The sequence below is a fragment of the Pseudomonas sp. YQ_5 genome (assembly GCF_043103305.1).
In the GTDB taxonomy this organism is placed as follows: domain Bacteria; phylum Pseudomonadota; class Gammaproteobacteria; order Pseudomonadales; family Pseudomonadaceae; genus Aquipseudomonas; species Aquipseudomonas putida_Y.
This window is the reverse complement of sequence record NZ_JBICJS010000044.1, coordinates 445722-497765: the sequence shown is the minus strand read 5'-3', so window position 1 is coordinate 497765 and position 52044 is coordinate 445722. Positions and strand designations below refer to the sequence as shown.

Sequence of the window (52044 nt, the reverse complement as noted above, 5' to 3'; positions counted from 1 at the left end):
ATCCTAGGACGGCGGGTGGCCAAACAGGCTGAAATCAAGGGCGAGGTCGAGCAGAAGCGCTTCCTGTGGCAAGGGCTGAGAATGCTGCGCGAGGAGACGCCTACGCAGAGCATCTTGTACTTGTACGAGCCGGGTCGCTATGCGCCGTTGGCGCGGGTTGATCAGGTTGAAGGGGAAGGGGAAGGGCAGAAGGTCTATTACTTCCATACTGACCAGATTGGTACACCGTTGGAGTTGACGGACAGCGACGGCAAGATCGTTTGGCAGGCGACCTATCGCTCTTGGGGGGCGATAGAGCATCTACCTGTTAGTAAGGTTGAGCAGAACCTACGCTTCCAAGGCCAGTTCTTTGATTATGAATCAGGCCTGCACTACAATACCTTTAGATATTATGATCCGGAAGCTGGGAGCTTTGCTACTCAAGACCCGATTGGATTAGCGGGTGGGCTAAGTTTATATTTTTATACGCTCAATCCTATCAATTGGATTGATCCGTGGGGGTGGTCTGGTGTAGACGGTAGCGGCCGTCCGCTATCTAGTTCACAATATAGCGTATGGACCAGTGTAGAGATGCTGCAAGAAATTCATAGTTTGAACAGGGGGCGCATTTCAAATATGCTAATGAAGAGCTATACAATCGTACGCTACAATACCCTGAGCTTAAGGCTGCTTTACCCGCTGAAGTAGTGGAGCATATTCAATCCGGACCCAGAGGAGGCTTCAGTGACAGAAGCCCACCAAACCACTCTTGGCACCATAATGCTCAGTCTCCTAAAGATATAGAGCTTATTCCGAGAGCGCAACACCAAGCGAAGGGACCGGTGCAAGCCAGTTTACACCCTAATCAAAAGGGTGGATTTAAGGCATTACAAAACACATCGTGCTGAGGTGGCTATGAGAGTTTATAGCATACGGGAAGTTCTAGAAAATCTGGATAAAATGCCGGACTCTTGGTTCTATTTACCAAATAGCAATTGGACCCTGGATACAAAGGGTGCGTTCTCATTAGATAGTCGAGACTTTCCTCCTGATTCGACTGATTACCTCCCGCCGCAGGTGGCTAATGAAGGATGGATCGAAACACTAGATACTCCAATGATACAGGATGTAATTAGTAATACGGACCAGCAGCTTCCCTCGGCCACTGTTGAGGATTACTTTGAGGCTTTTAAATACTATTTTGAAAATGACGCTTTTTTAGAATTCTAGATTGCAAGGTTTACTAAGGATTGTTTCTAGGGCAAGAAGTGGCAAAGAGCTTATGTTGAGCGCAAGCCCGACGGCGAAGTGCTGCGCATCAGCCACCCGGACGGCACCACGGAAATCTTCACCTATAACGTCTACGGTCAGGTGCTCAGCCACACCGACGGCAAGGGCCAGACCACCCGCCTGATGCGCACGGCCCGCGGCCTGCCGAGCAGCCGCCAGGATGCCAAGGCCTACGGGTTCTGTACGAGTACGACAAGGCCATTCTCTTTACAGGTATGCTTCAAATTCACTTGGCTGGATTGATCCCCTCGGATTGAGCCCTTGTGGTATTAAGTATGGTGAGCTGGATAGCTTGGGTCGCCCAACAGGGGTTCAGGCACGATTAAATTCTAGTCATATTAATAGTGGTACCCATGCTAATCCTAACATTCAACCCCCAGGGTTCATTACCGGGGCGGGCTCTAATAGGGCAAGAGGTCACTTGCTAGGAAGGCAATTGGGTGGGGCCGGTGATGACGCGCGAAACCTCATCACAATTCAACAGCGCCCGGCTAACACGCCTGTGATGAGTGCTGTGGAGGGCCGGATAAGAAAAGCTCTAGAGCAAGGTCAAGTCGTTGACGTAAATATTGTGCCAATTTACCATGGGCCTTGCAGGATTCCAGCTGGCATTACAATTAAGGCAGAAGGCTCGGGCGGATTATTTGAAAACCTCACTGTGCTAAGCCCCCCCAGGAATGTAGATATGGCTATTAATAATTTGACTGCACTAATGCCTTCCCCACAAAGCCCTGTAGACTCGGGAATGGGAAGAAAATGGCCTGAAATAGAGCAGGGTCTACCATTTCCATCCGATTATATTGATTTTATCAATTTTTATGGGGCAGGGCGAGTAGCGGATTTTATACTTATTTTCAATCCATTCAGCAATAACGAAAATATAAATTTTTTCGATCAGTTTAAGTTTGTGTTGGGTGATTTGAAGGAGCTAATAGAGTCCGATCCTGATTATTATAATTATTTAATTTACCCGGCTTCGGGTGGTTTGATTCCTGTGGGCGTGACTGATAATGGTGACTACATATTTTGGACGGTTGATTCTATAGAGGATAGTGACTCTTGGGGAACTGCCATCATTGCGTCTCGGTCTCCTGATGTTGAGTATTTTCAGTCAGACTTGACTACAACTTTGGCGGGCATTCTTTCTGGGGGTGTAAAACCAAATTTTTTCCCTGACTCATTCCCGCCTGGAATGGTTAAGTTTGATGTGTTTTAGTGGATTCAAGAATTATGGCTCTATAAGTTTAGCTGGATCTAAAATTGATTGGATAGCTTTTGTATTTCAAAGTTTCGTCAAGAAGCTACAGCAATATCTGGCTTGGTCAAAGTGGTAGTGTTTGCAGGCTTGTTCTTTAATATTTGATGCCTGAGGCGACTGCCAACATTGTCTCAGTCGTTTCAGTATGCTAACCCTAGGCCCAGGTCGAGCGTTATCAGGACTGCTCGGGCAAGAGCACGTACTACCGCTACGACGAGCGTCAGCACCTGGTGGCGGTGACCGATGCGCTGAACCAGACTACCAGCCTGGAGCGCAAGCCGGAAGGCGAAGTGCTGCGCATCAGCCACCCGGACAGCACCACGGAAACCTTTACCTACAACGTCTACGGTCAGGTGCTCAGCCACACCGACGGCAAGGGCCAGACCACTCGCCTAATGCGCACGGCCCGCGGCCTGCCGAGCAGCCGCCAGGACGCCAAGGGCCAACGGGTTCGCTACGAGTACGACAAGGCCATTCGCCTGACCGCGCTGGTCAACGAAAACAACGCCACGTACAGCTTTGCCTACGACGCTTCGGACCGGCTGAGCGAAGAGGTGCGGGTGGATAACCTGACCCGGCGTTTCAGCTACAACGTCGGTGGCCATCTCACACGACTGGATGAGATTGCTATGGCGAAAATGCCGAGCGGCCCGAGCGCCATACGCTGTTCGAGCGTAATGCCATCGGGCGTTTGGTTGCCAAGATCAACCGTGATGCGAGCCAGACATTCGCATACGACGACGGTGACCGGTTGCTGAGCATCGAGCGGCAACCGACCGGGATCGGCAAAAGCAGCTAAGATGAACGTGGTCCGATGGCTGAGGTTCTAAGCAGTTTCCATTCTAAGCATGAAAGGGTGGTGCACATATATTCTAACCAGTGGGAGAAAAGTTGGGTGGGAAGTGATGGATTAAGACGTCTTTTTAACAGCGCGCCGCCAAGCATGAATCGCGGTCCATTCAATACTTGGAAGAAATCTTATTGGAAAGCCAGAGCCTTGGATTTTTGAGGATATAAAATGAGCTATATAGATATTATAGAATCTGAAATCAACGCCAGCGGGGAAGAGCCCGCATGCGCAGGGGGAGCATCGGATGAAGCGATAGCAGACTTTGAGAAAGCTCTTGGTGTTAATTTCCCATTATCATATAAATTGTTTTTGAAGAAATATGGTGCGCTGTCGTTTGCGGGTGATACTTACTATGGTATAACCAAGAGCGGTATTGGTGCAACGTCTGTTCCTAACGTGGTTTTTGCCACAAAAAGTGCTAGAGCTGATGGCGATGCAAATGAGTCGATGATTGTAGTGAAAGCTTCTGGTTATGGTCCGATTTATTCCATAGATGTCTCGACTCTCGGAGGTGCTGGAGAGCCGGTAATAGTTGAAACTCAGCTTTCGTTCAAGCGAACCAAGGAAAAAAATGTAATTTATCAAAGTTTTGAGGAGTTTTTTATTGGCTCGATAAGGCAAGCGATTAGGGAGCTTTGAGTTGTAGTGAATTCATTGTGGCTTTTTGTTGGTGTATGTTGGTTGAAAGTTGTTGAATAAGTGGTATGTAGTTGTGTCGTTGTGCAATTTTTATGAGTTGGGGCAAGGTTTGCTATCTTAGGGCTTAGGGAAACTCCGAACAAGTTGCTCATCAGTCGAAAATGGGCGGCTTAGGGATGCCGAAAAGCCCGATTTTCAGTCGCTGATTATTGGATAACCAAGGCAAAGCCTTGGTTATCTGGACTCACGGCCGCACCTCTCCCGCAACAGGCAATAATTGCCGGCGCACCATCCACAGACTCGACAGGGCAAACAGCGTGGTCAGTTGCGCCGTGTTCTTGGCCAAGCCGCGAAAACGAGTCTTTACATAGCCGAACTGGCGTTTGATCACCCGGAACGGGTGCTCCACCTTCGCACGCACTTGCGCCTTGGCCTTTTCGATCTTTCGTTCGTTGCTGGCCGTTCACCAGCTGAACCGGACGCAGATTTGGCGGCCGGGTACAGCAGCCGTGGCGTAGTTAAAGTACTGACGGGGGCCGGCGGCGCATTGGCGTCCGGCCCCCAGGCTTACCTAGGTGCGACGGAGGCAAAAAGCATCTCGGAGTTCTTCCAGAAGTCAGCTTACACCCAGCCGACCAATGCATTGGCCTTTGGTGTCGGTGTATTGGTCGGCGGGCTGACAGGGCCGGCTATAGTTGTGATTGCCTTGTCTTTGGGTGCGGGTTTGGCAGTTCAGTTTGTCATGAGTGACGATTTTTCGGGGATGGGCACTACCCTGGGTAATTTCTTGAAGGGGAAGGATTAAATGTTTAACACAGAACGTTTTTTTAAAAAAATCTGGTCGGTGTGGCTGCTGGTCGTGATATTGGCCCTGATGATGACCGGAGTGGCGCCGCCATTCATGGCGGTGCCGGCGATCCTGATCATTATCGTTATGACGCTGTGGTGCATCAATTGTGCTTACCGCAGTGAGCACTTTCTAAGTTTCGCGAATTTGCGCATGTTCTTCAATATGTCAGTTGCACCAATGTTCGCATCGCTGCTGACACTGGGTGTTACCTACAAAAAAATGAAGTTGGGAGCGGCAACTTCTTTGATGTTAGGGCTCGCGCCCGTCGTGCTGGTGTTGTTGACCTATGCAATGGCTTATTACTGGCGCAGTAAAAGTGATATTCTCCATTTTAAAGGGCAGCGCGTGGAATCCATCGAGCCGCCCCGGAAAGTTCAGTGGTGGCAGGCGGGTTTGGCGGCGGGCTTGAGCAGCGTGATCTATCCGCTGATGAAAAGCCATGACGTGCCGGCCACCGGGTTGATCTACTTCTTTGCGCTAATGTCCGTGTTCATGGTGTTTTACAATCGTGACAAGATCAGTGCACTCAGAGATCTGAAAGTGCGCGAAGCGAAGGAAAACCGTCAATACACGTTCATGGATATTGAAACTATTCAGAGCATGCGTGCTGCCTCGTGGTTGGGCAGGCTTTTCGCCGTACGGGCGCGCTGATGTTCACCGTTACAGGGAGTAAATTATGCTAACTGACGTTCTTTCCATGCTCGCGCCGCAAAACAGGCGATTGTTCAAGCTGAATATCCTGACACAAACAGCCAACGATGAGTTTTTGCTTGAGCACTTTTCCGGCACTGAAGAGCTTTCCAAGCTCTATGAATTCGATCTGGCCTTGCTCAGCCAACAGAGCGATGTAAAGCTCAAGTCACTGATTGGCAGCCAGGCCACGGTAGAAATCGAGTTATCCAACGGCTCTTTCCGCCACATTAACGGTTATGTTCAGCGGTTTAGGGAAACTCCGAACAAGTTGCTCATCAGTCGAAAATGGGCGGCTTAGGGATGCCGAAAAGCCCGATTTTCAGTCGCTGATTATTGGATAACCAAGGCAAAGCCTTGGTTATCTGGACTCACGGGCGCACCTCTCCCGCAGCAGGCAATAATTGCCGGCGCACCATCCACAGACTCGACAGGGCAAACAGCGTGGTCAGTTGCGCCGTGTTCTTGGCCAAGCCGCGAAAACGAGTCTTTACATAGCCGAACTGGCGTTTGATCACCCGGAACGGGTGCTCCACCTTCGCACGCACTTGCGCCTTGGCCTTTTCGATCTCGCGCTTGGCTTGGTAGAGCACGCTGCGTTTGCTCAACTGCTTGTAGGTGCTGCGGCGGGCAGCGACCTGCCATATCACCTGCCGTCCCTCGTGTTCTGGCCGCTTTTCCACGCCTGTGTAACCCGCATCGTAAGCGCTCCATGAGCCCCACATTCAAAGCGCTTACCTGATACCCGATGCTGTGCTCCCGATTTCTTTCTGGAGCTCGCCGACCATGATGCGACCCGACGCCAAAGTCGAAAAAGTGTACCTCTACCCCAAGCCTGTCGACTTTCGAAAATCCATCGATGGCCTGGCCGCGCTGGTCGAACTCGATATCAAGGTGGCGGTGTTCGACCCAGTGCTTTTCGTCTTCCTCAACAAGCCGCGCAACCGCGTTAAGATCCTGTATTGGGAACGCAACGGCTTCTGCCTCTGGCTCAAACGCCTGGAGTCCGAACGTTTCAAACTTCACCCGATCCGACTGACGTCGCCATTGTCCTGACCGTTCAGGAACTGAACTGGCTGCTCGATGGCTTCGACCTCTGGCGCAACCGTCCGCATCAGGTTTTGACGCCTCGATACGTCGCCTGATTCGGTATAATCCGCGGCATGATTTCCATGCCCGAAAACCTCCCTGACGATCCTGTTCTGCTCAAGCAACTGCTTGAGCAGATGATCAACGAGCGCGCGTCCGACAAGGGCAAGATCGTTCATCTCGAAGAGGAAGTTGCGCTGTTGCGCCAGCGCTTGTTCGGGCGCAAGACCGAGCAGACTGGCGATGCGGCGACACCACAGTTGCCACTCTTCGACGAAGCGGAAAGCCTGGCCGAGCCCTTGGGTGAGGCTGACGACGAAGAAGTCGTTGCGCCAACCAAACGCCGTGGCAAGCGCAAGCCGCTGCCAGCTGATTTGCCGCGTATCGAAGTTGTCCACGAACTGCCGGAGCATGAACTGACCTGCGCTTGTGGCTGCCGTAAACATGCCATCGGTGAAGAAGTCAGCGAACAGCTCGAAATCGTCCCGATGCAGATTCGCGTCATCAAACATGTTCGCAAGGTGTACGGCTGCCGGGACTGCGAGTCAGCGCCCGTAACGGCGGACAAGCCCGCCCAGATGATCGAGAAAAGCATGGCCAGCCCGAGTGTGCTGGCCATGCTGCTGACCACCAAATACGTAGACGGCTTGCCGCTTCACCGCTTCGAAAAAGTGCTGGGGCGTCACGGTATCGATATTCCGCGCCAAACCCTGGCACGCTGGGTGATTCAATGCAGCGAGCACTTTCAGCCGCTGCTGAATCTGATGCGCGAAAGCCTGTTGAACAGTCGGATCATCCACTGTGATGAAACACGTGTGCAGGTGTTGAAAGAGCCGGGGCGTGAGCCCAGCAGCCAATCCTGGATGTGGGTACAAACCGGCGGCCCACCTGATCGGCCAGTGATCCTTTTCGACTACGCCACCAGCCGAGCGCAGGAGGTGCCGGTGCGCCTGCTGGACGGCTATCGCGGCTATGTCATGACCGACGACTACGCCGGTTACAACGCGCTGGCTGCACAGGACGGACTGGAGCGATTGGGCTGCTGGGCGCACGCGCGCCGCAAGTTCGTCGAAGCGCAGAAAGTACAGCCCAAGGGCAAAACAGGACGCGCTGACATAGCATTGAATCTGATCAATAAGCTCTATGGCGTCGAGCGCGACTTGAAGGACAGTGACGACGAAGATCGTAAGGTTGCCCGCATGGAGCGCAGCCTGCCATTGCTGACTCAGCTGAAAAACTGGATAGAGAAAACGCAACCTCAGGTCACGACGCAGAATTCCTTGGGCAAGGCCATCGGTTACTTGGCCAGCAACTGGAGCAAATTGGAACGCTACGTCGAGCACGGCTACTTGCCGATGGACAACAACGCGGCTGAGCGTGCGATCCGCCCGTTTGTCATCGGGAGAAAGAACTGGTTGTTCAGTGACACGCCCAAAGGTGCTACTGCCAGCGCACAACTTTACAGCTTGGTAGAAACGGCCAAAGCCAACGGCCAAGAACCCTATGCGTGGCTGCGCCACGCACTGGAACGCCTGCCGCTCGCGTCGTCAGTGGAAGACTACGAAGCGCTGCTGCCGTGGAATTGCACGCCTAAAATACATAGCTAGGTGCTTTACCCATCGAGGGTCAGGTGGGGCCTACGAAGCGTTTGAAGAACAAGAGCGGAGTAACCATGGACTACGACGATAGATTGATTGAAGACGCAGTGCTTGCCCTGTTGGCAGCCTATAGCTCCGACAAAGGTAACGCGTGGAAAGGATTCGACTTCGAGATCATGAATCGACTGCATGAACAGGGTTTCATCAGTGATCCAGTTAACAGAAACAAATCCATCTGGTTGACGACTGAGGGAATGGAGCGAGGCCGGCAGCTAGCAGACCAATTGTTCGGGTTAAGGACTAAAGCGGGGCAGATGCCCGACTCGAATACCTGACTTCCCCCCCATGTCACGGGACAGGCCCAGGGTTTATGGATCGCTTACGATTATGAAGCGCTGTTGCCGTGGAACTGTTCACCGGAAATGCCACGGTAAACGATGGCCTCACCTTGCGGTAGGTGGGGTTCATGGATCGCTTACATTCCATCGGGGTGCGGATCCGCTGCTGCTTTGCCGCGTTCAACAAGAGCGTCAGTTCTACACTCAACTTGATTGCGGCCGGGTCGTGTGACTTCAGCCGGTCAATGATGACACGCAGCGCTATCGATTTTTGCCGGAGTGCGTAAATGTCCATCGTGGCTCAGCCTGCTGGGTGTAGGGTTTACAGCTTTCGTCAGTGACTGCGCTCGATGTTCAGTGGCGGGCCTGATCGAACGTCGGCAATCAATCGGGCAGTTGAATTTTGAGGCCACGAGCCGACTGGATGGCTACGTAATAGGCGTCTTTCAGTGCTCTGGCCAACTCGGGGTCATTTTCTTCGAATTCTTTCGAGGCAATGGCACCGATACTGAGTTGGTGGAGTTTCGATTTATCTTGCTCACGCCCTTCGAACACGGCTTTCACATAGTCAAGTTGGTTTAGTAGCATCCCATAAATGGGGTAAGCGGGACAGGCCTTGTTCCGCTGCGCGGTCATGTCGATAGCCTTCTGTACATAGCCGAGGGGGGTTGTGGGTTTCATAATGCACCTGGTGTTATCAGTTTGAAGAGCTCGCGTTGGCCAGAGGTGATCTGCCGAGCACCGCCAATGGCGTTATAGGGTGGGGAAGGAACGGACCAGGTATCCAGCACCGGTGCCGAGGTGCTCCTCAGCAGCGTGACCTTCTCAGTGCTCTGGTATACGTTCCCGATCTTGAGCACGATGTTTTCCGTTTTGTAGATCTAGCCAAGCGGGTTGATCCCCAGTTGCCCTGGCACCACGTCAGGGGTAGGAGAGTACCACATGCCTTGCCGGCCGCCGGGCACCTGGAATTGCCAAAGTGTCTTGCTCCGGTTGATTGTTTCCGTGAAGACTGGTTGAGTGAAGTCCAAGCCGTTCATGTAGCCTTCGTAGTCGGCAGGCTTAGAGCCCTGTGACTTGAAGAAGTTTACAGCAGTTTCCTGGTTGCCTCGTATGTTGATGTCCTGTGCCAAGTTGCCCGTTCGAGCGAACTTCTTGTTCAGGTACTCCCTACGGGAAACTTCCATTAAGCCTGGCTTATCCGGTGCCTGAGCAATGGGTGGTCGATCGGGTAGTGGTCGCAATGGCTCCGGTTGCGCTTTTGCACGAGAGATCGGTGTGGCCTCTTTGGGCTGCAACTCCGGCTGCGCCAACAGCTTCTGCTCATTCTTCGCCAACCAGGCCGCCAGCTGCTTGTTGGAGATCTCGGCCTGCAGCCGAGCGCTCCGGGCGGCAACGCTTTCCATGCTGCTCATGACGCCGCCTTCAGCTGCCCCCGAGTAAGGTAGGTGACGATGGCTGTCAGTAGCAGCAGCACCAACTGCTCCTACCCGCGAGCAAGCCGGCGTACAGCACGCTCGACACGCTCCTGGGCCTGCGCCGCGGAACCGCCGCTCGGGTCCAGGCCAGCGGGCTTGAGGCCATCCTCGGCGAACCAGGCCTTGCTGAAGGGTCGACAGGCCGGCAGGACCTGATAAAAATACTCGGCGATCGCGGACAGCCCCAGGCCCATGAGGATCAGGTTGCCGACCTGCAGGCCAATGCCGGCGCCGGCCACCGCGCCCGGCGCCGCGCCGACGCCAAAGGCGAACGCCCCGGCCACAGTCCCAAAGGCATGACGGCGGAGGAGCGTAGTGCTTTCGATACGTTGGTTGAAAGTCTTCAACTGCGCTATCTGCCCGCGAACGAGGGGATGCTGAACAGGCCGAATCAGCATGACTGCGGCTGCTGCGAGATTAGATGATCCAATCGAGCACTCCAGCGCTTTAGGTAGATTGCTTGCTGGCTTAGCAATTGGTGCAGGCGCGGCACTCATAGGTATTGCCGTTATCGCGACCGGCGGGCTTGCGGCTGTAGCGCTAGCCGCGATGGTTGGCGCGGGAGCAGCTACCGGCGCTGGAATCGGTCAACTGATTGGTAGCCTATCTTTCGCTTGTAGTGAAACAGGGTAAATACGATCAGGCTCAAGTAACGTTTATATAAATGGAAGCCTGCTGCGAGGGCTCATCTGGATAATGCCGAGTGTTCGGATCATCCAGGGGGGCTAAGATATTGGCCCAGGGTAGTGACTCGGTTTATATCAATGGTCAGCCTGCGGATCGAGTCGGTGACCGGACAGTTTGTGATGCAAAAATAAGTACTGGCTCCCCCAATGTGTGTATAGAAGGGGGAACAGCGACGACTGATGCAATTGCCCCGGAAGTTCCTGTTTGGCTTGAGCGTTCGGTGATGGCGTTGGGGCTGGCTAGCGCTTTTGCACTGGCAAGTCCAGTGTTGGTGATGGCGGGGTTGGCAGGTGGTATTGCGGGGCATTGGGCTGGCGGTGAGCTATTTGGTGAAGGCTCTGATGGCCAGAAACTGATGGCATTTGGTGGTGCTCTACTTGGGGGCGGTATTGGGGCCAAAGGTGGGAAAGCTTTCGATGCGCGATATGAGTTTAAGTCTCAGGGATTTGGCTCTAACCTTGGTAACGTCAAGCTTGTAAAAAAACGGTTCTCCTTGTTCCCATGAAAAAATTACAGAAATGGAGGTCTTTTCCCGGTTGACTTTCGAGGGTCAAGTAAAGGTGCTAAAGTACGAGCCGAACCTCCAAGGGTTGAGTGAAGTGGCAAATACTTCAAAAGGAGCAAAGTCTTTCACTGAGTGGGAGCTGTACAAGAAGGGGGGTATTTCTGTTGGTCCGGCGTTTCGTTCTGCCGTGATAGATAAGGCCGCTAAATTGGAGCCGGAATTACAGCAGTATATCAATGGTTTGCTTTTGGGGTATTGAGGTGATATGAAGATGAATTGGTCTGATTCTTTAAGGCTGCGTATTACAGGCGAGCTAAAGGGTTATGATGTGTATTTTTCAGCTGACGATGTTCCTCTTGAAGTAGACTTTCCCAAGCAGTGGCTTGGGTTTGGTTTTCTAGATAGTGAAAAAAAACATATTCCTGTGGAGTGGGCTGATTTTTCTGAGTTTTTGCCTTGGGTAAGCGCGTGGCTCGACAAATGTGTGTTCGGAACTGTTTTGGCAGTGAGTGATAGGCCGTATCTCATGTATGTATATGGCGACGGTGGTGATTTGTATTTCTATATGGGGGGGGCTCCGCTAGGCGTTGAAGGGTCAGATCTCGATAGTTATCCCTGCCTTCCTGCGAGCTTCAGGCAGTTCTATTCAAGATTGCATAATGGCTTTGGGTTTTATATTGGTTGTACTATGGGGCCATCAAGGTTGGAAGATTTTGTTCCAATCAAGGATTTGTGCGATGAAGATTATCCGACGCTTCCTGATATGCTAGGAGTTTTTTCTAGCGGCGCTGGTGATTATTTGGCTTTAGGTGATGACCCATTCAAAGGCGAGGCTTTTATCTGGTGGCATGAAAAGCCAGAAAGTCCCACAGAAGGAATCGATTTATGGAATGTGATGGACTCATGGATGTCAATTTTTTTGGAGAACTCTGACTCTAACGAGTATTGTTAGGTATGAATGTTTGCGATAAGATTGAATATAGGCAGTGCATGCCGTAAGCCAGCGAGCCCAGGGGAAGTGGCTTTGCGCGAAACTTTCAGGCTAGGTGATGATTCGAAGACTATTTCTCGGCTAGCAGTTTTCAGTCGATTTCGTTTTTGCGACCTGATCGCCATAGGGCATGAGGGCGAGACGATGAGTGAGGTTGGTATGTTCTCTAAAGGTGACTTATTGCAGTCCTTTGCTTGCGTGGATTAATACGCCGGTTGCTATTTTTTTCAGCACAAGCTTCCCAAAGTAGTTTATGAATATTGTTTGAAAAGTGCAGATAGGAGAGACCTGCTGGTTATATCTGAGGGCGTAAGTGACAGAGAGTTTTCTTTGGAGGTTGTTGAGCAGGCGCCTGACTCCTTGAGCCAGGATAAGACTATAATATTTGATATTGCTCCGAATAAGTATGAGTTTACTCATGTGTTGGTTGTGCCCAATACTTATCACGGCAGCTTGAAAGGACGGCTGGAGGCTAAACGAGAGAACTTGCATCTTTGTATTCCTATACATCGGTGTGAGTTTTCGGGAGGCGAATCTGAGGGTGAATTTAAAGAAATGATTCAGCGTATGATTCCTGTCTTTCGTTGGAGTAGGAAGGTTTGTCCTAAAATTAAAGTGTATTTTGATAATCCAGGGACTGAAACCGGCACCGATGAGGCTGGCGTGTTGATGAAGTACCCTACACTATTATCGGAGATAGAGAATCTCGGTGGTGTGATTAATGGATTTATTGAGATTACAAACTATAAGGGCGAAGTGGTGGAAGTCCTGTCTCCAAAAAAAGAGGTGTTTGCTCTAGTTCGTAACCGGAAAGATGAAGAAGTACTCACGTATTCTCAATTGGTCGAGGCTTTGAACGGTTTTGTTTTTGCTGGATGATGGGGTTTACTAGGCAGAAGTTACTGGGATTGGCGGTCTTTAAAATGCAAGTTTTAGGTGACGACCGCTGGCTTTGAGGCGGTCGGATGTTTTACTTTCTATTTTAACACTGGCCCTGGCGAGATTGCCGAAGACTCCGGCGTACCGCTGAAGTCGATGCCGGGCAAGCACGTCAGTATCCGAATCGAGCTGGCCGAAGGTGGCGCTCAGTACATAACCGGCTACCTCACACGCTTTGCCAGCATCGGCAGCGACGGCGGCATGGCACGCTATTCCGCTAACCTCAACCCGTGGTTCTCGATGCTGAAGAACCGCGTCGACACGCGGATCTTCTAGGGCAACACGGTCGAGGAAGTGGTTACCGAGGTGTTCGCCCTGTGCCCGGCGTTCTCTCGTCACGAGTTCCGCCTGACCCGCCCTCAGAAGCGCTACACCTACGTCACCCCAGTACCGTGAAACCGACTTCAACTTCGTCCAGCGCCAGCTGGAGGAGCTTGCGAAGTTCGGCCTGCTGATCGTCGTCTTGCTGACGCTGCTCTTGGGGCTTGCTGTAGACCTTGATCCAGGCGTAGAGGCTGTGCACGGACATGCCCAAGCGCTGGGCGACATCGGCGACAGGTTTACCTTTCTCGGTCACTTGCTTGACCGCTTCGATCTTTAATTCTTCGGGGTAACGCTGACGACTCATGGCACCTCCTATTTGGGCCTCATTATGAGGCGTGGAAGTGTCTATGAAACCAGGGGCGATTCAGGTTGATCCCCAGCAGCGTGTTGACAGGGTAGTTTTTGCCGGTGTTTCCTTTGGGCAGTTCTGCCTGCCCGGCATTCGGGAATGTGAACCAGGTCGCATCAAGTTCGATGCATGGTGGCACTTTTCCTGGAGCAGGCAGTCGCATGATCCAGTACAGCTTGCGCGACACGCGCGTCTGCAGGATACGCCCGCACCATCAGAGTTGTAGCTGAGCACCGCGTTAGCGTGCTGGCCGTGTTTTCAAGGAGATTCGCATGATCATGGACCTCGCCTCCGCGCTGCTGTCGCCGCAGAACCGCCGCCTGTTCAAGGTCCACAACCTGGCCAATCCCGAGCGGCAACTGCTGCTAGAAACCTTCAAGGGCGTCGAGGGCCTGTCGCGGGCGTTCAACTACGAACTGGTGCTGGTCTGCGAAGACTCCGGCGTACCACTCAAATCCATGATGGGGCTGCACGTCAGCATCGAAATCGAGTTGTCCGAAGGCGACCCGCGCTACATCACCGGTTACCTCACACGCATCGCCAGCGACGGCGGCATGGCGCGCTACACCGCTACCCTCGACCCGTGGTTCTCGATGCTCAAGAACCGCTTCGACACGCGGATCTTCCAGGGCAACACGGTCGCGGAGGTGGTAACCGAAGTATTCGCCCTGTGCCCGGCGTTCGTCCGTCATGAGTTCCGCCTGACCCGCCCGCAGAAGCGCTATACCTACATTACCCAGTACCGCGAGACCGACTTCAACTTCGTCCAGCGCCTGCTGAAGGAAGAGGGGATGTTCTACTACTTCGAGCACACCGCCGAAGGCCACACCATGATCATCTGCGATGACTCCAGCACGCTGGTGGACATCCCCGAGCAGCCGCACCTTCGATTACCGCCAGCCCAGCATGGGAACATGAGGCTGTCGACCAGTTTAGGCATGTAGGGTCTGACTTGATTAGAGTAATTAAAGGAGTTGATTATGGTAATCAATAGCGGTTCATTGGCGGCGAATCTGGTTGGGTCGTCTGCTTATAGGGAGTTACTTGCGGAGCTAGTCGACGCTACAGGTATTGAGGTTGAGCCGGAATATGAAGAAGTATTCGCTCGTCTCGACTCTGCTAAGATTGTCAAGGCAAAGGTTGATATTGATGACTTGATGTCTATCTTGACAAATAAAATGGATCTTATAAAGCAGTATTCTCTTTCTAAGTTTCAAGCACTTTCAGATGAAGAGGATGAGGATGAGGAAGGGTATCCCGTTGGCGCAGAACCTTCTGGCGACGAAAGAAGTAAAACTCTTTCGCTTGGGAAATATTCACAAGGTTTTTTGTTGACCAATCTTATTGAGTTTGCATTGGCGATGTCTGGTCGTGAATGCCTGCTGGTATATATTAAGTTGTGTAGAATCCCACATGCCAAAAAATATACTGATCAAATAATCAAGTTGACAGGTCTTGGGTGGCGCTGACTGTCGCTATGGTTGGTTTTGTTTGAATTCGCTAATATTGTATTTTTGCGGGCGTCCGTAGCTCTTTAATAACATGTTAGGTAATATTCGGGGCGAAAGCCCCGATGTCTCTATAAATCCTTAATTCAGAAATTGCGTCTTTCATAGGAAGGGCGCCACCTCTTTGGCAGCACTGCTACAGGTCTGCACCGAAGGTGGCCACTACCGCTGGGAAACCCTCAGCGGCACACGGTGTTCGAGCGCGATACCATTGGCCGTTTGGTCGCCAAGATCAACAGCAATGCAACGCAGACATTTGCTTATGACGATGGCGACCGGTTGTTGAGTATCGAGCGGCAAACAACCGGGACTGGCAAGCAGCTCGGGATCATGGAAGAAAAGCTCGAGTACACTAATGAATAAAAGCGAACCTTGGGATATGGGCCATGAGCCAGGTTACGCGCATTAAAACATGTTAGAAGTACCGAAGAACGAGGCCTTCCCAGGAAAGAGTTTCTTGACGAATTCAATCAAGGCAGTCACTATGGGCAAGAGTTCCCCTTTTTTGGGGGGATTAAATCTGAACTCTATTTTGGTCCATACATGACTATTCCGAGCGAGCAGTGTAAGGCAGTAGCTAGGCACGCCCTGAAAATTTTTGGGGGCGAACTTAAGGTTCAAGCTTACTATGATGATTCTAAAAGTATTTCGGTAGATTTGCTTACTACGCTTGACTCTTTGCATGCGGGTGTTAAGTCTATAGGTACGATAGGGCTGTCAGAAGTTTCACTATTTAGTAGCAGTGGCGAGGAATTTCCTACTCGTATAGAGCTCTGTGCCGGGGCGTTGACTGAAGAGGCTTTCTGGGAAAATGCTTTGGCTTCTGCTGCTTTTTCCATTATAAAACTTCAAAGCTCGGTAATGCCAGGGGATGTGATCGTTGATGTTTTCAAGGATTATATTAAGTCGCCAAAAATGCCTCATGTTTATTTGACGGTCCCTTTTATGTGGAACGATGCTTACTTTCCGCAGCTTGAATTTGCTTCGCTTAAAGTGAATTGGTTGCAGTGTGTCGCCATTTATGAAGAAGAGCGTGCCTTCGTCGAAAAGTTCGGCGGAGATGCATTCGATGATTTATTGTCGGAGCAAGAAATAAATACGCTTGATTATGATCGGTTGCCTGTTAATTTGACCCGGGTTAAATGATTTTAAGCAGCGTAAGACTAGTAAGCTTGCTATGCGGGATATTGGCTTCGACGCCTGGCATCAGCCGGGAAATCGGCATGCTTGGCCGCGCGCTTTACGAGTAGGGCAACATTGTTGGCTTGGATTTGGGCTCGCCTGGCAGTAAACGACTCAACGGCTAAGCTGGCCTGCGGGTCACCATTATCGACGCGACCTACAAGTCCAAGTACCTGTGGTGGAACGCCCTGGGCCAGGTGGAGCGATACCGGACTGCTCGGGCAAGAGCACGTATTAGCGCTATGACGAGCGCCAGCACCTGGTCGCGGTGACGGACGCGCTGAACCAGACCGCCACGCTGGAGCGCAAGCCCGACGGCGAGGTGCAGCGCATTAGTCACCCGGACGGTATCCCGGAAACATTCACCTACAACGTCTACGGTCGGGTACTCAGCCACACCGACGGCGTATCGCTACGATCCTTGGGGCAACCTGATCGAGCCGCCACTGGCGCAGGTCGATCAGGCTGAAGGGCAGGAGCAAAAGTTTTATTACTTCCATACCGATCAGATCGGTACGCCGCTCGAGCTGACCAATAGCGAGGGCGAGATCGTTTGGCAGGCGACTTATCAGTCTTGGGGAACGATTGAGCAGCTGGCGGTCAATGAAGTCGAGCAGAATCTGAGGTTTTAGTGGCAATACTTTGACGACGAGACCGGGCTGCACTACAACACGGTTCGGTAATACGATCCTGAGGTGGGGCGGTTTTATCACAGGACCCGATTAGATTATTTGGAGGAAATAATCTTTACCAGTACGCGCCTAATATCTCTTAATAAATCCATGTGCCCAGAAGTGCGCTGATAAGGAGTAAGGTATGACGCCGGATAAAAAATTTGTGTTTGCTGTGTTTGATGAGTTGTTTGGGAGTAACTTCGAGAGGTATAAGACGTCTCTAAGTAAACCAGTAAATGATGATGTGGACCCTTATGCGAGGGCGAGAAATTCTTTGGCTGTTTTGAGTGATGCTCAGAGGGCCGATGTGTTTGATTTTTTTAAAATTATTATCACAGATAGTGCTTCGGTGGTGTTGGGTGCTCTCGACGGGGTGCACTTTCCAAATGATTTAGAGGGGGAGTTTGTTGTTACCTGTGATGGGGAGGAGATCCAAGGTGATTTTATGGATATTTTTATTGAGAAGGCTCAAGAAGAAAATATTTACGGCTAAATTTTTGAGCGATTTCCTCTTTTTCTAGCCTGTGTGAGCACTTTGCGGTACGTCTTTGCTTAGGTCGAGCTTTCCGCGACTGTTCGGGTAAATCACGGTCTAACACAACTAGCGTCAGCATCTGGTGGCGGGACCGATGGGGGGATAACCTGCCCCGGCGTTTCAGCTACAACGAGGGCAGGCATCTGACCTGCGTTGATGAAATCGGTTATGGCGCAAATGGCGAGCAGCCGCTACGCGAGACGCTGTTCGAGCGCGATGCGGTTGGTCGACTGATTGCCGAGCTCAACCGCGGTTTGTTTAGAGATTTTGAAAAACAAATTGCAAAAGATGTGTTGGAAACTGGGCCGGCGGGACAAGGCCAACTAAGGCTCTCTATAATGTTTTTAAAAACGGTGATCTAGTTGATGGAGAAATATTTAGCAACTAACTTGCGTGGTGACTTTCGAGATGCGTTGTTAGGTTTTATGGCCGCCATGTGCGAGTGGGAGACGTTGGGCTACAAAAAAAGTTTGGAAGCTTTTTCGGACGATTCATTAGGAGAAGCCCTTGATCGAAGCGTGAAAAGTGATCTTTTGAAAATTTTTAAAAAATATGTCGTAGACGAAGGTCGCAACTATGATCGCGTGGAAAATATAGTATGTGGCAGATATCCTGAATATGATTTAGTTAATGATGAGGTTGAGGTGTGTGAGAGCAATGGAAGTACAGTGTCTGTTATTATCAGGAAGAAAACAGGGCTGTGTGCTTCCTTTAGGTTAACTTTTATCATGGACGGTGAGACATGCAAGGTCAGCAGGCGAGATCTGCAAAATGGGGAGAAGTGGCAGAGAACTTATGTTTAGTGGGGTGCGATAGAGTATCTGACTGTCGGCGAGGTGGAACAGAACCTTCGATTCCAGGGCCAGTACTTGGATAGCGAAACGGAACTGCGCTATAACAAGTTTGGCTACTACGATCCGAAAGTCGGTAGATACATAAGTTGTCCAATCATGCAGCAATGCGGGCAGGGGAAGTGAATATTCATACACGAATACGGCAAAAAACGACTGGTCCAAAGCGGATTACCAAAAGGCTATCCACGGAGTCATGGTTGATGAGAGAAAGGGTCTGTGCGCAGGTTAAACGATGCTGAATAAAGGTTCTGTTAGAGGGTCAGATTGTGGCTAAAAACTTTATACTTTCCATTTCAGATGATTATCCTGAGAGTTATTGGCTGAAGATAAAGATGTTGTCAGGTGAAGAATCTGGGGTTTTTAAAGATGGCGTGGCTGTTAGCAAGGATATAAAAGTCTGCTTCGAGGGATCAAAAAGGGTCAGTGTCTCCAAACTACTGAGCTATGATTTTTTTTACAGTGATGGGCCCAATTTGATTTCGCCGCGGCTCTACGAATTAATGAAGGCAGAAAATATTTCTGGTGTTCAGTTTGTGGATGCGAATCTACTGATAGGTGAGGTTTCCTATGCTGGTTACAAAGTGTTAAATGTGACTGATAAGTCTCCAGTTTTTAACTTGAAATAGTCCGTTAGCGAACCCTTGCTTAGCTATCTTCCAGATGGTCCTAGATGGTTCAGCAAGATAGTTTTGGATGATGAGACAATACTTTCTAGTGATGTCGTTAGGGCTGAAGAGGAAAGCCCCGTAATTGTGGTGACTGCTCGCGTCAAGTCTATTTTTGAAAATGCCTCGGTTCGCGGAGTGCAGTTTAAGGATTAGATATCTTGTCTTCGAGTTTTTCGAGAATTACTTTCTGCACAAATTTTGTTGTAAGCGTTTGGTGGCATAATCTTTAACGGTGAAGGATGGTTTTGATAGCGGGGTTTAATAGCGCCTCGGTTCAAGATATTGTTAATAATAAAAGCTGTAGAAATTGCCCTTCGGAACCAGGAGGTAAACATGGAACGTTTCCTGTCTCTATAGCGTCGAAGGCAAAAGAATTTGGTTTTACCGATAAAGAAATTAAGGGGGCGACGGTGCCGACTAGATATGTTACTTTTGTTGGTGTGACAGACAAACATGGTAGTCCTGTACCGGACGACCTGCACCATGATAGTAGAGCGGGAAGGCTGCTCCATAATAATTTAATTAAAGAATTGAATGGCGCGCAAAGCAAGGCCCAAGCGCTTAGCGTAATCGATCCAGATCACAGCAAGTCCATGAAGCCAGGAGCATGCTAAATGAATTCTTATGATATTGAGCGGTATGAAAAAATTCATGTTTGGGTAGGTGTAAATTTCTCTTCGGAGGATGACTACCTAAAGTATTTCGAGTTGGACTATTCTGTGGATTTGGATGATCCGGCATACAAGGTTTGTGGGTTTTGCAGAGATATTGGTGTGAGATGGTATGACGAGGATTTCATCGGGATCATCCCAAGGAAAGCGGAGGAGGTGAGTTTAGATGAAATCTTGATTGAATCTGCGGTTGACTCCAGTTGTATTGAGGATTTAAAGGCAGAGTGCTTGAGGCTTGGTGTTGCTAAGGCTAATGCAATTTTTTGGTACTCCGATGGCGGTACGAATATTTCCAAGCCCCTAAAGTCGAATTATAATGGCTTGAAGTATGCGGGATTATATGAAGGTGAATGATAAGCTCGACATAGGTGCCGAGGTGCCTGGGGTTGGCGTTCTGTGTCAGTATTTTTAGTGTTCGGATCTGATTTTGGATGTGCAGGTATGTGTTATTGATTTAAAACCTCTGTTGCAGATATTAAGATGCTAAAGATGTAATCTTTAATAACTAATGGGTTAGTTGACTCTGCCGCGGTATAGGTAGAGGCAATGTTTTTCTTCTACTGCATATGACCGTGAGAATCGGCTGGTTAAAGCTGAAATGTATGTCAGTGGCAGACTGGAGGGGCACCGGGCAGTACCGGTATGACAGCCTGGGACGGCGGGTGGCCAAGCGGGCTGAAATCAATGGTGAGGTTTAGCAGAAGCGCTTTCTCTGGCAAGGCATTGCGAATGCTGCACGCAGAGACGCCTGGGCAGAACACCTGTACCTGTACGAGCCGGGTAGCTATGGCCGTTGGCGCGGGTTGATCAGGCTGAAGGGAAAGAACAGAAGGTCTATTACTTCCATACGGATCAGATTGGTACGCCGTTGGAGTTGACGGACAGCAACGGCAAGATCGTTTGGCAGGCAACGTATCGGTCTTGGGGCGCGATAGAAACTTTGTCGATCAAACAGGTCAGACCAGAATCTGAGTTATCCAAGGCAGTACAATGAGGATGAATCCTGGCTACATTATAATACCTTTCGGGACTATGACCCTGATGTGGCACTATTCATTACGCAAGATCCAATAGGCTTACTAGGTAGTTCAAACCTTTACAATAATGCGCCCAGTTCCTCGGGCTGGCTTAACCCATTAGGTTCGTGTGTGAGGACTAATGGTGTGACAGGGCCGGCAGGTCAACGCCTAAAAGCAACCGCAATCATCACTTTAAACGATGTGAATCAAGGTGGTGGAGCAACTAACGCCACGTCCAGAGCGTGGGCTCGAATGATGTGGAACTCTGATGATGATACAGTGCATTTAATTGGCAGGCTTTTAGATTGGGGAGTGGTAATGACGGCGTGCACCCTCTGTTAAAGGGGGCTAATCGTAGCCAATCTAAAGTATTTGAAGCGCAAATTGCTAATGTCATTAAGAAAAAATGGCGTTGTGGATGTAGAGCTAAACTTCGTGTATGGTAATGGTGGCAAGCGATCGACTTTCATAACCTATGACGCACATCGTCAAGGTGAGAATATCCTTGAAGGTGTTTTAGGGAATTAACATGACCAAGGAAAATGTAGTGATGACCCCTCCTGGTGAACTGATAGCTTTCATGAGGGAAATGAACTGCTGGGAGATTGAGTTTTTTGATCAGCGTAAAAAAAATCTGGTTCAGGGAGTAGAAGATCTTGAGCTAAAAGATAAATACGCAAGAAAGCTTGAAGAAATACTTGATAGATATTCAGTCAAGGATAAATTTAACTACGGGCGCCTCATGGATCTTGGGTGCACTAAGCCTGCCACTTATGATCCTGCGACTGATGAGTTAGAGCTTCTGGGTGGTGATGAAAAAATGCTGACAGTTCGAGTGCAGCAAACTAAAGGTGCTGAAACGTGCTCCAAGATGTATTTAGTGTCTAAAGGTGGCTACTGGAAAATAAAGAAAAAAGAAGTTTTAAGCTTTGATGATAGATGGCGTCGTTCTCCGCTGTAAGGATTCGTGCTTTTGGTTTGAAAGAAGTTTTAATTGGTTTGTTTGTTATGTGGTTTCGTTTATGTAATCGCCTGGGGAGAACTATCATCTTCTTGCAAATTCTTATTTTGTATGTGATCTGACTAGCGTAACTAATGCGCGTAATCAGACCACCCACGCTGGAGCGCAAGCCCGACGGCGAAGTGCAGCGCATCAGCCACCCGGACGACACCACGGAAACCTTTACCTGCAGCGTCTACAGAGTCGCTACGAGTACGACAGGGCCATTCGCCTGACCGCGTTGGTCAACGAGAACAATTGGTTGTCGATGATGTCGAACTGAACAGGAGAGTGCAATGAATTGGCAGGCATTAGAGAGCACGGCTTTAACCTTGGTGACAAAAGCTCTGCAAGATTTGAGTGTGGAACATCCGGATGAGCAGTTCTACGCTTGCGCGCTTTATACGGATAGTAGCGCTATGACCATGGCGGTTGCGGTTAATTCCGTTGAGGCACTTGAGGAGAAACTTAAGGGGGAAGGTGAAGAAGAGCGTGAAGAGTTGATGCCCTACTATAAGTGGGCTTCTTCAGAATGGAAATACGAGGGGTGGAAGGGGGAGTATTTCAAAGATATTTGTAAGGACCTGAGAGAGGCAAGTGACCGAAGCGATATCTTACGTTTTAAAGAAAGGCTGCTCTCGCTCATGGTTAATGTTTTAAGCTCTCTGCGTAGGGAAGGTTTCTTTTCATGCTTTAAGATTCAGGAGCCGATGCTATTTGTCACTGTTACGGATGATGATGGTGCAGAAGAGCTTGAAAATAAAACAGCTGAACTGCTCAACTCTTCGGAAGAATATAACTATTTTATCAGAAGATTTGATGGGTGAGCGCTGTTGCTGGGGCGCTTAATGGCGGGCGGGCTACACAAAATCGCGAGCATAGTATCGGGCATCAACATTCGGCTTTGTATTTGGTGAGAGCGCTCACGGCCGGCTGAGCGCGGTGATCAACCGCAACGGCGACCCCGTGCGCAGCTTCAGCAACGCCGAGGGCCTGATGGCGACCCACAACGCCCTGGACCTGGGCTGGCATTATCGCTGGGAAACCCAAGGCGGAAATGCCGAGCGGCCGGAGCTCCACACGCTGTGCGAGCGTGGAACCTGCCGGATGGGCGCAAGGTCAATCAGCCGTACTATGGCAGCGGTCACTTGCACCAGCTGAACCTGGATGGGCAGGTGACCAGTGACATGGAGCGCGACGTCCTGCACCGGGAGGTGTACCTGTCCGAGCCGGGTAGCTATGCGCCGTTGGCGCGGGTTGATCAGGTTGAAGGGGGAAGGGCAGAAGGTCTATTACTTCCATACGGACCAGGTTGGTACGCCGCTGGAACTGACGGACAGAGACGGCACAATCGTTAAGGGCAGTATTTTGATAGTGAAATCAATCTTAACTATAATACTCTTCTTTATTATGGTCCTGAAACTGAGATGTTCATTACTTAGGAACCAATTGGGCTTGAAGGCGGTAGTAATTTTTATAAATATGGGCCGGAACCCACTGGGTGTGTTGATCCGCTAGGGCTGGTAAGCTGCAGGAAAGCCTTGCTGCCGCGCGCCATGACAGATTTGAGGGTTTAAAATGCTGGATTTTCAAAACCTGATTGATGAAATTGGGCGTGCGAACTTTTTTTCTAAGATGGGGGAGGTGGCTGATAAATTTGAAAATGTTATATATATAGAGAGCGTGTTTAAGGTCTTTGTTGAACCGGTAGAGGCTGAATTTCTTGGTGCTTATGAAGACCTTGAGTGGTTACCGACCACTCCCACTCAAGATGATCCGTTCAAGTTTTTTCCGAAGCCGCCTAAGGATTTGCTTGATCTTAGGCTTGGAGTAAGTAAAGCTGTACTGAAGTCGGTAAGGAATGTCCCCAAAGATAAGTTCTTGTCGGGTGCGCATGACTTTAGTGTGGCTGCTAGAAACGCGGCTTGTTTTGCGTTTCGCCAGTATGTCTCTGAGTGCTACTATGGGGAAGACAGTGTCTGGTTGAGGGTGGTTGAGTTATATTGTTCTGGCAGATGGCCCGTTGGATATTCAAAGGATAAATTGATTGTTATCTAGATTGGTTTTTGGAGCGGGCGTTTGTAATGGGGGCTTTAGGTTGCTGGTGTTGGGGTGGGGAACGTTTTCAATAGATACATCCAAGTGTCTATGTTGACCCGCTGGGCTTTCATTTGGATCCGGCAAGGGAACACATAATGCGATTGCAACTTTGTACGACAGCAGCGGCAATGTGAAAGGCGACTGGTGTTTGGCAACGTGGAAATATGACGCCAGATGAGGCAGCAGTAGGGGTTTCAAAGAACACCCTCGCTACTCATGCAGTATCTGGTTCTGGGGCGGTTAGGGATGTAGGGTTCTATGAATAATTTCGTCGCGTCAAGCATCGAGTGCTATGAAGAAAACGATGTTTTAGTGGTTGCCATTGGTGAGGGCGGTGTTGATCCTGTAAATTATCTGATAATGACTCGCTTAGATGATGAAGATAATTTGAGTGTTGATGATGGTATTGGGTTGCAAGTTTCGGGCGCAACCTATGAAATGGCGGGCGCTATAAAAAAATTAGTCTTGGAGGAAAGTGGTCTTAGGGTTGAGGTCAAGCCGCCGTTCATTGATAGCTTGGGTGGTTCAAGCATCCTTGTGAAATTTGATGAAGGAGTTTTAGAGCTGGCAGGGCGGATTTCTTCCTTGCGAGAAGCGTTGCAGGAACTTTTTAATGGTAGCGCAGTTGAGTTGGTTGTTTAGAATGGTTTGTCTTATGTGTTGAACAACTAAATAGCGGTAAAATTTTGCTGTTAGGAGGTGGTCGTGATTCCTGATAAATTTAAGGATTTGCTTGGGATTTTAAAATCTAAGCTTGATATGGGGCTTTCTGAAAGTACAGGCATGCAGCGCATAACAAGCGAAGAAGTAAAATGGTCTAGGGGGCCAAGCCTTTCTATATTGCCTTATGGGTTGGAACTGGCTGGGGTGACTCCGTCTCCCATGCTAAGCGCTGAGCCAAAGAATAAAAAAAATTGCTTTAAGTTCTATTATTCTGAGCAGCATGGCCTTTATAAGTCTGATATATATGGTGTGAACTCTACAGTAATAGAGGCTGAGATATATCAGGTGGAGGGGCAGTCGACCTATTCAGTCCGCTTTGACGATGAAGGAAAGGCTATTAGGGCGTCTGGGGTCATATTTGAGAATCGAGTCCCAGATATATCATGCCGCCTGGAGGACGATGGTGAATATTGGTGCTATGAATATAGGTGTGAAGCAGCACGGATAGTATCAATGCTTGCTTATGCAAGCAATAGTGCTCCTGGTACAGAAATATTCATTGAGCGAGATGGCGAAAGCGTGGTTGGCTTGTATTTTTACGACAAAAATTCAAAAGTGCACCTTTACAAAGTCTAGCTGTCGAATTTATGCGTGATTGTTTGTTGTGTCTCAGGTGTAGAAGTGCCATGAAGAGGTTGCGGATGACGTCGCTTAAGGTTTATGAGTGGGAAGAAAGAATAAAAACAAGTTATAAAAAAATAAAAAGCGGGGATATATTTTGCTTCGCATTAGGCTCCAAAAAATATGGGGTTGGTCGCATTATGACCCCAAATAGCCTTGGCCATGTAGTGGAGATTTTTGACAAGGTTCTTACTGTTCCTGTGGTTGATTCAGTTTCTTTCGAGCGCTTGGGTGACCCTGTCATATTAGATTCTTATTCGCTTTTTGATCGTAAGGCTGAGGGTGACTGGAGAATTGTTGCTTACGAATCGGATTATAGGCCGTCAAATCAAGAGTCGGTGAGGTATGTGTACGGCGTGGCTGATAATGTGAGGCTTGTTGATATTTTTGATAATGAGACCTCTTTGACGGGAAGTAAGCGTGACTACCCGTCCTATTCCCCGATGGGCGACAAAGACGTGAAAGAAATGTTTCGGTATTTTGGCTGAAGATTTAAGTTGATCTTTAATGGTGTGTGTTCTTCTGGCTCTGCTGCCTTTAAGTGGGTCCAGCAAAAGCGTTTAATTAAGTCTGTTGAGGGCGCCGTTGTAGGCTTTGTACGAAAAGAGATTCTCCAGAATTTCCCTAATGGTATTTTCGAATGAATAATACTAAGCAACAAGTATCATCCCGGTTGTTCGCTTGAATTAAACAGCGGTAAACTCTCCAACTGCCTCGGCGTTAACGTCGCTGCTGGTAGTCTATGCTTACGATTCGATCCATCGTCGTCACCAGTACGACCCGACGGATAATCGCAGCCTCAACTACTTGTAATATGGCTGCGGGCATCTGCACCAGTTGAACCTGGGTGAACATCGTCCTACCCAATCATGCAAGCATTCACACCAATGCTTATAAGTAGATCGTCTGGACGATATAGATAAGAGTGGTGACTTCTTGAGCGTGTTGGATATGATCGATTCTGAAATTGCCCATGGAATATATTCTGGATTGGACAAAGCATGAATAACTTGAAAGATCTTGAAGGAAGATATTTAAAGATTGAATCTCGAGCAGAGGAGGTCCTGTCTTCTTGTTTGTCTGAGGCTTTATCCAGAGCGAGAAAAATAGTAATAAGCAAGGGGACGTTATATAACGTCATCCCATATGAGATCGAGCGGGCCGGCTTTAAGAAAGGGAAAGTTTTAAAGAAAATTCCAGTTCATATTAAAAATACTCATCTGTATCATTTGGATGAGTATGACAAGGTGATCTTTGTTGAGATTTATGGGTAGTCTGAAAATATCATCAATAAGGAGTTCTATCGCTATAGTGGCGGATGTATTGAGCGGATCTGTTTTGCCAGTAGCGGAAAGCTCAGGAATGTTTCGACTTCATTGCTTGAAGAGGGCGCGGTGGTGAAAAGCATGAATTGGGGCCAGTACGGATGTAGTGAGTCAAATTATGTCTACGTTGATTCTCGCCTAGAAAAAATACATGTTCGGCAAAAAGAGCATGTTGAATCTGTATTTAGTGACTTCGACGTGAATTTCAAATATGAGTCCGGCGAGTTGGTGAGTATAATAAATGTCTTTCCTAATGGTTATGAAGAACAGCGATTTCCTTGATATAAATGCAAGGCCCAGACCTCACAGTTGCAGTGTACTTCGCGTGAGCAGCCGCCAGAACGCCAAGGGCCAGCGGCTTCGCTACGAGTACGACAAGGCCTTGCGCCTGGCCGCACTGGTCAACGAGAACAACGGCACGTACAGCCTTGCCTACGACGCTTCGACCAGCTCAGCGAAGAAGTGCCGGTGGATAACCTGACCCGGCGTTTCAGTTTCAACGTCGGTGGACATCTCGCGCGGCTGTGTGCGCGACGCCTATTCGGTGACCGCCAGTTGCGTTTCAAGCGACGCCTGGTGGAAAGCGCAGCGCCTTGCAACGGCCGCTGGATCAGGCGCCGGTGGAGCGGGTGTCGAGCTTGCACCTGAGCAGCTTGGCGACCACTGTGAGTGAAGTGCAGCGGGCCTTGGCACCATGAGTGCTTCTGCACGGGCCTTTTAACAGCACGAGGCTGCTCCAGACATGGCCACTCTTGGCGCTCGGCAGGGGGGCGAGAGGTACGACCTGGAGTTCGTGTTTGTGCCGAGACCGGGCGCCGCCCCTGCGGCACTCAGTCTCAAACACATCCCACATCTCAAGCCATACGCTCGATCAGCGCCCACAACGCCGCATCATTGAAATCATCGACAACCAGCCTGGCTCCCGCTGCCAGCAACCGCTCCGGCGTCTGCGTCGTGGCCACGCCCACGGTAAAGATCCCCGCGCTACTGGCCGCGGCCGTCCCCGGCAATGAGTCCTCGAAGGCCAGCGCTTGCCCGGCCTCGGCACCCAGCCGCTGCAGGCCGGTGAGGTAGGGCAGCGGGTCAGGTTTGGGCCGTGCCAGCTCTTCGGCCACCAGCACATGTTCAAAGTGCTGGCCAAGGCCCATGGCGTTCAGCATGTGCTCGGCGTTCAGCCGCGGTGCGTTGGTCACCACACACATGCCGATGTCATGGGCCTGGGCATGCTCCAGCAGGCGCAACAGGCCCGGCATCGGTTCAAGCGACGGCGACATTGCGCGGAACAGCGCTTCCTTGCGGTCGGCCAACGCCTGGCACTGTTCGACACTGGCGCCGCTGAACAGCTCGGCGAACAGCTCGCCGTTGGCGCGGCCGCTGACCTGGGCATCGAACTGCGCCTGGCTCAGCTCGCGGCCATCGTGTTCACGCAGCAGTTGGCGAAAGGCCTGCAGGTGCAGGGTGTCAGTGTCGGTGAGGGTACCGTCAAGGTCGAACAGCAGGGCGGTCAGCATGGGATATCCAGATGAAAAAACACAAGCCAAGGGATCATAACCAAAGCTGACGACGAAGGGGGCTGTTCAGCGTGCTCCGAAAAGAGTACAAATGTGCTCCATGGACACTCTTACCCCCAAACGCCGCGCCATTTTCGAATTCATCCGTGAGCGCATTGCCGAGCATGGTCAGCCGCCGAGCCTGGCGGATATCGCCACGCGCTTCGGTTTTGCCTCGCGCAGCGTTGCACGCAAGCACATCACCGCCCTGTGCCAGGCCGGTTACATCGATGTCACGCCAAACCAGGCCCGGGGCATACGCCTGGCCGAACCACTGCGTCGACCAGAAATCCTCGAAGTACCCGTGCTGGGCCAGGTGGCGGCAGGTGCCCCCATCGGCCCGGACCTGGACATCCACGAGCAGTTGCTGCTCGACCCCAGCCTGTTCCGCCGTACCCCCGACTACCTGCTGAAGGTGCGGGGCGACTCGATGATCGGCGACGGCATCTTTGACGGTGACCTGGTCGGCATCCTGCAACAGGCCGACGCCCGCGACGGGCAAATCGTGGTTGCGCGCCTGGACGGCGAAGTGACCATCAAGCGCCTGCAACGCCAAGGCGGCACTTACCGGCTGTTGCCACGCAACCCAGCCTATGCGCCGATCGATGTGCAGCCCGAACAGGACTTTTTCATCGAAGGCGTGTTTTGCGGCTTGCTGAGGCGTGACTGATGGGCGCCGTGGTCGACCTCGACAGGCTGCTGGAACAGCGCCGGGTATGGCGCGGCCGGCAGGCCCAGGCGCGACCGCTCGGGCTGCAGCCCACCGGCCATGCGGCACTCGACGAACGTTTGCCGGAAGGTGGCTGGCCAGCGGCAGCACTGAGCGAGCTGTTGCTGGCCAACCCCGGCTGTGGCGAATTGCAGTTGCTGTGGCCAACCCTCGCCCGGCTGAGCGCAGAAGCCAGCAGAGTGGTGCTGGTGGCTCCACCTTTCATCCCCTATGCACCGGCCTGGCAGGCAGCGGGGGTGGACCTGCGCTGGCTGGTACAGGTGGATGCCGAGCCTGCCGATGCCCTGTGGGCTGCAGAGCAGTGCCTGCGCTCGGGCAGTTGCGCGGCGGTGCTGTGCTGGCCGGAGCGTGCCGATGACCGCGCCCTGCGGCGCTTGCAGGTAGCGGCCGAAACCGGGCAGGCACTGGCGTTCGCCTGCAGGCCGCAGCAGGCGTCGCACAACCCTTCACCCGCAGCGCTGCGCATTGCAGTCGACACACGCCCGGCGCAATGGCGCGTGCTGAAAAGCCGGGGTGGCATGCCTCCAGCGCTGCCTATTCCCTGCCCGGGGCGGGGCTGATGCACCATGCTCTGGGCCTGCATCCTGCTCCCGCAGCTTGCGCTGGACACCGTCCTGCGTGAGCGTGACGACCCTGACACGCCTTTGGTGCTGATTGGCGGGCCGACCCAGCGTCGCCTGTTGCAGGCAGTCAATCCGGCGGCCGCTGCACTGGGCCTGCGGGCCGGGCAAACCCTGACCGCAGCGCGTGCCTTGGCTGATGGCTTCACCTGTGTCGAAGCCGACCCCAAACGCATCGATCAGGTGCAGCAGCTGTTGGCGGCCTGGGCCTACCGCTTCAGCGCCCAGGTCAGCCTGCATTACCCACGGGCGCTGCTGCTGGAAGTGGGTTCCAGCCTGCAACTATTCGGGCCCTGGCCCTTGTTCGAGGCGCGTCTGCGTCAGGAGCTGGCAGAACTGGGCCTGCGTCAACGCATTGTCCTGGCCAGCAACCCGGTGGCTGCTCGCATGCTCGCCAATGGCCACGATGGCCTGGCCGTGGGCGATGTCGACGCCACCCGAGCGGCGCTGCTTGGCATGCCCATCACGCGCGTCGGCCTGCCGGCAGAGGCGGCCGAAGCGTTTGCCCGCATGGGCTTGCACCAGCTGGGCCAGGTTTTGGCCTTGCCGCGCGATACCTTGGCCAGGCGCTTTGCGGCCCAGGTGCAGCTGCACCTCGATCAGTTGCTCGGCCTGCGCAACCTGGGGCTGGATTTCTACCAGCCACCGGACCGTTTCGAAACCCGGCTGGAACTCAACTTCGACGTCGAGTCGCACCAGGCGCTGTTGTTCCCGCTGCGGCGCATGCTCAACGACCTTGCTGCCTTTCTGGCCGGGCGAGACTGTGGCGTGCAGCGCTTCTGCCTGCATCTGGAGCACGCCGAGGGGCCGGATACCCTGCTCAAGGTGGGCCTGCTGGCGGCGGAACGCGATGCTGCGATGCTGTTCGAGCTGGCCCGCGCGCGCCTTGAGCCGCTGCGCATACCCGCACCGGTGCGCAACCTGCGGCTGGTTGCCGAAGACTTGCCACCCTTCGTGCCACAGCATCAGGCGTTGTTCGACCCGCGGGCGCAACAGGCGCAACCCTGGGCGCAGTTGCGTGAGCGGCTGCGCGCCCGCCTGGGGGATGAGGCCGTCAAGGGGCTTGGCGCAGCAGCCGATCACCGCCCCGAATGCGCCTGGCACTTGGTAGAGCAGGGTGCCCAAGGCAACATGCCGGTTGCACCGGGCAGCCGCCCGGGCTGGCTGTTGTCGGCACCGATCGCGCTGGATGACGCCGCCTACCAGGTGCAGGGCTACGCCGAACGTATCGAATCAGGTTGGTGGGATGGCGGCGATGTGCGGCGCGACTACTACCGCATCGAAACCCGTGACGGCTTGCGCGGCTGGGCCTACCGCGACCTGAGCCAGGCCGGCCCGCTTTGGCTGCAGGGTTGGTTCGCATGAACACCCCGGGTTATGCCGAGCTGCATTGCCTTTCCAACTTCAGCTTCCAGCGCGGTGCATCGAGCGCCGACGAGCTGTTCCGGCGTGCGCGCGAGCAGGGCTACCAGGCGTTGGCGATCACTGACGAATGCACGCTGGCCGGTATCGTGCGCGCCTGGCAGGCAGCCAAGGTGCACCAGTTGCGGCTGATCGTTGGCAGCGAGGTGCAACTGTGCGACGGGCCCAAGCTGGTGCTGCTGGTCGAGAACCTGACCGGCTACCAGAACCTGTGCGCCCTGATCACCCGTGCCCGCCGGCGGGCAGAGAAGGGTGCGTACCAGCTGTTTCGTGATGACCTGTTGCTGCACCACCAAGGCCTGCTGGCCCTGTGGGTGGCCGCTGACAGTGGCGATACCGCTACCGGCGCGTGGCTGCGCAGTGTGTTCGCTGAGCGCCTGTGGCTGGCCGTGCATCTGCACCGGGGCAGTGACGATGCCATGCGCCTGCAACGGTTGCAGGCGCTGGCGGCTGATGTAGGCATTCGCACCGTGGCCTGTGGCGACGTGCACATGCACGTGCGTGGCCGCCGTGCCTTGCAGGACTGCATGACCGCCATCCGCCAGCATTGCCAGGTGAGCGAGGCCGGGCGCTTTCTGTTTGCCAATGGTGAACGGCACCTGCGCAGCCAGGCGCAACTGGCCGAGCTGTATCCGCTCGACCTGCTGGCCGAGACCCTGGTCATTGCCCGGCGCTGCCAGTTTGACCTGAGCGAACTGAGCTACCAGTACCCACGCGAACTGGTGCCCGAGGGGCATACCCCGGCAAGCTGGCTGCGCGAATTGTGCGAGCAAGGCATGCCGCTGCGCTGGCCAGGCGGGCCAAGTGGCAAAGTGCGGGATGTGCTTGCCAAGGAACTGGGGCTGATCGAAGAGCTGGGCTACGAAAGTTACTTCCTGACAGTGCACGACATTGTCGCCTTCGCCCGCAGCCAGCGCATCCTATGCCAGGGCCGGGGGTCGGCAGCCAACTCGGTGGTATGCTTCGTGCTGGGCATCACCGAGCTTGACCCCATGAAACACCACCTGCTGTTCGAGCGCTTCCTGTCGCGCGAGCGCAACGAGCCGCCGGACATCGACGTGGACTTCGAGCACGACCGGCGCGAGGAGGTGATCCAGTATGTGTTCCGTCGCTATGGCCGACACCGGGCGGCGCTCACTGCGGTAGTCAACACCTACCATGCCGCCGGTGCGGTGCGGGATGTGGCGCGGGTGCTGGGGCTACCCGCCGACCAGGTGGATGCCCTGGCCAAATGTTGTGGCCGCTGGAGCGATCGCATACCCGATGACCAGCGCCTGGCAGAAGCCGGTTTCGAAGCGGGCAGCCCTTCGTTGCGGCGGGTGCTGGTGCTGGCCGGCGAACTGATCGGCTTCCCTCGGCACCTGTCACAGCACCCGGGCGGTTTTGTCATCTCCCAGCAACCGCTCGACCAGCTGGTGCCGGTGGAGAATGCCGCGATGCCGGAGCGCACGGTGATCCAGTGGGACAAGGATGACCTGGACATGGTCGGCCTGCTCAAGGTCGACGTACTGGCGTTGGGCATGCTCAGCGCCTTGCGCCGCTGCTTCGACCTGCTGCAACACCACCGTGGCCGGCACCTGACCCTGGCGACCATCCCCAGCGAAGACCCGGCCACCTACGCCATGATCAGCCGTGCCGAGACCATGGGCGTGTTCCAGATCGAGTCACGCGCGCAAATGGCCATGTTGCCGCGGCTGCAGCCCCAAAAGTTCTACGACCTGGTCATCGAGGTCGCCATCGTCCGCCCCGGGCCGATTCAGGGTGACATGGTGCACCCGTACCTGCGCCGGCGCTTGAAGCAGGAGCCGGTGACGTATCCGTCGCCGCAACTGAAGGAAGTGTTCGAACGTACCTTGGGCGTGCCGCTGTTCCAGGAGCAGGTGATGGAACTGGCGATGGTCGCGGCCGACTATACCCCGGGCGAGGCTGACCAGTTGCGCCGCAGCATGGCAGCCTGGAAGCGCCACGGCGGGCTGGAACCGCACCGCGAACGGCTGGTGCAGGGCATGTTGCGCAATGGTTACACGCTGGCGTTTGCCGAGCGCATCTTTGAGCAGATCAAGGGGTTTGGCAGCTATGGCTTCCCTGAGTCGCATGCGGCCAGCTTTGCCTTGCTGTGCTATGCCAGCAGTTGGCTGAAGTGCCATGAGCCGGCGATTTTCACCTGTGCGTTGGTCAACAGTTGGCCGATGGGCTTCTACAGCCCTGATCAGCTGCTGCAAGAGGCTCGCCGCCAAGGTATCGAGGTTCGGCCGGTTGATGTCTGCCACAGCGACTGGGACTGCACCCTGGAGCCTGATGCTGAAGGCACCCTGGCCATTCGCATGGGGCTGCGGCTGGTGCGTGGCCTGGCCGAAGCCGATGCCAGGCGCGTGCAGCAGGCGAGGGCGCAGCGGCCGTGGCGCAACGTCGAAGACCTATGCCTGCGCGCCGGCCTGGACGCTCGGGCCCGTGCCCGCCTGGCTGATGGCGGGGCGCTGCGCGCCTTGGCCAGCGATCGGCATCAGGCGCGCTGGCAGGTGGCGGCGGTGCAGCCGCAGCTGCCGTTGTTCGCCGATGTGCAGGCCTTGCCTGAAGAACCGGTGCAATTGCCCGTGCCAACCGTGGGCGAGGACCTGATGGCCGATTATCAAACCCTCGGCACTACGCTTGGCCCACATCCACTGGCCCTGTTGCGCGCTCGTCTGAGGGCACTGGGGTGTCGCAGCTCCAGTGAATTACAGGGTGTGGAGCATGGCGACAACATTGCTGTGGCCGGGCTGGTGGTGGGCCGGCAACGGCCTCAAACCGCCAGCGGTGTGACCTTCGTTACCCTGGAGGACGAACATGGCATGGTCAACGTGGTGGTGTGGCGTGCGCTGGCCGAACGGCAGCGGCGGGCGCTGGTGGGTTCGCAGTTGCTCAAGGTCAGTGGGCGGCTGGAGCAGGAGAATGGGGTGCGGCACCTGATTGCTCGGCGGTTGGAGGATGTGAGTCCGCTGCTGCAAGGGCTGGATGTACGCAGCCGGGATTTCCACTGAAACCCCAACGCTCTGTACTTGCGCGGTCCCTGTGGGAGCGGGCGAGCCCGCGAAGCAGCCACCGCGTTGCAGGGCACCGGCCTTGCCGGTGTTCGCGGGCATGCCCGCGCCCACAGAGGCCATCTACTGGTCCAGCTTGTGCTCGCCGGTTACACCATCGCCAACCGTTGCTTGTGCGTCGGTGCAGGGAACGCCTTATCGATCGCCCGCAGGTCTTCGCTGGTCAAGGTCAGCGCTCCCGCTGCTGCATTGAGCCGCACGTGCTCGGGCGCCACCGCCTTGGGGATGGCGATCACGCCGTCATCGCGGGTCACCCAGGCCAGGCTGACCTGGGCCGGTGTGGCGCCATGACGCTCTGCGATTTCCGCCAGTACCGGGTGCTGCAACAAGCGCCCGGCCTGAGCCAGCGGGCAGTAGGCCATGGTTGGCAAGCCACGTTTTTCGCACCACGGTAGCAAGTCGAATTCGATGCCACGCTGGGCCGGGTTGTACAACACCTGGTTGGTTGCACAATCAGGGTTGTGCAGTTCGCGCAAGTCGTCGACGTCGAAGTTGGACACGCCCCAACGCTTGATCTTGCCTTGCTCGCGCAAGCGCTCGAAGCCTTCGACGGTTTCCTCCAGCGGGTGCTGACCACGCCAGTGCAGCAGGTACAGGTCGATGCAGTCGGTGCCCAGCCGGGTGAGGCTGCGTTCGCAGGCAGCCGCCATGCCGCGCAGGCTGGCATTGTGCGGGTAGACCTTGCTGACCAGAAATACCTGGTCGCGGCGCCCGGCAATGGCTTGACCTACGACCTCTTCTGCCCCCCCTTCGGCATACATCTCGGCGGTGTCGATCAGGTTCAGGCCCAGCTCGATGCCCTGTTGCAGCGCCGCGACTTCGGCAGCCTTGCGACCTGGGTCTTCGCCCATGTACCAAGTGCCTTGGCCGATGGCTGGAACACTCGTGCCTGCCAGATTTACGTATCGCATGTCACCTCCGGGATCCGGGTATTGGAAAGAAGCACCTCAAGCAGTGCTTGCGCTGCAGTGGAAAGCTTGTGCTCGCTGAGGGCAATCACGCCGATGCGCCGCTCGACAGTGGGCTCGACCAAGGTGACGCAGCGGGCACCCAGTTCCTGCATCTGGTTGATGCACAGCGCCGGCACGGCACTGACCCCCAGGCCGCTGGCAACCATGCGGCCGATGGTCGTCAGCTGGTGGCTTTCGAACGCGACTGCCAGCTTGCCGTGGCGGGCCGCCACATTCTGCTCCATCAGCAGGCGCACTGCCGAAGGGCGCTGCAGGGCCACGAAATCTTCGGCCATCAGCTGTGCCCAGCTGACCTGGGGCAGCAGTGCCAAGGGTGAGTCGGCGGCCACTACCGCAACGAAGCGGTCCATGTACAACGGATGGAAGTCCAGCCCATCGATGTTATCCGGCTCGAAGCCGATGCCCAGTTCGACGCGACGATGGCGTACCAGTTCCTGTACCTGTTCGTTGATCACGTCGTGCACCGTGACGTTGACCTTGGGGTAGCGCTGGCGAAACACCTTGAGCGAGTGGGGCAACAGGTTGCCGGCAAAAGCCGGCATGGCCGCCACCGACACACGGCCCAATTGCAGGGTGAAGCGCTGGCGCAGCATCTCTTCGGTGTCGTCCCAGTCGGCCAGCAGGCGGCGTGCCAGTGGCAACAGCACTTCGCCTTCGGCAGTCAGGCTGACGCTGCGCGTGGTGCGGCTGAGCAGGGCGCCGCCGAGGTTTTCTTCCAGCGCCTTGATGGTCAGGCTCAGTGCCGGCTGCGAAACGTGCAGGTGTTCACCGGCCTGGGCGAAGCTCTGGTACTTGGCCACGGCGACAAAGGCGCGCAATTGTTTGACGTTCATGTCGGGCCTATCGTTTGTTTTGTAAAAATTATCAATCGATGACGAAAACAAAATTAACAAATCAGTCGCTTGCGGTGAAGATGTCTGCACACGCTCACCGACAGCCTCGTCGGTTAAACAACTACAAAAGGCGGATCAGCATGGCCGGACTGGACAAGCGCGTTGCAACCTATGAACAGGCCCTCGAAGGCCTGAGCGACAACATGACGGTACTGGCCGGTGGTTTCGGCCTGTGCGGCATCCCGGAAAACCTTATCAGCGAAATCAAGCGGCGTGGCGTCAAGGGCCTGACCGTGGTCTCCAACAACTGCGGTGTGGACGGTTTTGGTCTGGGCGTGCTGCTGGAAGACCGGCAAATTCGCAAGATGATCGCCTCCTACGTGGGCGAAAACGCCGAGTTCGAACGCCAGTTGCTCAGTGGCGAGCTGGAAGTGGAACTGACCCCACAGGGCACCCTCGCCGAGAAAATGCGCGCAGGTGGTGCCGGCATCCCGGCGTTCTACACCGCCACTGGCTATGGCACCCCGGTTGCCGACGGCAAGGAAGTCCGCGAGTTCAAGGGCCGCAAGTACATCCTGGAAGAATCCATCACCGGTGACTTCGCCATCGTCAAGGGCTGGAAGGCCGACCACTACGGCAACGTGGTTTACCGCAACACTGCGCAAAACTTCAACCCGCTGGCGGCCACCGCCGGCAAGATCACCGTGGTCGAAGTGGAAGAAATCGTCGAGCCCGGCGTGCTGCTGCCAAGCGAAATCCACACCCCGGGCATCTACGTGGACCGTGTCATCGTCGGCACCTTCGAAAAGCGTATCGAAAAGCGCACCGTCAAGGCCTGAGCGCCATCCACCCGAACAATAAAGAGATCCTGACCATGGCACTGACCCGCGAACAGATGGCGCAACGCGTTGCCCGTGAACTGAAGGACGGTTACTACGTCAATCTGGGCATCGGCATCCCCACTTTGGTGGCCAACTATGTACCCGCCGACATGGATGTGATGCTGCAATCGGAAAACGGCTTGCTCGGCATGGGCGAATTCCCGACCGAAAGCACCCTCGATGCCGACATGATCAACGCCGGCAAGCAAACTGTCACCGCCCGCCGCGGCGCCTCGATCTTCGATTCGGCACAATCGTTCGCCATGATCCGTGGCGGCCACGTCGACCTGACTGTACTGGGCGCTTTCGAGGTGGACGTGCAGGGCAACATCGCCTCGTGGATGATTCCGGGCAAGCTGGTCAAGGGCATGGGTGGGGCCATGGACCTGGTGGCCGGCGCCGAGAACATCATCGTCACCATGACCCACGCCTCCAAGGACGGCGAGTCCAAGTTGCTGCCGCAGTGCAGCCTGCCGCTGACCGGTGCTGGCTGCATCCGCAAGGTGTTGACCGACCTGGCCTACCTGGAAATCGAAGACGGCGCCTTCATCCTGCGCGAGACCGCACCTGGGGTCAGCGTTGAGGAAATTATCGAGAAAACCGCCGGCAAGCTGATCGTGCCGGATGATGTGAAGGAAATGACCTTCTAAGGCATGACGTGATCTCACCCTGTGGGAACGGGCTTACCCGCGAATGCGGCGGTCTATGTACCGAGGCATTCGCGGGTAAGCCCGTTCCCACAGGTTTTTTGCGTTGCCTGGCAATACCGCTTCATCTCATAAAACCAATAAAAGGAATTCACCGTGGCCGCTGAAATTCAAGACAGCCGCTCCGCGCGCTTTGCCTTGCGCTGCTCCAACTGGGCTGAACGCTGGTTCCCCGACTCCTGGGTGTTCGCCGCGTTGGCGGTACTGCTGGTGTGTATTGGCGCACTGGCCATGGGCGCCAAACCGACCGACACCGCCAAGGCTTTTGGCGACGGTTTCTGGAGCCTGATACCGTTCACCATGCAGATGGCCTTCGTGGTCATCGGCGGTTATGTGGTGGCCAGCTCGCCGCCCGCCGCGAGGCTGATCGATCGCCTGGCGCGCATCCCCGGCAATGGGCGCTCGGCAGTGTGCTGGGTAGCACTGATCTCGATGCTGGCCTCCTTGCTCAACTGGGGGCTGTCGCTGGTGTTTGGAGGCTTGTTGGTACGCGCCCTGGCGAGGCGTACCGACCTGAAGATGGATTACCGCGCAGCGGGTGCGGCGGCTTATCTGGGCCTGGGTGCGGTGTGGGCGCTGGGCCTGTCATCCTCGGCGGCGCAGTTGCAGGCCAACCCGGCCAGCCTGCCACCTTCAATCCTGTCGATAACCGGGGTGATTCCGTTTACCGAAACCATCTTTCTCTGGCAGTCCGGCGTGATGCTGGCGGCGCTGGTGGTGGTCTCGCTGGTGATCGCCTACGCCACCGCGCCGGGCCCGAACAGCGCACGTAGCGCCGAAGACTGCGGTGTCGACCCCAGCTTCACAGCGCCACCCGCCACGCAACGCACGCGCCCGGGGGAGTGGCTGGAACACAGCCCGATCCTGATCCTGCTGTTGGTGGCCTTGGCTGCTGGCTGGCTCTATCAGGAGTTTGCGACAAAACCCGCGATTACCGCCATCTCGGGGCTCAACACCTACAACCTGTTGTTCATCATGCTCGGTGCTTTGCTGCACTGGCGCCCACGCAGCTTCCTTGACGCGGTGGCGCGTGCGGTACCGACCACCACCGGTGTGCTGATCCAGTTCCCGCTGTATGGTTCGATCGCCGCCATCCTCACCCAGGTGAAGGGAGTCGATGAACAGACGCTGGCCCACCATATTTCACTGTTCTTCACCCAGATTGCCACCCACGACACGTATGCCGTGCTGATGGGCGTGTATTCCGCGGTGCTGGGCTTCTTCATCCCTTCAGGCGGTGGCAAGTGGATCATCGAAGCCCCTTACGTGATGCTGGTGGCCAACGACCTGCAGTACCACCTGGGGTGGGCGGTGCAGATCTACAACGCGGCCGAAGCCTTGCCGAACCTGATCAACCCGTTCTACATGCTACCGCTGCTGGGCGTGCTGGGGCTCAAGGCGCGCGACCTGATCGGGTTCTCGTTCGTGCAATTGCTGGTGCATGTGCCGTTGGTGCTGGTGTTGCTGTGGGCGTTGGGTACAACGCTGCAGTACGTACCGCCAGTGATGCCTTGATTCAAGGCCTCTGCAGGCTTGGCGTCAGCTATTAGACGCGTATCATGGCTGCCTCAGCCTGGGAAACCCGCGTCACATGTCTATCCGATTGAAACTGCTGCGTAAGAAACTGGGGATGACCCTGGAAATGCTGGCCGAAAAGACTGGCATGACCAAAAGCTACCTGTCCAAGGTCGAGCGGGGCCTCAACACGCCCTCGATCGCTGCGGCGCTGAAACTGGCGAGGGCGCTGAACGTCAATGTCGAAGAGCTGTTCGCCGAAGAACAGGCCGGGCAGAGCCGCTACAGCCTGGTGCGCCATACCGAGCGCCAGGCCTTGGTTGGCGATGGACAAGGGCCGGGGTACGCGGCCCTCACCAGTCAGGTTGGCCAGCGCAGCCTGCTGCCGTTTCTGATCCAGCCGCCGTCCGAGTTCAGCGACCCCACGTTCAAGGAACACCAGGGCGAAGAGTTCCTGTTTGTTCACGCAGGCCAGGTGGAAGTGGATTTCATGAGCGAGCGGGTAATGCTGGAGCAGGGCGACGCCCTGCATTTCAATGCCCAGACGCCGCACCGGCTGCGCTCGGTAGGTGTTACTCCAGCGCAATTACTGGTCGTGGTTCACCACGCGGACGAATGAATACGTGGGGGGGGCAGGTATGCCCCCGCGTATTCTCAGCTGTGAAACGCCAGATTCATCGCAGCAGCCCTCCCTTGCATAATCTGCATGTCGTTTTTTTGACGAAAGCACCTATCGCCCATTGAATTTTATTATGGTGTCGGATCATTGACGTAGTGTCATTGTGCCCATAAGCTCAAATCAACAACGAAACAACCCCGCAACACCGCGCCAATAACTAATTGATTTTCCTGTTTTTAGGAGGGGAGTATGCGCTCGACTCTGATAATCAAATCGATGTTCTTGCTGGTGATGCTAAGTGGTGCTGCCCGTGCGGCAGATTCGTATATCAATCAGAACAGTATCATTCCTGTTTCAACTGCAGGCTGGTTCTTTGCCTTTGCTGTCGTCGGTTTTGTTGCTGTTGCCAACCGCAGAAAGATCTGAACCGGACACCTTGTACCCGAAGAGACTGCCCATTGCCGAGAGGCCACAGGCATGGCTTGTGAATTCTCCAACCGTTGCTATATTCCCAGTAGCCCGTAAGGGCCAACGTTTACAGAACGTTGCAGTCCACGTCTACAGCGTCAAGGTAAGGGCCTCCAGGAAGGTCGAGGCCATCGCGGCAGCTGTGCGCCGTGAAGCGGAGCGAGAGTTGGTGTGTTGTTCTCATTCAGTGCTCTTTGTCGGGCCATTTGGCCGGAGGGACCCTCATGGTGCGTTCAATATTTGCCGCTTTGTGCATGCTGACGGTGTGGTCCGGCGCCGCTAACGCCGACCAGAGCGGTGCTCCCTACCTGCTTAGCCCCGGCGATGTGGTGATGGTTTCGGTGTGGCAGGAAGACAGCCTGCGTCAAGAAGCCACCGTACTGCCCGATGGCAGTATTACCTTCCCCCTGGCCGGGCGCATCAATGTTGCCGGGCTGGACGTGACGGCAGTCGAAAAGCAGGTCGCTGCCAAACTCGAAAAATTCCTCCCCGACCCTAACGTCAGCGTTGTCGTCAAAAGCATTGCCGGCAATATGGTCTATGTCCAAGGCAAAGTGATCAAGCCCGGGCCTGTGCAAATGGCAGGCCCCACTGCGGTATTGCAGGCGCTGAGCATGTCAGGTGGCCTGGACAAGTTTGCTGACGAAAGCGAAATCAAGGTGGTCCGCGGCACGGGTGCTTCCCAAAAGATCCTGCCCGTGCGATATAAGGACCTGGTGTCTGGCCGGGACATGTCCACCAACATCCAACTCCAGGCTGGCGATACGCTGGTCGTTCCTTGATCTTGCCTTTTAATAAGAACATTTAATGCCTCTTCTTAGAACAACTCGCATTGCAACGGCAATCTTGGTCTTGCCGTTTACGGACGCGGTACTGGCGGCAAATTGGCAGTCTACGGTGGTGGTACCGACATCCGTCGAATACGACAGCAACCCATTGCTGCTGACCTCGGGGGAAAAGGGCATAACGCGCACGATCATCGCGCCGGATTACACCCTGATCGGCACTTTTGACCGTGACGAATTGAGGTTGGGGCTTGGCATGCATGTGCTGCGCTCGTCCGATACGGATATCGTCGATGACCGTGAAGATCCTGATATCAGCCTGGGCTGGCAGCGCACCACCGAGCGGGGGCGTTTCGGCCTGGTGGCGCGCTACAACGAGAGCTCGACGTTGTCGGGGACAGTACTGGATACCGGGGTGATTACCACCGACGGTACGCAGAAGCTTTACACCTTGACTGGCAACTGGAGCCAGGCGGTGACCGAGCGCAGTACCTTGAGCAACGAAACCACCTACAACCGTGCCCGTTACGACATCAGCACGCTGACGGGCTACGACGAACTGGCGAACGTCTTTACCTGGACTTACGCCTGGAACGAACGGGCTGATCTGTATACCCGTTTTGGTGCCCGGCGCTATGAGCCCGAACAGGACCTTACCGCGACCGCTTCCAACAGCTACACCCCGGCAGTCGGCGTCAAATACCAGCTTGCCGAAGGCTTTAGCGCCGATGCCCATATTGGCGTCAACCAAGTGTCAGGTGACGGCGGCGGCCGACGCGGGGAGGGTGGGGTTGCGTTGCTGTACACCGGCCCGCGTGCCGATGCCAGCCTCACGGCCGAGCGCAGCACGGTGGCCAGTGCCGAAGGCGGCTTCGCCGAGCTGGACCAGGTGCGGGGTGTGTGGAGCTATGCGTTGACCGAGTTGTCCCGGGTGGGCGCGGACGCCGCGTGGCAAGACAGCAAAGGGCAGTCGCCCAACACGCTGCAGACTTACAGCGTATGGGCCAGCCGCCAGTTTTCGCCTTACTGGGACCTGCGCCTGTCGCTGATGTACAAAGAACGGCAGCAGGACCATGTACCGGATGCGACCGCTACGATCGTTGGTTTGACGTTGACGTACAGGTACCCCGACATCTGAACTTCAGGCAGGTGGCCCTATGAAGTCTGACTACGAGCTCTCCCTCAGAGATTACATCGCCATTATCAAGGACAGGGCCCTGGTGTTAGGGGTGAGTGCCGCAGTCATTCTCGCCGCGACCGTGGCCGTCGCGTTGATGGTGCCGCCGATCTACCAGTCGACCGGCACCATTCTGGTGGAGTCGCAGCAGATTTCACCGGAGCTGGTGTCGACCAACACCACCACTTTTGCCGATGAGCGCATCGAGGTGATCCGCCAACGGGTGATGACCCGCGAAAACCTGCTGCGCATCATCGGCAAGTACGACCTGTTCGCCGACAAGCGCTTCAGCGAAAGCGACAAGATCGACCAGATGCGCAACGCGATCGTGGTCCAAACCCTTACCACCTACGTGCGTGGACGTGGTGAAGCGACCGTGGCGTTCACTGTGTCGTTCGAGCACAAGCAGGCACAAGTGGCCAAGGAAGTCGCCGACGAACTGGTGACGCTGTTCCTCAACGAAAACCTCAAGCAGCGCACCGAGCGGGCCAACGAAACCACCGAATTCCTCACCCAGGAAGCCAACAAGCTGGGCGCCGAGCTGGCCAGCCTGGAAAACCAGTTGGCCGATTTCAAGCAGGCCCACGCCAATGCCTTGCCCGAGCACCAGACCCTGCGCATGAACATGCTGTCGCGTGCGGAGCTGGAATTCCGTGAGGTCGACCGTGACTACAAGGCTGCCCAGGAAGAGCTGCGCTACCTCGAGCTGGAACTGTCTGCGGCCAATGCAGGCCTTGCCACCAAGGCTGCCGAAGGCACCCGGTCAACCCGTGCCGACCAGCCTGAGGACCTGCCTAGCCTGAAAGCCGAATACGCGCGGCTGCTGACCCGCTACAAGGACGCCCACCCGGATGTGGTGGCGATCAAACGCAAGATCCAGGCGCTCGAAGCCAGTGGTGGTCGCACTGCGGCAGCGTCCACGGTCAGCCTCGACGTGGCCCGTGTCCGTGCCAAGATGAGCGCTGCCCAGGTGCGTATCGCCTCGCTGGCAGAGCAAAAGCGCGAGCTGACCCGGAAAATGGAAGGGTACGAGGCCGAGATCCTCGAGGCGCCGCAGGTCGAGCGTGGCCTGGTGACCTTGATGCGTGACCACGACAACGCGCGCAAGAAATACGAAGAGATTCGTGCCAAGGAAATGGGCGCAAAAATTACCGAAAGCCTCGAGCAGGAAAACAAGGCTGAACGCTTTGTGCTGCTGGAGCCTCCGCTGTTGCCCGAGAAGCCGATCAAGCCTAACCGCAAGAAAATCGCCGCGCTGGGCCTGGTGCTGGCGCCAGCTGGTGGCGGTGCGCTGGTGATGCTGCTGGAAATGCTCAATCAGCGCGTGCGCGGCGTTGGCGCCCTGGAAAGCCTGCTGGGCAAACGGGTGCTGGTGGCACTGCCCTATATCGATACCCGAGCCGACGTGGCCCGACGCAAGCGCTGGCGCAATCGCCTGATCCTGGCGGCACTGGCGCTGGCAGCTATCATGATAGGGCTGGTGCACGTGTTCTACATGCCACTGGATGTGCTGTTGTACAAAGTCATGTCTCGGTTTGTATAGGGAAAGCAGTGATGGACAGGATCAAGCCGGCTGTTGGCAACAATATTCATCAGGTTACCCCAGGTACTCCCCAGGCACTGTCTCCCGCCCCCGGTACGGCGCTGGCAGAAGTGCCGGGTCAGTTCGATTACGTGAACACCAAGGTGGTACCGCTGCGTGCAGACCACCTGGAGCGCAACCGCATCGTCGCGTACAACAAGAACTCCAACATGAACGGGCCGATCGACCTGTTGCGTACGCAGGTGCTCAGGGCCATGGACGAGAACGGCTGGCGTACCTTGGCCATCACCTCGCCAACGCCTGAAGCGGGCAAGACAATGCTGGCGATCAACCTGGCCATGAGTATTGCCCACCACACCACCAAGACTGCGTTGCTGGTGGACTTCGACCTGCGCCGGCCCAAGGTCGGCAGTTACCTGGGGCTGCCCATGGAGCAGGCACTGAACGAGTTTCTGACGAACAAGGCCGAGCTGCAGGACTGCCTGGTCAACCCGACCTTGCCGCGCTTTGTTGTGCTGCCGACGCGGGTACCCGTACCCCTGTCGACCGAGATGCTGTCCTCGCCCAAGGTGAACAACCTGATTGGCGAGTTGCGCAACCGCTACGAGTCGCGCATCTGCATTTTCGATTTGCCACCGCTGCTCAGCTCGGACGATGCAATCACCGTGATGCCCAAGTTTGATTGTGTATTGCTGGTGGTGGCCAACGGGATGAACAACAAAAAGGAAATCGAGGATTGCCTGCATCACCTGGCCACGGTGAACCTGATCGGGACTGTGTTGAACAAAGCTGACGAACAGCCGCGCACCTATTACTGATACTGAGCCTTCTGGCCGTCCACCTGTAGGTGCAGCCTTTTGCTGCGCCTACAGGGAGCGAAACCAACTCAGCGCTCCCAGGGATACTGCAACTCCCACTGCCACGCATGCCGCACAATCTCCTCCAGCGAAGCGAACGCCGGGCGCCAGCCCAGCACCTGGATGGCTTTGCTCGCATCCGCCACCAGCCGTGGCGGGTCGCCCGCGCGGCGCGGTGCGTCAAGGGCATTGATCTGTCGCCCGGTTACTGCCCGGGCCGTATCGATCACCTGCTGCACCGAAAAGCCCAGGCCATTGCCCAGGTTGAACGCGGCACGCTCGCCACCGGCCCGTAAATAATCCACCGCCAGCGCATGGGCCGCCGCCAGGTCTGCCACATGCACGTAGTCGCGTATGCAGGTGCCATCCGGTGTGTCGTAGTCACGACCGAACACTGTCACCGCCTCGCGCCGACCCGATGCAGCCTGCAGGATCAAGGGGATCAGATGGGTTTCCGGGTCATGACGTTCCCCGAGCTGACCTTCCGGGTCAGCGCCCGCGGCATTGAAATAGCGCAGGCATACCGATTTCAAACCATAGGCCCGGTCAAAGTCCTCAAGAATCTGCTCGACCATCCATTTGCTCAACCCGTACGGGTTGATCGGTACCTTGGTGTGCGCTTCATCGATCGGCACGTACTGTGGGTTGCCATATACGGCGGCACTCGAAGAAAACACCAGGTGCCTGATGCCGGCATTGACCATGGCCTGCAGCAGGGCAAGGGTGGCTGCGACATTGTTCTGGTAGTACTTGCCAGGCGCGGTGACCGACTCGCCCACTTGAATGAACGAGGCGAAGTGAAACACTGCATCGAAGCGACAAACGCCAAACAGCACGTCCAGCGCGGCTTCGTCGGCGATATCGAGCCTGGCCCACTGGATGCCGGGGCCAGGTGAGACCAAGTCCGCCACCAGCACGTCATGGCCGGCGGCTAGCAGGTGCTTGACCATGTGTGAGCCAATGTAGCCCGCACCACCCACAACCAGATATTTCATCCCCACCTCCTGGAATCTGCTGTTTACAGACGCAGTGAACACTCCCTGACACGTGCAGGTGGGATGATCATCTACAGGTGACCTGAGCGTAGATGGCCCTATGCTCTATTTCAAGAATAGCCAGTTGGACATGTAGGTGCCGTCGAAGGTAATGGTGTATTGCCCATCCTTGTAGGCCACCGGCAGCGGTTTCAGCTGCACCTGTGCATCGCGGGCGAACAGTTTCAGGCCGGCAGGTGCCTTGATGTTCAGGCTGCCTTCAAGGGGCTCGACATTGAACGGCGTCTTGTCATCGGCCTTGGGCATCGCACGGGTGCCCAGAGACAGAAGAAGTTCGCGCGACTGGCCCAGTGGCTTACCGTCCAGGCTCTGGACCACCACGCTGGCGTAAGGCGTTTTCGTTTGTATCTGAATGGCACCCAGGTTGATCGGACGGCCACCCAGCCAGCCACTGGCGGCCTGGGTCAATGGCGTGTCGATGGTGTAGATGCCTTGTTGCCAATTGCGCCTGAGCTCGCCTGTATCGGTCACCGACTCGGTGGCATCGGCGGCCAGCAGCGCTTGCCCCGGGTCGTGCAGCACCTGCGCGCCTGCCGGGATGGTCGCGGGTTTTAGCCAGGGCAATTCCGGCGTGTGTGGCAGGGCGATCTGCAGCTGGCCCTTTTCCATGGCCGTGCGCAGCAGCGGTGAGTTACGCGGGGTGATTTCCTGGTTGTACAGAGTGGCAGGTGTCGGTGCGAACACGTAGCGAGTGGTGGCGGGCTTCACGTCGGCACGGCGATAGAGCAGGGCAGCGGCGGGCAGGGTGGCGATCATCGCCGGGTCGTTGTACGCGTGCCAGTTGTCCGCCGTGCGCCAACCCGGGTTGAACGCCTGTTGGCTGTAGGCATATTGCAGCATGGCGTCCCAGCCTTGGTGGCTGGCGGTGCCGGCGATGTAAATCGGCAGCGAGTGACGGTCCGGCAGCGGGAAGGGCTCGGCGTTCCACTCGGTGACAGTCAGCGGTTTGCCGACGACCTGGGCGGCAGCAATCCAGTCGATCATGCCGTCGCTGGTCAGCGGGTTCTTTTCCAGTTGGCCTGCATCGCCGTAGCTGTGGGCGTCGATGACATCGCCAACGCTCAGTGCCGGAAGCGCGCTAAGCCCATTGCCGCCCCAGGTACTGGTGGTAGCAATGGGCACTTTCACGCCCACGCTGCGCAGGTGGGCGATCATGCCGGCATTGAAGCGCTGTTCCAGCTCGTTGAGCAACAGCTTCGACGGCCCATGCTCCCAGGCACGCCAGGTAAGGTCGACGGGGAGGTCAAACTGTTTGGCAAAGGCCTTGGCTGCGGCCATGTAGCGCGCACTGTGGCGCGGTACATCCTTGTTTGGCATCAGGGCGTTGCCGTAATGCTGGGTCAGGTCATTCTCGTTGGTGATCAGCACGGCGGCGATGGCCGGGTCGTCCTTGTAGGCCAGGCCCGTGTATTCGTTCACATGGGTCAGGTACTGCTCGGCGAAGCGTTTCATCGCGTGCTGGATACTGTCGTTCACGTAGGCGTAACCCTTCAGGTCGACGCGACCGTCCTTCTCGGGAAGCTCCTTGAAGTCTTCGATGTTGTCGTTGGCGGTGAACGCACGCTGCACATGCATGTCCAGCCAGATGTAGATGCCTTCGTCCTTGAGTGACTTGATCCACAGGTCGAGCTTGCGCAGCGATTCGGCGCTGAGCTGCTGGGTATCATGCACCAAGGTGCCGTCGCCAAAGACGTTGGGGCTGACCCAGGGCGAGTCGTGGTGATGCAGACGCACCAGGTTGAAGCCCAGCGCCGAAAGGCGTCTGGCCTGCAGGCGAATTTCTTCGTCAGGGGTTTTGAACAACGAGTAGGCCGACAGGTTGGTGCCCCAGAAGCGCACTGGAGTGTTGTCGGCGAACATCAACTGGTCGCCGACCGCCTTCACGAAGCCACGCTTGCCGGCGGGTTTCTCCGCTGCGTTGAGGAACGACAGGTCCACCGGCGAGGTGCGCCAGTCCAGTTGGTCATCAGGCCAGCTGGCGGGGTCTGCCAGGCCGAAGCGCTCGCTGGGGGTAGGGCCGAGTTCGATGTCGCCGGTCACGTTGAGCACGGCCTTGAGCTGCCGGCGGCCGGCGCTGATCGGGTCCTTGTAGAGGAATGCACGCAGCTCGGACGGGTTGCCGCGCTCGAAATAGACCTTGGCCAGTGGCGGGTCGAAGCGCATTTCGATGCGTCGCCCCTGGTCGGCCTTGCCCCAGGTCCAGCCGCGGTTGTCGGGCAGCAACTGCGGGGCGCCCATGTCGCCGGCGATTTGCGCCGGGTCGAACTGGAACACCAGGCCGCCACCCATGACACCGCTCTGGCGGCTGTGGGCGTCGAGGTCGAAGGCCCAGCTCAGGGTTTGCGCCTGTTCCTTGCGGATGTCAGCTTGCAGGTCGAAGTCCAGCTCCTTGTTCTTGCCCCGCAGCGTGTAGTGGTAAGGGCCATTGACCTTGAAGTCGGTATAGAAACCGGTCCAGCTCCAGTTGGCAGCCCAGAAATCGAATTTGGCCTTCATGACCGGGCCGCCGCCGTGTGCCACGGTAGGCAAGCCATTTTGCTCATCGACACTGACCTGCCAGTCTGAGGCCCAGCTGGCCAGCGGCAGCAGGGCCAGGCCGGCAATGGCCGAAAAGCGCACGTAATGACGCAGGGACAGCCTATTCATGAACATTACCTGGGTTGTAGGTCGGGTTCTGCCAGTTCCATCACCTGGCTGTTGTGCAGCCGGCGAACCATCTGGATGTAGGCCACGCCCAGCCCTGCGATAGACCAGTACACCACCGGGATGAAGGTGATGCTGCTGACTGTGAAGATGATGACCAGAATGCCGATCAGCGTTGCCAGCAACACCCGGCCGAGCTGTCGTCGCTCGTCGTCCTTGTCGGCGAAGCTGAGCATGGCTCTACGGATACCCACCACCACCACGGCAAAGAACGCCACGAACAGGCCTAGCCCGACCAGGCCGGCCCGCAGCGCCAGGTTGATGTAGGTGTTGACGATGTCGATGATGCCTTCGCCCTGGATCATCGACTGCATTTCGGGTGTGTTGCGGAAGTCGAAAGAACCGAACAATGGGTTGCGCTGGATGACGATCCAGGAATTGTCCATCAGCCGCTCGCGGTAGGTGATGTTCTCTTTCTCGAGGTTGCCGATGAACGGCAGCAGGTCCAGCACCTTGTCGCCACCAGGCACGACGGTCAGCAAGGGCAACGCCAGCATGCCAGCCGCCCCCAGCAGTGCCAGGCGCTTGACGGCGCCTTTGCCCAGGGCAATGAACACCACCACGATGACCACGGCGCCGATCCACGGGCCGCGTGACAATGGCGCGAACAGCCCGGCGGCCAGCAGCAGGGCGCCCATGGCCCTGTGCAGCGGGCGTTGCACATAGCCTTGCACGAACAGGAACAGGCCGATGGCCACGCTCATCACGTAACCCAGCACAATCGCCTGGCCGGTGGTGACGCTCGCCCGCAGCGCACCACCGCGGCTCAGGTAGCCGGACATGCTCCATGGCACGCCCATGGCGTCGACCAAGGCGCTGTATAGCAGCCAGTGGCGTACATACTCGGCCACAGCGATCAGCGCCATGACGAAAGAGACAAGTACGAAGGCCAGCAGGGTGTCCTTGAAGTCGCTGATCTGACGCAGGCCACGGCTGGCCACGTAGTACGGCAGGAGTACGTCGACATACAGGTACAGCGCCTGGCGCAGCGTGTCGGTAGGGGTGGTTTCGCGCAAATAGAGCACGCTCAGCAGTAGCAGGCCGGCGGCCAGCAACTTATCGGCCCAGGTGCGGCCAAAGCGAAGGGTGTCACCTTGCCGGCGCAGGTGCAGCGCAGCCGGCAACAGCACGCACAGGCTCAGCAGGCGAATATGGTTCAGGTCGACCAGATAATTGACCACGCCAAACCCGGGCACCTGCACCGACGCTGGCGGGATCAGGAACAGCAGCATGTAGAACAGCGCCATGGGGTTGTGCTCGCGGCGCCCGGCCAGCAAAAGGACGACCGCACCCACACCCAGGTACAGCCAGAAGCTGTGCGAGAAAAAAGCCAGCAGCGTCAGCAGGAACCACAGATTGCGCCGGCGCTTGTAGTCGCTGAGCGGAATCAGGTCGGTGGCAGGCCGCCGCGCCATCAGGAAGACCACGCTCGCCAAAAACAGGATGACGATCAACGCACGAAAATGTTCAGGCATTGGCTATGTACACCTTTCCCTTGGTGGGCAACGGCTAGCATCGTGGCTAATTGAAACTATAGTGACTTTTAGCCAATCAGTCAGAGATTGAAGTCATGCCGTCGATTGATGTGTCAGCCGCCGCGAGCCTGCGCAAGCGGGCCCTGAGAGCCGGGTCGTGGAACCTGGTCTCGCAGGTGGCTTCACAGGTGATGCGCCTGGGCGGCAATCTGATCATGGCCCGCTTGCTGCTGCCGGAAATGTTCGGGGTGATGGTCATTGCCACCACTGTTTCGATACTGCTGCATTTGCTTTCCGATGTCGGCCTGCGCCAGAACATCATCCAGAGCCACCGTGGTGACGATCCGGATTTTCTCAATACCGCCTGGACCGTGCAGATCATCCGCGGTTTCCTGCTGTTTGCCCTTACCCTGCTGCTGGCCCTGGGGGCTTGGTTGGCGCAACTGGCCGAGCTGTGGCCGGCCGACTCCACCTATGCCGCTCCCGTACTGCCGATGGTGCTGGCAGTAACCGGCTTGTCGGCGGCCATCTGGGGTTTCCAGTCCACCAAGATAGATGTGGCGGTACGAACTTTCCAACAAAAGCGCGTGGTGCTGGTCGACCTTGCCTCGCAGGTGGCCGGCCTGGTGGTGATGCTGGTGCTGGGCTTGCTGACCCATTCGATCTGGGCGCTGGTGTTATCAGGCCTGGTTTCGGCGGTGGTCTGGACCGTGCTGGGGCATACCGCCCTGGAGGGGCCCACCAACCACCTGCGCTGGGACCGTTCGGCGCTGACCGAGCTGATCGTGTTTGGCCGCTGGATCCTGTTGTCGTCGATGGTCGGCGTGCTGGCGATGTACGGCGACCGCATGTGGTTTGGTGCCAGCATGTCGGCGGCGCAGCTGGGTGTGTATTCGATCGCCGTGCTGATCCTGGGTGCGGTACAGACCGCGCTCATGAAAATTGTCGGCGCGGTGGCATTGCCTGCTTTCAGTGAAGCGGCCCGGGCCGACGACAAGCAGCGCCTGAAAGCGCTGTATTTCCGCTTTCGGCTGCTGGTCGACCTGCTGGTTCTGTTCATTTGTGGCGGGTTCCTGACCGCCAGCCCATTGCTGATTGGCTGGATGTATGACGATCGCTACCGCGAAGCAGGGCCGATGCTGGCGATTCTTTCGCTATCGTTCATCGTATTGCGCTATACCTTGGCTCATCAGGTGTGGATTGCCTTGGGCCTGACCAAGTACCAGGCCATGGACAACATCATCCGCCTGGTCTCGTTGTGGGGACTGTTGCCGCTGCTGCTGGCGATTGGCGGGGTGGAGTGGGCTATCTGGGGGGTGGCCCTGCATGCTTTGCCAACGCTGGTGCTGGTTGTGTATGTGAATTGCAAACTGGATATCTTCAGCCTCAAACGTGAGCTGGTGGTACTGCCGATGTTGCTGGTCGGGGCGCTGTGCGGGGCACTGCTGACGGCCTTCTTCAACTGGCTGTAACGCAGTTTGCCAGGTGTAACTTTCATGGCTACAGGTCACGGGATCATGGAGAAGCTCACTTTTTGTACTGCGCAGTTGGGTCGTAGAGGTTTTCTCCAGAGCTGTGTCTTGCTCGGCGTGGGGAGCGCGGTATTCGGCGCCTCGGCGGCCGTTGCTGGCAAGACGGCCGAAAAGCCCGGGTTCGTGATAATCAACGGTTGGGTATTGCCGTCCCGTTACTTCCGGAACGCGTCAGCATGATCAAGGACTTTCAGCAGCAGAAGGCGCTGCGCGACCACTACGATTTCTGCATCATCGGCGCCGGCCCGGCGGGTATAACCCTGGGCTTGCGCCTGGCTGCTGCCGGCTGGAGCGTAATGATCGCCGAAGGTGGGGGGCGCGAATATGCGTCGTACTCGCAAGACTTGTACGCGTGCTCATCCACCGGCCTGGAGCTGTATGCCGAGGAATCCCGCCTGCGTTACCTGGGGGGCACCTCCAATCACTGGGCTGGCCGGTGTCGGCCATTCACTCCTTCGGATTTTGCCGTCGCCCCGCAAGGCGACTTGCCGGGTTGGCCAATTCCCTATTCGGAGATCGAAGGCTTTCTACCGGCAGCGATGGAGATTGTCGATCTGGCGCCTGGCGCGGATTTTCGCGCGATGAATACCAGTCTCGATGGCGGTGACTTCGAGGCGGACCGCTTTCTGCTCAGCACGCCGACACGCTTTGCACAAAAGTACGCAACAGCACTGGAGCAGACCCCAGGCCTGGACGTATTCATCCACTGTAATTGCGTTGACCTGGAGTTCGACAAGGCTTCCGGCCACCTGGCTGCGGTGGTGTTGTCCGACTATCAACGCAATCG

The 52044-nt window shown here is 55.7% G+C and carries 49 protein-coding genes and 19 pseudogenes (1 of these 68 cut by a window edge); 57 read left to right on the top strand and 11 right to left on the bottom strand.

What is annotated here, in order from left to right; translation table 11 throughout:
- From ACF8EA_RS10615 to ACF8EA_RS10585, 7 genes and pseudogenes are all read left to right on the top strand, one after another.
- A partial coding sequence (locus ACF8EA_RS10615; protein ID WP_392521950.1) for an RHS repeat domain-containing protein occupies nt 1-687 on the top strand: 687 nt, incomplete at its 5' end.
- A 576-nt stretch (nt 688-1263) separates the two neighbouring features.
- Nucleotides 1264-1490 (top strand): annotated as a pseudogene (locus tag ACF8EA_RS10610) (RHS repeat domain-containing protein); the annotation flags it as partial.
- Nucleotides 1491-1522: 32 nt separating this feature from the next.
- Nucleotides 1523-1885 (top strand): annotated as a pseudogene (locus tag ACF8EA_RS10605) (DNA/RNA non-specific endonuclease); the annotation flags it as partial.
- Between the two features lie 69 nt (nt 1886-1954).
- Nucleotides 1955-2485, top strand: a complete 531-nt coding sequence (locus ACF8EA_RS10600; RefSeq protein ID WP_338443436.1) for an SMI1/KNR4 family protein — start codon at nt 1955-1957, stop codon at nt 2483-2485.
- Nucleotides 2486-2685: 200 nt separating this feature from the next.
- Nucleotides 2686-3317, top strand: a pseudogene (locus tag ACF8EA_RS10595) (type IV secretion protein Rhs); the annotation flags it as partial.
- A gap of 24 nt (nt 3318-3341) precedes the next feature.
- Nucleotides 3342-3536, top strand: coding sequence for a hypothetical protein (locus ACF8EA_RS10590; RefSeq protein WP_392521948.1), 195 nt, complete (start codon nt 3342-3344; stop codon nt 3534-3536).
- Nucleotides 3537-3545: 9 nt separating this feature from the next.
- Nucleotides 3546-4016: an SMI1/KNR4 family protein gene (locus ACF8EA_RS10585; protein WP_392521946.1), complete on the top strand. Its 471-nt coding sequence runs from the start codon at nt 3546-3548 to the stop codon at nt 4014-4016.
- A gap of 244 nt (nt 4017-4260) precedes the next feature.
- Here ACF8EA_RS10585 and ACF8EA_RS10580 read toward each other — a convergent pair.
- A pseudogene (locus tag ACF8EA_RS10580) lies at nt 4261-4467 on the bottom strand (transposase); the annotation flags it as partial.
- Between ACF8EA_RS10580 and ACF8EA_RS10575 the strand changes: the two are divergent.
- From ACF8EA_RS10575 to ACF8EA_RS10565, 3 genes are read left to right on the top strand one after another with little or no spacing between them, the layout of a single operon-like run.
- The gene (locus tag ACF8EA_RS10575; protein ID WP_392521945.1) at nt 4438-4821 is read left to right on the top strand and encodes a hypothetical protein; all 384 of its coding nucleotides are present in this window, start codon (nt 4438-4440) and stop codon (nt 4819-4821) included. The pseudogene ACF8EA_RS10580 and the gene ACF8EA_RS10575 sit on opposite strands and share 30 nt — an antisense overlap.
- Nucleotides 4822-5517 carry a hypothetical protein gene (locus ACF8EA_RS10570; protein WP_103444347.1) on the top strand — a complete coding sequence of 232 codons (696 nt, stop codon included), beginning with the start codon at nt 4822-4824 and terminating at the stop codon, nt 5515-5517. It abuts the gene before it with no gap.
- A gap of 25 nt (nt 5518-5542) precedes the next feature.
- A complete protein-coding gene (locus ACF8EA_RS10565) occupies nt 5543-5857 on the top strand; it encodes a contractile injection system protein, VgrG/Pvc8 family (protein WP_223271159.1) in 315 nt (104 codons plus the stop codon).
- Between the two features lie 70 nt (nt 5858-5927).
- On the opposite strand, the pseudogene ACF8EA_RS10560 reads toward ACF8EA_RS10565, so the two are convergent.
- Nucleotides 5928-6257, bottom strand: a pseudogene (locus tag ACF8EA_RS10560) (transposase); the annotation flags it as partial.
- An 85-nt stretch (nt 6258-6342) separates the two neighbouring features.
- Here ACF8EA_RS10560 and tnpB point away from each other — a divergent pair.
- From tnpB to ACF8EA_RS10545, 3 genes are all read left to right on the top strand, one after another.
- A complete protein-coding gene (gene tnpB, locus ACF8EA_RS10555; RefSeq protein ID WP_392521942.1) occupies nt 6343-6612 on the top strand; it encodes an IS66 family insertion sequence element accessory protein TnpB in 270 nt (89 codons plus the stop codon).
- 107 nt (nt 6613-6719) lie between these two features.
- Nucleotides 6720-8252 (top strand): IS66-like element ISPpu13 family transposase, encoded by a 1533-nt coding sequence (locus ACF8EA_RS10550; protein ID WP_392521941.1) that lies wholly within the window; start codon nt 6720-6722, stop codon nt 8250-8252.
- Nucleotides 8253-8317: 65 nt separating this feature from the next.
- Nucleotides 8318-8578 carry a DUF6429 family protein gene (locus ACF8EA_RS10545; protein WP_103469490.1) on the top strand — a complete coding sequence of 87 codons (261 nt, stop codon included), beginning with the start codon at nt 8318-8320 and terminating at the stop codon, nt 8576-8578.
- A gap of 387 nt (nt 8579-8965) precedes the next feature.
- On the opposite strand, the gene ACF8EA_RS10540 is transcribed toward ACF8EA_RS10545, so the two are convergent.
- Nucleotides 8966-9262, bottom strand: a complete 297-nt coding sequence (locus ACF8EA_RS10540) for an immunity protein Tsi6 family protein (RefSeq protein WP_021785022.1) — start codon at nt 9260-9262, stop codon at nt 8966-8968.
- Nucleotides 9259-10349: pseudogene (locus ACF8EA_RS10535) on the bottom strand (polymorphic toxin type 46 domain-containing protein); the annotation flags it as partial. The pseudogene ACF8EA_RS10535 and the gene ACF8EA_RS10540, both read right to left, overlap by 4 nt.
- Before the next feature lie 413 nt (nt 10350-10762).
- On the opposite strand from ACF8EA_RS10535, the gene ACF8EA_RS10530 reads away from it, so the two are divergent.
- The 4 genes and pseudogenes from ACF8EA_RS10530 to ACF8EA_RS10515 form a co-directional block, all read left to right on the top strand.
- Complete coding sequence (locus tag ACF8EA_RS10530) at nt 10763-11251, top strand: PAAR domain-containing protein (protein WP_392521939.1); 489 nt, start codon at nt 10763-10765, stop codon at nt 11249-11251.
- Nucleotides 11252-11522: 271 nt separating this feature from the next.
- Nucleotides 11523-12203, top strand: coding sequence for a hypothetical protein (locus tag ACF8EA_RS10525; protein ID WP_392521938.1), 681 nt, complete (start codon nt 11523-11525; stop codon nt 12201-12203).
- 399 nt (nt 12204-12602) lie between these two features.
- Entirely contained in the window at nt 12603-13121 is a 519-nt protein-coding gene (locus tag ACF8EA_RS10520; protein ID WP_392521937.1) for a hypothetical protein, read from the top strand.
- Between the two features lie 123 nt (nt 13122-13244).
- Nucleotides 13245-13626: pseudogene (locus ACF8EA_RS10515) on the top strand (phage late control D family protein); the annotation flags it as partial.
- On the opposite strand, the pseudogene ACF8EA_RS10510 reads toward ACF8EA_RS10515, so the two are convergent.
- Nucleotides 13612-13809 (bottom strand): annotated as a pseudogene (locus ACF8EA_RS10510) (transposase); the annotation flags it as partial. The pseudogenes ACF8EA_RS10515 and ACF8EA_RS10510 sit on opposite strands and share 15 nt — an antisense overlap.
- A gap of 317 nt (nt 13810-14126) precedes the next feature.
- On the opposite strand from ACF8EA_RS10510, the pseudogene ACF8EA_RS10505 reads away from it, so the two are divergent.
- The 25 genes and pseudogenes from ACF8EA_RS10505 to ACF8EA_RS10385 form a co-directional block, all read left to right on the top strand.
- Nucleotides 14127-14756 (top strand): annotated as a pseudogene (locus tag ACF8EA_RS10505) (type VI secretion system Vgr family protein); the annotation flags it as partial.
- Between the two features lie 78 nt (nt 14757-14834).
- A complete protein-coding gene (locus ACF8EA_RS10500) occupies nt 14835-15323 on the top strand; it encodes a hypothetical protein (protein ID WP_392521935.1) in 489 nt (162 codons plus the stop codon).
- A 231-nt stretch (nt 15324-15554) separates the two neighbouring features.
- Nucleotides 15555-15725, top strand: a complete 171-nt coding sequence (locus ACF8EA_RS10495; protein ID WP_392521933.1) for a hypothetical protein — start codon at nt 15555-15557, stop codon at nt 15723-15725.
- A 180-nt stretch (nt 15726-15905) separates the two neighbouring features.
- Nucleotides 15906-16508 carry a suppressor of fused domain protein gene (locus ACF8EA_RS10490; protein WP_392521931.1) on the top strand — a complete coding sequence of 201 codons (603 nt, stop codon included), beginning with the start codon at nt 15906-15908 and terminating at the stop codon, nt 16506-16508.
- Nucleotides 16509-16672: 164 nt separating this feature from the next.
- A pseudogene (locus tag ACF8EA_RS10485) lies at nt 16673-16950 on the top strand (hypothetical protein); the annotation flags it as partial.
- Nucleotides 16951-16984: 34 nt separating this feature from the next.
- Nucleotides 16985-17310 (top strand): annotated as a pseudogene (locus ACF8EA_RS10480) (RHS repeat domain-containing protein); the annotation flags it as partial.
- Nucleotides 17311-17360: 50 nt separating this feature from the next.
- The gene (locus tag ACF8EA_RS10475) at nt 17361-17711 is read left to right on the top strand and encodes a hypothetical protein (RefSeq protein ID WP_275967260.1); all 351 of its coding nucleotides are present in this window, start codon (nt 17361-17363) and stop codon (nt 17709-17711) included.
- Between the two features lie 407 nt (nt 17712-18118).
- Nucleotides 18119-18694 (top strand): annotated as a pseudogene (locus ACF8EA_RS10470) (NTF2 fold immunity protein); the annotation flags it as partial.
- Between the two features lie 179 nt (nt 18695-18873).
- The gene (locus ACF8EA_RS10465) at nt 18874-19233 is read left to right on the top strand and encodes a hypothetical protein (RefSeq protein WP_392521930.1); all 360 of its coding nucleotides are present in this window, start codon (nt 18874-18876) and stop codon (nt 19231-19233) included.
- 656 nt (nt 19234-19889) lie between these two features.
- The gene (locus tag ACF8EA_RS10460; RefSeq protein WP_103462531.1) at nt 19890-20300 is read left to right on the top strand and encodes an immunity 22 family protein; all 411 of its coding nucleotides are present in this window, start codon (nt 19890-19892) and stop codon (nt 20298-20300) included.
- A 208-nt stretch (nt 20301-20508) separates the two neighbouring features.
- A pseudogene (locus ACF8EA_RS10455) lies at nt 20509-21094 on the top strand (RHS domain-containing protein); the annotation flags it as partial.
- A gap of 400 nt (nt 21095-21494) precedes the next feature.
- Nucleotides 21495-21926, top strand: coding sequence for an NTF2 fold immunity protein (locus ACF8EA_RS10450; RefSeq protein ID WP_392521929.1), 432 nt, complete (start codon nt 21495-21497; stop codon nt 21924-21926).
- 118 nt (nt 21927-22044) lie between these two features.
- Nucleotides 22045-22224, top strand: a pseudogene (locus ACF8EA_RS10445) (hypothetical protein); the annotation flags it as partial.
- Nucleotides 22225-22261: 37 nt separating this feature from the next.
- Nucleotides 22262-22792 (top strand): DUF4303 domain-containing protein, encoded by a 531-nt coding sequence (locus ACF8EA_RS10440; RefSeq protein WP_392521928.1) that lies wholly within the window; start codon nt 22262-22264, stop codon nt 22790-22792.
- 115 nt (nt 22793-22907) lie between these two features.
- Nucleotides 22908-23126, top strand: coding sequence for a hypothetical protein (locus ACF8EA_RS10435; protein ID WP_021785043.1), 219 nt, complete (start codon nt 22908-22910; stop codon nt 23124-23126).
- A pseudogene (locus tag ACF8EA_RS10430) lies at nt 23066-23542 on the top strand (RHS repeat-associated core domain-containing protein); the annotation flags it as partial. The gene ACF8EA_RS10435 and the pseudogene ACF8EA_RS10430, both read left to right, overlap by 61 nt.
- Nucleotide 23543: 1 nt before the next feature.
- Nucleotides 23544-24023 (top strand): hypothetical protein, encoded by a 480-nt coding sequence (locus ACF8EA_RS10425; protein WP_021785045.1) that lies wholly within the window; start codon nt 23544-23546, stop codon nt 24021-24023.
- 121 nt (nt 24024-24144) lie between these two features.
- Nucleotides 24145-24243, top strand: a pseudogene (locus ACF8EA_RS10420) (hypothetical protein); the annotation flags it as partial.
- Nucleotides 24227-24331, top strand: a pseudogene (locus ACF8EA_RS10415) (hypothetical protein); the annotation flags it as partial. The pseudogenes ACF8EA_RS10420 and ACF8EA_RS10415, both read left to right, overlap by 17 nt.
- Complete coding sequence (locus ACF8EA_RS10410) at nt 24324-24707, top strand: hypothetical protein (RefSeq protein ID WP_103444362.1); 384 nt, start codon at nt 24324-24326, stop codon at nt 24705-24707. The pseudogene ACF8EA_RS10415 and the gene ACF8EA_RS10410, both read left to right, overlap by 8 nt.
- A gap of 63 nt (nt 24708-24770) precedes the next feature.
- Nucleotides 24771-25364: a hypothetical protein gene (locus ACF8EA_RS10405; protein WP_392521927.1), complete on the top strand. Its 594-nt coding sequence runs from the start codon at nt 24771-24773 to the stop codon at nt 25362-25364.
- Between the two features lie 65 nt (nt 25365-25429).
- The gene (locus ACF8EA_RS10400; protein ID WP_028697001.1) at nt 25430-25897 is read left to right on the top strand and encodes an Imm26 family immunity protein; all 468 of its coding nucleotides are present in this window, start codon (nt 25430-25432) and stop codon (nt 25895-25897) included.
- Between the two features lie 513 nt (nt 25898-26410).
- Complete coding sequence (locus ACF8EA_RS10395) at nt 26411-26683, top strand: hypothetical protein (protein ID WP_275967251.1); 273 nt, start codon at nt 26411-26413, stop codon at nt 26681-26683.
- 379 nt (nt 26684-27062) lie between these two features.
- A pseudogene (locus ACF8EA_RS10390) lies at nt 27063-27259 on the top strand (hypothetical protein); the annotation flags it as partial.
- Nucleotides 27260-27324: 65 nt separating this feature from the next.
- Nucleotides 27325-27432, top strand: a pseudogene (locus tag ACF8EA_RS10385) (IclR family transcriptional regulator); the annotation flags it as partial.
- Between the two features lie 156 nt (nt 27433-27588).
- Here ACF8EA_RS10385 and ACF8EA_RS10380 read toward each other — a convergent pair.
- Nucleotides 27589-28245 carry an HAD family phosphatase gene (locus ACF8EA_RS10380; RefSeq protein ID WP_021785052.1) on the bottom strand — a complete coding sequence of 219 codons (657 nt, stop codon included), beginning with the start codon at nt 28243-28245 and terminating at the stop codon, nt 27589-27591.
- A gap of 91 nt (nt 28246-28336) precedes the next feature.
- Between ACF8EA_RS10380 and lexA the strand changes: the two genes are divergently transcribed.
- From lexA to ACF8EA_RS10360, 4 genes are read left to right on the top strand one after another with little or no spacing between them, the layout of a single operon-like run.
- Nucleotides 28337-28954 (top strand): transcriptional repressor LexA, encoded by a 618-nt coding sequence (gene lexA, locus ACF8EA_RS10375; RefSeq protein ID WP_021785053.1) that lies wholly within the window; start codon nt 28337-28339, stop codon nt 28952-28954.
- Complete coding sequence (imuA, locus tag ACF8EA_RS10370) at nt 28954-29574, top strand: translesion DNA synthesis-associated protein ImuA (RefSeq protein WP_021785054.1); 621 nt, start codon at nt 28954-28956, stop codon at nt 29572-29574. Before lexA ends, imuA begins: the two co-directional genes overlap by 1 nt.
- Nucleotides 29575-29580: 6 nt before the next feature.
- The gene (locus tag ACF8EA_RS10365; protein ID WP_021785055.1) at nt 29581-30999 is read left to right on the top strand and encodes a DNA polymerase Y family protein; all 1419 of its coding nucleotides are present in this window, start codon (nt 29581-29583) and stop codon (nt 30997-30999) included.
- Nucleotides 30996-34076 (top strand): error-prone DNA polymerase, encoded by a 3081-nt coding sequence (locus ACF8EA_RS10360; protein ID WP_392521926.1) that lies wholly within the window; start codon nt 30996-30998, stop codon nt 34074-34076. The genes ACF8EA_RS10365 and ACF8EA_RS10360 overlap by 4 nt, the downstream gene beginning before the upstream one ends.
- Nucleotides 34077-34225: 149 nt before the next feature.
- Here ACF8EA_RS10360 and ACF8EA_RS10355 read toward each other — a convergent pair whose 3' ends face one another.
- Nucleotides 34226-35047, bottom strand: a complete 822-nt coding sequence (locus ACF8EA_RS10355) for an aldo/keto reductase (RefSeq protein ID WP_392521925.1) — start codon at nt 35045-35047, stop codon at nt 34226-34228.
- Nucleotides 35035-35940, bottom strand: coding sequence for a LysR family transcriptional regulator (locus ACF8EA_RS10350; RefSeq protein WP_021785058.1), 906 nt, complete (start codon nt 35938-35940; stop codon nt 35035-35037). Before ACF8EA_RS10350 ends, ACF8EA_RS10355 begins: the two co-directional genes overlap by 13 nt.
- A gap of 140 nt (nt 35941-36080) precedes the next feature.
- On the opposite strand from ACF8EA_RS10350, the gene ACF8EA_RS10345 reads away from it, so the two are divergent.
- The 9 genes from ACF8EA_RS10345 (at nt 36081) to ACF8EA_RS10305 (ending at nt 44453) form a co-directional block, all read left to right on the top strand.
- Complete coding sequence (locus ACF8EA_RS10345; protein ID WP_020192902.1) at nt 36081-36779, top strand: CoA transferase subunit A; 699 nt, start codon at nt 36081-36083, stop codon at nt 36777-36779.
- Between the two features lie 35 nt (nt 36780-36814).
- A complete protein-coding gene (locus tag ACF8EA_RS10340) occupies nt 36815-37471 on the top strand; it encodes a CoA transferase subunit B (protein ID WP_021785059.1) in 657 nt (218 codons plus the stop codon).
- Nucleotides 37472-37624: 153 nt separating this feature from the next.
- Nucleotides 37625-39043: a short-chain fatty acid transporter gene (locus ACF8EA_RS10335; protein ID WP_021785060.1), complete on the top strand. Its 1419-nt coding sequence runs from the start codon at nt 37625-37627 to the stop codon at nt 39041-39043.
- Between the two features lie 76 nt (nt 39044-39119).
- Complete coding sequence (locus tag ACF8EA_RS10330; protein ID WP_021785061.1) at nt 39120-39662, top strand: helix-turn-helix domain-containing protein; 543 nt, start codon at nt 39120-39122, stop codon at nt 39660-39662.
- Between the two features lie 249 nt (nt 39663-39911).
- Entirely contained in the window at nt 39912-40088 is a 177-nt protein-coding gene (eppA, locus tag ACF8EA_RS10325) for an EPS-associated small membrane protein EppA (RefSeq protein WP_021785062.1), read from the top strand.
- 266 nt (nt 40089-40354) lie between these two features.
- Nucleotides 40355-40912 carry a polysaccharide biosynthesis/export family protein gene (locus tag ACF8EA_RS10320; protein WP_392521923.1) on the top strand — a complete coding sequence of 186 codons (558 nt, stop codon included), beginning with the start codon at nt 40355-40357 and terminating at the stop codon, nt 40910-40912.
- 25 nt (nt 40913-40937) lie between these two features.
- Nucleotides 40938-42053, top strand: coding sequence for a hypothetical protein (locus ACF8EA_RS10315; protein WP_021785064.1), 1116 nt, complete (start codon nt 40938-40940; stop codon nt 42051-42053).
- 19 nt (nt 42054-42072) lie between these two features.
- Nucleotides 42073-43635: a Wzz/FepE/Etk N-terminal domain-containing protein gene (locus tag ACF8EA_RS10310; protein WP_021785065.1), complete on the top strand. Its 1563-nt coding sequence runs from the start codon at nt 42073-42075 to the stop codon at nt 43633-43635.
- Between the two features lie 11 nt (nt 43636-43646).
- Nucleotides 43647-44453 (top strand): CpsD/CapB family tyrosine-protein kinase, encoded by an 807-nt coding sequence (locus tag ACF8EA_RS10305; protein ID WP_392521922.1) that lies wholly within the window; start codon nt 43647-43649, stop codon nt 44451-44453.
- Nucleotides 44454-44521: 68 nt separating this feature from the next.
- Here ACF8EA_RS10305 and galE read toward each other — a convergent pair whose 3' ends face one another.
- The 3 genes from galE to ACF8EA_RS10290 all read right to left on the bottom strand — a co-directional run bounded on the left by galE (nt 44522) and on the right by ACF8EA_RS10290 (nt 49725).
- On the bottom strand, nt 44522-45487 hold the full coding sequence (gene galE / locus ACF8EA_RS10300) for a UDP-glucose 4-epimerase GalE (protein ID WP_392521921.1): 966 nt from the start codon (nt 45485-45487) through the stop codon (nt 44522-44524).
- 105 nt (nt 45488-45592) lie between these two features.
- Nucleotides 45593-48193 carry a glycosyl hydrolase family 5 gene (locus ACF8EA_RS10295; RefSeq protein ID WP_392521920.1) on the bottom strand — a complete coding sequence of 867 codons (2601 nt, stop codon included), beginning with the start codon at nt 48191-48193 and terminating at the stop codon, nt 45593-45595.
- A gap of 5 nt (nt 48194-48198) precedes the next feature.
- Nucleotides 48199-49725, bottom strand: coding sequence for an O-antigen ligase family protein (locus ACF8EA_RS10290; protein ID WP_392521918.1), 1527 nt, complete (start codon nt 49723-49725; stop codon nt 48199-48201).
- 95 nt (nt 49726-49820) lie between these two features.
- Between ACF8EA_RS10290 and ACF8EA_RS10285 the strand changes: the two genes are divergently transcribed.
- Nucleotides 49821-51197, top strand: coding sequence for an oligosaccharide flippase family protein (locus ACF8EA_RS10285; RefSeq protein WP_392521916.1), 1377 nt, complete (start codon nt 49821-49823; stop codon nt 51195-51197).
- Nucleotides 51198-51433: 236 nt separating this feature from the next.
- A protein-coding gene (locus ACF8EA_RS10280) for a GMC oxidoreductase (RefSeq protein ID WP_392521914.1) crosses the window boundary here: on the top strand, nt 51434-52044 show its 5' end (the start). It continues 856 nt past the right edge of the window; 611 of the gene's 1467 nt are visible here — the first part of the coding sequence; it begins with the start codon at nt 51434-51436; its stop codon lies beyond the right edge, outside the window.

Excerpts from the sequence above, each read along its gene's own strand:
- ACF8EA_RS10600 (WP_338443436.1), top strand. The coding sequence starts at position 1,955 with ATGGCTATTAATAATTTGACTGCACTAATGCCTTCCCCACAAAGCCCT.
- ACF8EA_RS10590 (WP_392521948.1), top strand. The coding sequence starts at position 3,342 with ATGGCTGAGGTTCTAAGCAGTTTCCATTCTAAGCATGAAAGGGTGGTG.
- ACF8EA_RS10585 (WP_392521946.1), top strand. The coding sequence starts at position 3,546 with ATGAGCTATATAGATATTATAGAATCTGAAATCAACGCCAGCGGGGAA.
- ACF8EA_RS10570 (WP_103444347.1), top strand. The coding sequence starts at position 4,822 with ATGTTTAACACAGAACGTTTTTTTAAAAAAATCTGGTCGGTGTGGCTG.
- ACF8EA_RS10565 (WP_223271159.1), top strand. The coding sequence starts at position 5,543 with ATGCTAACTGACGTTCTTTCCATGCTCGCGCCGCAAAACAGGCGATTG.
- tnpB (WP_392521942.1), top strand. The coding sequence starts at position 6,343 with ATGATGCGACCCGACGCCAAAGTCGAAAAAGTGTACCTCTACCCCAAG.
- ACF8EA_RS10550 (WP_392521941.1), top strand. The coding sequence starts at position 6,720 with ATGATTTCCATGCCCGAAAACCTCCCTGACGATCCTGTTCTGCTCAAG.
- ACF8EA_RS10545 (WP_103469490.1), top strand. The coding sequence starts at position 8,318 with ATGGACTACGACGATAGATTGATTGAAGACGCAGTGCTTGCCCTGTTG.
- ACF8EA_RS10540 (WP_021785022.1), bottom strand. The coding sequence starts at position 9,262 with ATGAAACCCACAACCCCCCTCGGCTATGTACAGAAGGCTATCGACATG.
- ACF8EA_RS10525 (WP_392521938.1), top strand. The coding sequence starts at position 11,523 with ATGAATTGGTCTGATTCTTTAAGGCTGCGTATTACAGGCGAGCTAAAG.
- ACF8EA_RS10500 (WP_392521935.1), top strand. The coding sequence starts at position 14,835 with ATGGTAATCAATAGCGGTTCATTGGCGGCGAATCTGGTTGGGTCGTCT.
- ACF8EA_RS10490 (WP_392521931.1), top strand. The coding sequence starts at position 15,906 with ATGACTATTCCGAGCGAGCAGTGTAAGGCAGTAGCTAGGCACGCCCTG.
- ACF8EA_RS10475 (WP_275967260.1), top strand. The coding sequence starts at position 17,361 with ATGACGCCGGATAAAAAATTTGTGTTTGCTGTGTTTGATGAGTTGTTT.
- ACF8EA_RS10460 (WP_103462531.1), top strand. The coding sequence starts at position 19,890 with ATGAATTCTTATGATATTGAGCGGTATGAAAAAATTCATGTTTGGGTA.
- ACF8EA_RS10450 (WP_392521929.1), top strand. The coding sequence starts at position 21,495 with ATGACCAAGGAAAATGTAGTGATGACCCCTCCTGGTGAACTGATAGCT.
- ACF8EA_RS10440 (WP_392521928.1), top strand. The coding sequence starts at position 22,262 with ATGAATTGGCAGGCATTAGAGAGCACGGCTTTAACCTTGGTGACAAAA.
- ACF8EA_RS10425 (WP_021785045.1), top strand. The coding sequence starts at position 23,544 with ATGCTGGATTTTCAAAACCTGATTGATGAAATTGGGCGTGCGAACTTT.
- ACF8EA_RS10410 (WP_103444362.1), top strand. The coding sequence starts at position 24,324 with ATGAATAATTTCGTCGCGTCAAGCATCGAGTGCTATGAAGAAAACGAT.
- ACF8EA_RS10400 (WP_028697001.1), top strand. The coding sequence starts at position 25,430 with ATGACGTCGCTTAAGGTTTATGAGTGGGAAGAAAGAATAAAAACAAGT.
- ACF8EA_RS10395 (WP_275967251.1), top strand. The coding sequence starts at position 26,411 with ATGAATAACTTGAAAGATCTTGAAGGAAGATATTTAAAGATTGAATCT.
- ACF8EA_RS10380 (WP_021785052.1), bottom strand. The coding sequence starts at position 28,245 with ATGCTGACCGCCCTGCTGTTCGACCTTGACGGTACCCTCACCGACACT.
- lexA (WP_021785053.1), top strand. The coding sequence starts at position 28,337 with ATGTGCTCCATGGACACTCTTACCCCCAAACGCCGCGCCATTTTCGAA.
- imuA (WP_021785054.1), top strand. The coding sequence starts at position 28,954 with ATGGGCGCCGTGGTCGACCTCGACAGGCTGCTGGAACAGCGCCGGGTA.
- ACF8EA_RS10365 (WP_021785055.1), top strand. The coding sequence starts at position 29,581 with ATGCTCTGGGCCTGCATCCTGCTCCCGCAGCTTGCGCTGGACACCGTC.
- ACF8EA_RS10360 (WP_392521926.1), top strand. The coding sequence starts at position 30,996 with ATGAACACCCCGGGTTATGCCGAGCTGCATTGCCTTTCCAACTTCAGC.
- ACF8EA_RS10355 (WP_392521925.1), bottom strand. The coding sequence starts at position 35,047 with ATGCGATACGTAAATCTGGCAGGCACGAGTGTTCCAGCCATCGGCCAA.
- ACF8EA_RS10350 (WP_021785058.1), bottom strand. The coding sequence starts at position 35,940 with ATGAACGTCAAACAATTGCGCGCCTTTGTCGCCGTGGCCAAGTACCAG.
- ACF8EA_RS10345 (WP_020192902.1), top strand. The coding sequence starts at position 36,081 with ATGGCCGGACTGGACAAGCGCGTTGCAACCTATGAACAGGCCCTCGAA.
- ACF8EA_RS10340 (WP_021785059.1), top strand. The coding sequence starts at position 36,815 with ATGGCACTGACCCGCGAACAGATGGCGCAACGCGTTGCCCGTGAACTG.
- ACF8EA_RS10330 (WP_021785061.1), top strand. The coding sequence starts at position 39,120 with ATGTCTATCCGATTGAAACTGCTGCGTAAGAAACTGGGGATGACCCTG.
- eppA (WP_021785062.1), top strand. The coding sequence starts at position 39,912 with ATGCGCTCGACTCTGATAATCAAATCGATGTTCTTGCTGGTGATGCTA.
- ACF8EA_RS10320 (WP_392521923.1), top strand. The coding sequence starts at position 40,355 with ATGGTGCGTTCAATATTTGCCGCTTTGTGCATGCTGACGGTGTGGTCC.
- ACF8EA_RS10315 (WP_021785064.1), top strand. The coding sequence starts at position 40,938 with ATGCCTCTTCTTAGAACAACTCGCATTGCAACGGCAATCTTGGTCTTG.
- ACF8EA_RS10310 (WP_021785065.1), top strand. The coding sequence starts at position 42,073 with ATGAAGTCTGACTACGAGCTCTCCCTCAGAGATTACATCGCCATTATC.
- ACF8EA_RS10305 (WP_392521922.1), top strand. The coding sequence starts at position 43,647 with ATGGACAGGATCAAGCCGGCTGTTGGCAACAATATTCATCAGGTTACC.
- galE (WP_392521921.1), bottom strand. The coding sequence starts at position 45,487 with ATGAAATATCTGGTTGTGGGTGGTGCGGGCTACATTGGCTCACACATG.
- ACF8EA_RS10295 (WP_392521920.1), bottom strand. The coding sequence starts at position 48,193 with ATGAATAGGCTGTCCCTGCGTCATTACGTGCGCTTTTCGGCCATTGCC.
- ACF8EA_RS10290 (WP_392521918.1), bottom strand. The coding sequence starts at position 49,725 with ATGCCTGAACATTTTCGTGCGTTGATCGTCATCCTGTTTTTGGCGAGC.
- ACF8EA_RS10285 (WP_392521916.1), top strand. The coding sequence starts at position 49,821 with ATGCCGTCGATTGATGTGTCAGCCGCCGCGAGCCTGCGCAAGCGGGCC.